Annotated in this window: 59 protein-coding genes and 2 tRNA genes (1 of these 61 cut by a window edge); 24 read left to right on the plus strand and 37 right to left on the minus strand. The window is 51.7% G+C overall.

The window, feature by feature from the left end; all coding sequences use genetic code 11:
• Positions 1–4 precede the first annotated feature (4 nt).
• From agaC to BGE37_RS02030, 3 genes are read left to right on the plus strand one after another with little or no spacing between them, the layout of a single operon-like run.
• Positions 5–808 carry a PTS galactosamine transporter subunit IIC gene (gene agaC / locus BGE37_RS02020; protein ID WP_105287724.1) on the plus strand — a complete coding sequence of 268 codons (804 nt, stop codon included), beginning with the start codon at positions 5–7 and terminating at the stop codon, positions 806–808.
• A complete protein-coding gene (agaD, locus tag BGE37_RS02025) occupies positions 798–1,589 on the plus strand; it encodes a PTS galactosamine transporter subunit IID (RefSeq protein ID WP_000534351.1) in 792 nt (263 codons plus the stop codon). Before agaC ends, agaD begins: the two co-directional genes overlap by 11 nt.
• Positions 1,590–2,357 carry a galactosamine-6-phosphate isomerase gene (locus tag BGE37_RS02030; protein ID WP_077782412.1) on the plus strand — a complete coding sequence of 256 codons (768 nt, stop codon included), beginning with the start codon at positions 1,590–1,592 and terminating at the stop codon, positions 2,355–2,357.
• A 49-nt stretch (positions 2,358–2,406) separates the two neighbouring features.
• Here the strand turns inward: BGE37_RS02030 and rsmI are convergent, their stop codons facing one another.
• A complete protein-coding gene (gene rsmI / locus BGE37_RS02035; RefSeq protein ID WP_000809263.1) occupies positions 2,407–3,270 on the minus strand; it encodes a 16S rRNA (cytidine(1402)-2'-O)-methyltransferase in 864 nt (287 codons plus the stop codon).
• A 64-nt stretch (positions 3,271–3,334) separates the two neighbouring features.
• Between rsmI and lpoA the strand changes: the two genes are divergently transcribed.
• Genes lpoA through dolP form a run of 4 tightly spaced genes read left to right on the plus strand, consistent with a single transcriptional unit; the run spans position 3,335 to position 6,919 of the window.
• On the plus strand, positions 3,335–5,371 hold the full coding sequence (gene lpoA / locus BGE37_RS02040) for a penicillin-binding protein activator LpoA (protein WP_105287725.1): 2,037 nt from the start codon (positions 3,335–3,337) through the stop codon (positions 5,369–5,371).
• Positions 5,329–5,724 carry a YraN family protein gene (locus BGE37_RS02045; RefSeq protein ID WP_000246844.1) on the plus strand — a complete coding sequence of 132 codons (396 nt, stop codon included), beginning with the start codon at positions 5,329–5,331 and terminating at the stop codon, positions 5,722–5,724. Before lpoA ends, BGE37_RS02045 begins: the two co-directional genes overlap by 43 nt.
• A 19-nt stretch (positions 5,725–5,743) precedes the next feature.
• Positions 5,744–6,334, plus strand: coding sequence for a DnaA initiator-associating protein DiaA (gene diaA / locus BGE37_RS02050; protein ID WP_001158035.1), 591 nt, complete (start codon positions 5,744–5,746; stop codon positions 6,332–6,334).
• 9 nt (positions 6,335–6,343) lie between these two features.
• Positions 6,344–6,919, plus strand: coding sequence for a division/outer membrane stress-associated lipid-binding lipoprotein (gene dolP, locus BGE37_RS02055; RefSeq protein WP_000646033.1), 576 nt, complete (start codon positions 6,344–6,346; stop codon positions 6,917–6,919).
• A gap of 203 nt (positions 6,920–7,122) precedes the next feature.
• Here dolP and BGE37_RS02060 read toward each other — a convergent pair whose 3' ends face one another.
• Together BGE37_RS02060 and BGE37_RS02065 are read right to left on the minus strand one after the other, a co-directional pair.
• A complete protein-coding gene (locus BGE37_RS02060; protein WP_105287726.1) occupies positions 7,123–8,163 on the minus strand; it encodes a permease in 1,041 nt (346 codons plus the stop codon).
• A 72-nt stretch (positions 8,164–8,235) separates the two neighbouring features.
• Positions 8,236–8,871: an NAD(P)H-binding protein gene (locus tag BGE37_RS02065; protein WP_105287727.1), complete on the minus strand. Its 636-nt coding sequence runs from the start codon at positions 8,869–8,871 to the stop codon at positions 8,236–8,238.
• 127 nt (positions 8,872–8,998) lie between these two features.
• Between BGE37_RS02065 and yhbO the strand changes: the two genes are divergently transcribed.
• Positions 8,999–9,517 carry a protein/nucleic acid deglycase gene (gene yhbO / locus BGE37_RS02070; protein WP_000037614.1) on the plus strand — a complete coding sequence of 173 codons (519 nt, stop codon included), beginning with the start codon at positions 8,999–9,001 and terminating at the stop codon, positions 9,515–9,517.
• Here yhbO and BGE37_RS02075 read toward each other — a convergent pair.
• Positions 9,497–9,940, minus strand: coding sequence for a YhbP family protein (locus BGE37_RS02075; RefSeq protein ID WP_032303837.1), 444 nt, complete (start codon positions 9,938–9,940; stop codon positions 9,497–9,499). The genes yhbO and BGE37_RS02075 overlap by 21 nt on opposite strands.
• A 50-nt stretch (positions 9,941–9,990) precedes the next feature.
• Between BGE37_RS02075 and yhbQ the strand changes: the two genes are divergently transcribed.
• The gene (gene yhbQ / locus BGE37_RS02080) at positions 9,991–10,293 is read left to right on the plus strand and encodes a DNA damage response exodeoxyribonuclease YhbQ (protein WP_105271274.1); all 303 of its coding nucleotides are present in this window, start codon (positions 9,991–9,993) and stop codon (positions 10,291–10,293) included.
• Here yhbQ and BGE37_RS02085 read toward each other — a convergent pair.
• A complete protein-coding gene (locus BGE37_RS02085; protein ID WP_000908554.1) occupies positions 10,280–10,783 on the minus strand; it encodes a GNAT family N-acetyltransferase in 504 nt (167 codons plus the stop codon). The genes yhbQ and BGE37_RS02085 overlap by 14 nt on opposite strands.
• The gene (ubiT, locus tag BGE37_RS02090) at positions 10,777–11,301 is read right to left on the minus strand and encodes a ubiquinone anaerobic biosynthesis accessory factor UbiT (RefSeq protein ID WP_001517154.1); all 525 of its coding nucleotides are present in this window, start codon (positions 11,299–11,301) and stop codon (positions 10,777–10,779) included. Before ubiT ends, BGE37_RS02085 begins: the two co-directional genes overlap by 7 nt.
• Positions 11,302–11,509: 208 nt before the next feature.
• Between ubiT and ubiU the strand changes: the two genes are divergently transcribed.
• The 3 genes from ubiU (at position 11,510) to BGE37_RS02105 (ending at position 14,480) form a co-directional block, all read left to right on the plus strand.
• On the plus strand, positions 11,510–12,505 hold the full coding sequence (gene ubiU, locus BGE37_RS02095; RefSeq protein WP_001309783.1) for a ubiquinone anaerobic biosynthesis protein UbiU: 996 nt from the start codon (positions 11,510–11,512) through the stop codon (positions 12,503–12,505).
• Positions 12,506–12,513: 8 nt separating this feature from the next.
• Positions 12,514–13,392, plus strand: coding sequence for a U32 family peptidase (locus BGE37_RS02100; RefSeq protein WP_001296442.1), 879 nt, complete (start codon positions 12,514–12,516; stop codon positions 13,390–13,392).
• Positions 13,393–13,472: 80 nt separating this feature from the next.
• The gene (locus tag BGE37_RS02105) at positions 13,473–14,480 is read left to right on the plus strand and encodes a luciferase-like monooxygenase (RefSeq protein WP_032185191.1); all 1,008 of its coding nucleotides are present in this window, start codon (positions 13,473–13,475) and stop codon (positions 14,478–14,480) included.
• Positions 14,481–14,597: 117 nt separating this feature from the next.
• Here BGE37_RS02105 and mtr read toward each other — a convergent pair whose 3' ends face one another.
• The 12 genes from mtr to BGE37_RS02165 all read right to left on the minus strand — a co-directional run bounded on the left by mtr (position 14,598) and on the right by BGE37_RS02165 (position 28,313).
• Complete coding sequence (gene mtr, locus BGE37_RS02110; protein WP_001603847.1) at positions 14,598–15,842, minus strand: tryptophan permease; 1,245 nt, start codon at positions 15,840–15,842, stop codon at positions 14,598–14,600.
• A 153-nt stretch (positions 15,843–15,995) separates the two neighbouring features.
• Positions 15,996–17,885 carry an ATP-dependent RNA helicase DeaD gene (deaD, locus tag BGE37_RS02115; RefSeq protein ID WP_001295553.1) on the minus strand — a complete coding sequence of 630 codons (1,890 nt, stop codon included), beginning with the start codon at positions 17,883–17,885 and terminating at the stop codon, positions 15,996–15,998.
• The gene (gene yrbN / locus BGE37_RS02120; RefSeq protein WP_010723222.1) at positions 17,878–17,958 is read right to left on the minus strand and encodes a protein YrbN; all 81 of its coding nucleotides are present in this window, start codon (positions 17,956–17,958) and stop codon (positions 17,878–17,880) included. The genes deaD and yrbN overlap by 8 nt, the downstream gene beginning before the upstream one ends.
• Before the next feature lie 106 nt (positions 17,959–18,064).
• Positions 18,065–18,949 carry a lipoprotein NlpI gene (gene nlpI, locus BGE37_RS02125; protein WP_000802080.1) on the minus strand — a complete coding sequence of 295 codons (885 nt, stop codon included), beginning with the start codon at positions 18,947–18,949 and terminating at the stop codon, positions 18,065–18,067.
• A 108-nt stretch (positions 18,950–19,057) separates the two neighbouring features.
• Positions 19,058–21,193, minus strand: coding sequence for a polyribonucleotide nucleotidyltransferase (gene pnp / locus BGE37_RS02130; protein WP_001296445.1), 2,136 nt, complete (start codon positions 21,191–21,193; stop codon positions 19,058–19,060).
• A 245-nt stretch (positions 21,194–21,438) separates the two neighbouring features.
• Entirely contained in the window at positions 21,439–21,708 is a 270-nt protein-coding gene (rpsO, locus tag BGE37_RS02135) for a 30S ribosomal protein S15 (protein WP_000059466.1), read from the minus strand.
• A 148-nt stretch (positions 21,709–21,856) separates the two neighbouring features.
• On the minus strand, positions 21,857–22,801 hold the full coding sequence (truB, locus tag BGE37_RS02140; protein ID WP_046081278.1) for a tRNA pseudouridine(55) synthase TruB: 945 nt from the start codon (positions 22,799–22,801) through the stop codon (positions 21,857–21,859).
• Positions 22,801–23,202, minus strand: a complete 402-nt coding sequence (rbfA, locus tag BGE37_RS02145) for a 30S ribosome-binding factor RbfA (protein ID WP_001040205.1) — start codon at positions 23,200–23,202, stop codon at positions 22,801–22,803. The genes truB and rbfA overlap by 1 nt, the downstream gene beginning before the upstream one ends.
• A gap of 163 nt (positions 23,203–23,365) precedes the next feature.
• Positions 23,366–26,038 (minus strand): translation initiation factor IF-2, encoded by a 2,673-nt coding sequence (gene infB, locus BGE37_RS02150; protein WP_000133052.1) that lies wholly within the window; start codon positions 26,036–26,038, stop codon positions 23,366–23,368.
• Between the two features lie 24 nt (positions 26,039–26,062).
• Complete coding sequence (gene nusA / locus BGE37_RS02155; RefSeq protein ID WP_001031046.1) at positions 26,063–27,550, minus strand: transcription termination factor NusA; 1,488 nt, start codon at positions 27,548–27,550, stop codon at positions 26,063–26,065.
• Positions 27,551–27,577: 27 nt separating this feature from the next.
• Positions 27,578–28,030, minus strand: coding sequence for a ribosome maturation factor RimP (rimP, locus tag BGE37_RS02160; RefSeq protein ID WP_001300397.1), 453 nt, complete (start codon positions 28,028–28,030; stop codon positions 27,578–27,580).
• A gap of 206 nt (positions 28,031–28,236) precedes the next feature.
• Positions 28,237–28,313: transfer RNA gene (locus BGE37_RS02165), tRNA-Met, on the minus strand.
• Positions 28,314–28,660: 347 nt separating this feature from the next.
• Here BGE37_RS02165 and argG point away from each other — a divergent pair.
• Complete coding sequence (gene argG, locus BGE37_RS02170; protein WP_000207680.1) at positions 28,661–30,004, plus strand: argininosuccinate synthase; 1,344 nt, start codon at positions 28,661–28,663, stop codon at positions 30,002–30,004.
• Between the two features lie 7 nt (positions 30,005–30,011).
• Here argG and BGE37_RS02175 read toward each other — a convergent pair whose 3' ends face one another.
• The 7 genes from BGE37_RS02175 to rlmE all read right to left on the minus strand — a co-directional run bounded on the left by BGE37_RS02175 (position 30,012) and on the right by rlmE (position 37,685).
• Positions 30,012–31,637: a phosphoethanolamine transferase gene (locus BGE37_RS02175; protein WP_077760079.1), complete on the minus strand. Its 1,626-nt coding sequence runs from the start codon at positions 31,635–31,637 to the stop codon at positions 30,012–30,014.
• A gap of 456 nt (positions 31,638–32,093) precedes the next feature.
• Positions 32,094–32,180: transfer RNA gene (locus BGE37_RS02180), tRNA-Leu, on the minus strand.
• A gap of 13 nt (positions 32,181–32,193) precedes the next feature.
• Positions 32,194–32,526 (minus strand): preprotein translocase subunit SecG, encoded by a 333-nt coding sequence (gene secG / locus BGE37_RS02185; RefSeq protein ID WP_001295556.1) that lies wholly within the window; start codon positions 32,524–32,526, stop codon positions 32,194–32,196.
• A gap of 227 nt (positions 32,527–32,753) precedes the next feature.
• A complete protein-coding gene (gene glmM / locus BGE37_RS02190; protein ID WP_000071137.1) occupies positions 32,754–34,091 on the minus strand; it encodes a phosphoglucosamine mutase in 1,338 nt (445 codons plus the stop codon).
• Complete coding sequence (folP, locus tag BGE37_RS02195; RefSeq protein WP_000764731.1) at positions 34,084–34,932, minus strand: dihydropteroate synthase; 849 nt, start codon at positions 34,930–34,932, stop codon at positions 34,084–34,086. Before folP ends, glmM begins: the two co-directional genes overlap by 8 nt.
• 89 nt (positions 34,933–35,021) lie before the next feature.
• A complete protein-coding gene (gene ftsH, locus BGE37_RS02200) occupies positions 35,022–36,956 on the minus strand; it encodes an ATP-dependent zinc metalloprotease FtsH (RefSeq protein WP_001107467.1) in 1,935 nt (644 codons plus the stop codon).
• A 99-nt stretch (positions 36,957–37,055) separates the two neighbouring features.
• Positions 37,056–37,685 (minus strand): 23S rRNA (uridine(2552)-2'-O)-methyltransferase RlmE, encoded by a 630-nt coding sequence (gene rlmE, locus BGE37_RS02205; protein WP_000145975.1) that lies wholly within the window; start codon positions 37,683–37,685, stop codon positions 37,056–37,058.
• Positions 37,686–37,810: 125 nt separating this feature from the next.
• Between rlmE and yhbY the strand changes: the two genes are divergently transcribed.
• Positions 37,811–38,104: a ribosome assembly RNA-binding protein YhbY gene (gene yhbY / locus BGE37_RS02210; protein WP_001054420.1), complete on the plus strand. Its 294-nt coding sequence runs from the start codon at positions 37,811–37,813 to the stop codon at positions 38,102–38,104.
• 155 nt (positions 38,105–38,259) lie between these two features.
• Here yhbY and greA read toward each other — a convergent pair whose 3' ends face one another.
• Positions 38,260–38,736, minus strand: coding sequence for a transcription elongation factor GreA (gene greA, locus BGE37_RS02215; protein ID WP_001148001.1), 477 nt, complete (start codon positions 38,734–38,736; stop codon positions 38,260–38,262).
• Positions 38,737–38,983: 247 nt separating this feature from the next.
• Between greA and dacB the strand changes: the two genes are divergently transcribed.
• On the plus strand, positions 38,984–40,417 hold the full coding sequence (gene dacB / locus BGE37_RS02220; RefSeq protein WP_001212632.1) for a serine-type D-Ala-D-Ala carboxypeptidase: 1,434 nt from the start codon (positions 38,984–38,986) through the stop codon (positions 40,415–40,417).
• A 40-nt stretch (positions 40,418–40,457) separates the two neighbouring features.
• Here dacB and cgtA read toward each other — a convergent pair whose 3' ends face one another.
• The 4 genes from cgtA to rplU all read right to left on the minus strand — a co-directional run bounded on the left by cgtA (position 40,458) and on the right by rplU (position 43,327).
• Positions 40,458–41,630 carry an Obg family GTPase CgtA gene (gene cgtA / locus BGE37_RS02225; RefSeq protein WP_000673561.1) on the minus strand — a complete coding sequence of 391 codons (1,173 nt, stop codon included), beginning with the start codon at positions 41,628–41,630 and terminating at the stop codon, positions 40,458–40,460.
• A 15-nt stretch (positions 41,631–41,645) separates the two neighbouring features.
• A complete protein-coding gene (locus tag BGE37_RS02230) occupies positions 41,646–42,611 on the minus strand; it encodes a DMT family transporter (protein WP_000813040.1) in 966 nt (321 codons plus the stop codon).
• Between the two features lie 126 nt (positions 42,612–42,737).
• Positions 42,738–42,995 (minus strand): 50S ribosomal protein L27, encoded by a 258-nt coding sequence (rpmA, locus tag BGE37_RS02235; RefSeq protein ID WP_000940595.1) that lies wholly within the window; start codon positions 42,993–42,995, stop codon positions 42,738–42,740.
• Between the two features lie 20 nt (positions 42,996–43,015).
• Positions 43,016–43,327, minus strand: a complete 312-nt coding sequence (gene rplU / locus BGE37_RS02240) for a 50S ribosomal protein L21 (RefSeq protein WP_000271401.1) — start codon at positions 43,325–43,327, stop codon at positions 43,016–43,018.
• A gap of 258 nt (positions 43,328–43,585) precedes the next feature.
• On the opposite strand from rplU, the gene ispB reads away from it, so the two are divergent.
• Together ispB and sfsB are read left to right on the plus strand one after the other, a co-directional pair.
• Positions 43,586–44,557: an octaprenyl diphosphate synthase gene (gene ispB / locus BGE37_RS02245; protein WP_001047331.1), complete on the plus strand. Its 972-nt coding sequence runs from the start codon at positions 43,586–43,588 to the stop codon at positions 44,555–44,557.
• A 228-nt stretch (positions 44,558–44,785) separates the two neighbouring features.
• Complete coding sequence (sfsB, locus tag BGE37_RS02250) at positions 44,786–45,064, plus strand: DNA-binding transcriptional regulator SfsB (RefSeq protein WP_000445413.1); 279 nt, start codon at positions 44,786–44,788, stop codon at positions 45,062–45,064.
• A 47-nt stretch (positions 45,065–45,111) separates the two neighbouring features.
• Here the strand turns inward: sfsB and murA are convergent, their stop codons facing one another.
• The 7 genes from murA to mlaF form a co-directional block, all read right to left on the minus strand.
• Positions 45,112–46,371: a UDP-N-acetylglucosamine 1-carboxyvinyltransferase gene (gene murA, locus BGE37_RS02255; protein ID WP_000357278.1), complete on the minus strand. Its 1,260-nt coding sequence runs from the start codon at positions 46,369–46,371 to the stop codon at positions 45,112–45,114.
• 54 nt (positions 46,372–46,425) lie between these two features.
• The gene (ibaG, locus tag BGE37_RS02260) at positions 46,426–46,680 is read right to left on the minus strand and encodes a BolA family iron metabolism protein IbaG (protein WP_000429656.1); all 255 of its coding nucleotides are present in this window, start codon (positions 46,678–46,680) and stop codon (positions 46,426–46,428) included.
• 159 nt (positions 46,681–46,839) lie between these two features.
• Positions 46,840–47,133 (minus strand): lipid asymmetry maintenance protein MlaB, encoded by a 294-nt coding sequence (gene mlaB, locus BGE37_RS02265; protein ID WP_000004488.1) that lies wholly within the window; start codon positions 47,131–47,133, stop codon positions 46,840–46,842.
• Positions 47,133–47,768 (minus strand): phospholipid-binding protein MlaC, encoded by a 636-nt coding sequence (gene mlaC / locus BGE37_RS02270; RefSeq protein ID WP_000476484.1) that lies wholly within the window; start codon positions 47,766–47,768, stop codon positions 47,133–47,135. The genes mlaB and mlaC overlap by 1 nt, the downstream gene beginning before the upstream one ends.
• A gap of 18 nt (positions 47,769–47,786) precedes the next feature.
• Positions 47,787–48,338 (minus strand): outer membrane lipid asymmetry maintenance protein MlaD, encoded by a 552-nt coding sequence (mlaD, locus tag BGE37_RS02275; protein ID WP_032185236.1) that lies wholly within the window; start codon positions 48,336–48,338, stop codon positions 47,787–47,789.
• A 4-nt stretch (positions 48,339–48,342) separates the two neighbouring features.
• Complete coding sequence (mlaE, locus tag BGE37_RS02280; RefSeq protein ID WP_000925795.1) at positions 48,343–49,125, minus strand: lipid asymmetry maintenance ABC transporter permease subunit MlaE; 783 nt, start codon at positions 49,123–49,125, stop codon at positions 48,343–48,345.
• Positions 49,126–49,132: 7 nt separating this feature from the next.
• Positions 49,133–49,942 carry a phospholipid ABC transporter ATP-binding protein MlaF gene (gene mlaF / locus BGE37_RS02285; RefSeq protein WP_000438245.1) on the minus strand — a complete coding sequence of 270 codons (810 nt, stop codon included), beginning with the start codon at positions 49,940–49,942 and terminating at the stop codon, positions 49,133–49,135.
• Positions 49,943–50,151: 209 nt separating this feature from the next.
• Here mlaF and BGE37_RS02290 point away from each other — a divergent pair, with 209 nt between their 5' ends.
• The 7 genes in view from BGE37_RS02290 to rpoN are tightly spaced (at most 47 nt apart) and all read left to right on the plus strand, a layout consistent with a single transcriptional unit that may run on beyond the window.
• Positions 50,152–51,129 carry a calcium/sodium antiporter gene (locus BGE37_RS02290; protein WP_032185194.1) on the plus strand — a complete coding sequence of 326 codons (978 nt, stop codon included), beginning with the start codon at positions 50,152–50,154 and terminating at the stop codon, positions 51,127–51,129.
• Between the two features lie 13 nt (positions 51,130–51,142).
• Complete coding sequence (kdsD, locus tag BGE37_RS02295) at positions 51,143–52,129, plus strand: arabinose-5-phosphate isomerase KdsD (RefSeq protein WP_001352909.1); 987 nt, start codon at positions 51,143–51,145, stop codon at positions 52,127–52,129.
• A 20-nt stretch (positions 52,130–52,149) separates the two neighbouring features.
• Entirely contained in the window at positions 52,150–52,716 is a 567-nt protein-coding gene (gene kdsC, locus BGE37_RS02300) for a 3-deoxy-manno-octulosonate-8-phosphatase KdsC (protein WP_032185195.1), read from the plus strand.
• The gene (lptC, locus tag BGE37_RS02305) at positions 52,713–53,288 is read left to right on the plus strand and encodes an LPS export ABC transporter periplasmic protein LptC (RefSeq protein ID WP_000030537.1); all 576 of its coding nucleotides are present in this window, start codon (positions 52,713–52,715) and stop codon (positions 53,286–53,288) included. Before kdsC ends, lptC begins: the two co-directional genes overlap by 4 nt.
• Positions 53,257–53,814: a lipopolysaccharide ABC transporter substrate-binding protein LptA gene (lptA, locus tag BGE37_RS02310; RefSeq protein ID WP_000669785.1), complete on the plus strand. Its 558-nt coding sequence runs from the start codon at positions 53,257–53,259 to the stop codon at positions 53,812–53,814. The genes lptC and lptA overlap by 32 nt, the downstream gene beginning before the upstream one ends.
• 6 nt (positions 53,815–53,820) lie before the next feature.
• Complete coding sequence (lptB, locus tag BGE37_RS02315; RefSeq protein WP_000224099.1) at positions 53,821–54,546, plus strand: LPS export ABC transporter ATP-binding protein; 726 nt, start codon at positions 53,821–53,823, stop codon at positions 54,544–54,546.
• Between the two features lie 47 nt (positions 54,547–54,593).
• Positions 54,594–55,718: the 5' portion of an RNA polymerase factor sigma-54 gene (gene rpoN / locus BGE37_RS02320; protein WP_000809051.1), read on the plus strand. It continues 309 nt past the right edge of the window; 1,125 of the gene's 1,434 nt are visible here — the first part of the coding sequence; its start codon is at positions 54,594–54,596; its stop codon lies off the right edge, out of view.

The following is a 55,718-nucleotide window of genomic DNA, read 5'->3' on the forward strand; positions in this document are numbered from 1 at the left end:
AAAAATGCATGAAATAACCCTAATTCAGGGATTATCCCTGGCGGCGTTAGTTTTCGTTCTGGGGATTGATTTTTGGCTGGAAGCCTTATTTTTATTCCGCCCGATAATCGTTTGTACCCTTACAGGTGCTATTCTCGGTGATATTCAGATTGGCTTAATTACCGGTGGCCTGACAGAACTGGCTTTCGCCGGATTAACCCCCGCAGGTGGTGTTCAGCCGCCCAACCCAATTATGGCGGGTCTGATGACCACCGTCATTGCATGGTCTACGGGCGTCGATGCCAAAACGGCAATTGGTCTTGGTCTGCCGTTTAGTTTGTTAATGCAGTACGTCATTCTGTTCTTCTATTCCGCTTTCTCATTATTCATGACCAAAGCTGATAATTGTGCGAAAGAGGCGGATACAGCAGCGTTTTCCCGACTTAACTGGACAACGATGCTCATCGTCGCTTCAGCGTATGCGGTGATTGCTTTCCTCTGTACTTACCTGGCGCAAGGGGCGATGCAGGCGCTGGTGAAAGCGATGCCCGCCTGGCTGACCCACGGCTTTGAAGTGGCTGGCGGTATTCTGCCTGCCGTTGGTTTTGGCTTGCTGCTGCGCGTAATGTTCAAAGCGCAATATATCCCTTACCTGATCGCCGGTTTCCTGTTTGTTTGCTACATCCAGGTCAGCAACCTGTTGCCGGTTGCCGTACTGGGCGCAGGCTTTGCGGTGTATGAGTTTTTCAATGCGAAATCCCGGCAGCAAGCGCAACCGCAGCCCGTTGCCAGTAAAAATGAAGAAGAGGACTACAGCAATGGGATCTGAAATCAGTAAAAAAGATATCACCCGTCTGGGCTTTCGTTCGTCACTGCTACAAGCAAGCTTTAACTACGAAAGGATGCAGGCGGGCGGTTTTACCTGGGCGATGTTGCCGATCCTGAAAAAGATTTATAAGGACGACAAACCGGGCCTAAGCGCGGCGATGAAAGATAACCTCGAATTTATTAATACCCACCCGAATCTGGTCGGATTCCTGATGGGGTTATTAATTTCGATGGAAGAAAAAGGAGAAAACCGCGACACCATTAAAGGCCTCAAAGTGGCACTGTTTGGCCCAATCGCCGGGATTGGCGATGCGATTTTCTGGTTTACCTTATTGCCGATTATGGCGGGAATTTGCTCATCATTTGCCAGCCAGGGAAACTTGCTGGGGCCGATTCTATTTTTCGCCGTTTACCTGCTTATCTTCTTCCTGCGCGTCGGCTGGACCCACGTCGGTTATTCAGTCGGCGTGAAGGCGATCGATAAAGTGCGAGAGAACTCGCAGATGATTGCTCGTTCGGCAACCATCCTCGGGATCACGGTAATCGGCGGGCTGATCGCTTCGTATGTGCATATTAACGTGGTGACATCGTTTGCGATCGACAGTACCCACAGCGTCGCCCTGCAGCAGGATTTCTTCGATAAAGTCTTCCCGAACATTTTACCGATGGCCTATACCCTGCTGATGTATTACTTCCTGCGGGTGAAAAAAGCGCATCCGGTGCTGTTAATCGGCGTGACTTTTGTGCTCTCTATTGTTTGTTCCGCATTCGGCATTTTGTAAATGGAACGAGGCACTGCGTCTGGTGGTGCCTCTTTACTAAAGGAATTTCATCCTGTGCAAACCCTTCAACAAGTTGAAAACTATACGGCGTTAAGTGAACGTGCCAGCGAATATTTATTGGCCGTGATCCGTAGCAAACCGGATGCCGTGATTTGCCTGGCGACCGGAGCCACGCCATTACTGACGTATCATTATCTGGTAGAAAAAATCCACCAGCAGCAGGTTGATGTCAGCCAGCTCACCTTCGTGAAGCTCGACGAATGGGTGGATCTGCCATTAACGATGCCTGGCACCTGCGAAACTTTCCTTCAACAGCATATCGTGCAGCCGCTGGGGCTACGTGAAGACCAGCTCATCAGCTTTCGCTCCGAAGAGATAAATGAGACAGAGTGCGAACGGGTAACGAACCTGATTGCGCGCAAAGGCGGTCTGGATTTATGCGTTCTCGGATTGGGGAAAAACGGTCATCTTGGGCTGAACGAACCGGGAGAAAGCCTGCAACCGGCCTGCCATATCAGTCAACTTGATGCCAGAACACAGCAACATGAGATGTTAAAAACCGCGGGTCGCCCCGTGACTCGTGGGATCACCTTAGGCCTGAAGGATATTCTCAATACCCGCGAAGTTTTGCTACTGGTGACTGGCGAAGGAAAGCAGGATGCGACAGAACGTTTTCTCACGGCTAAAGTCTCTACCGCTATCCCGGCTTCGTTTTTATGGCTGCATAACTATTTCACATGCATGATTGATGAGATGTGTCGTCGTTAAATCGCCCGGTGTAGGCGTTGCAGCTCTATTCTTGCTGCGACGCCTGTAATCACTCCCCCTGCTGTTCCAGCGCATACTTATACAGCGCGTTTTTTTTCACGCCGTGAATCTCTGCCGCCAGCGCCGCCGCTTTCTTCAGCGGAAGCTCAGCCTGTAACAACGCCAGCGTGCGCAGGGCATCGGCAGGTAAGTCTTCTTCCTGTGCTTTATGGCCTTCAACAATCAGCACCATTTCACCTTTGCGACGGTTTTCATCTTCTTTGACCCACGCCAGCAGCTCGCCAACGGGCGCGCCGTGAATGGTTTCCCAGGTTTTGGTCAGCTCACGCGCCAGAACGACGTAGCGGGATTCGCCTAATACCGCAACGATATCTTCCAGGCTATCTAACAGACGGTGGGTCGATTCATAAAAAATCAGCGTGCGCGGCTCCGCTTCAATGGCTTTTAGCGCATCACGGCGGCCTTTTGATTTGGCAGGTAAAAAGCCTTCATAACAAAAACGATCGGATGGTAAACCCGCAGCACTTAATGCAGTGATAGCAGCACACGGCCCCGGTAGTGGCACCACGCGAATCCCCGCTTCTCGGCAGGTACGCACCAGATGATAGCCGGGATCGTTAATTAGTGGCGTTCCGGCATCGGACACCAGCGCAATGTTTTGCCCTTCCTGCAGCTTCGCCAGTAACGTTTCGGCTTTCTGTTGTTCGTTATGGTCGTGCAAGGCGAACAACCTGGCGTTAATTCCAAAATGTTGCAGCAGTAAACCGGTATGACGCGTATCCTCGGCGGCAATCAGATCAACGGCCTGTAAAACCTCCAACGCACGCTGGGTGATATCTGCCAGATTGCCGATTGGCGTCGGTACAATGTAAAGCTGGCCCTGAGAATTATCCGCCGATTGGTGTTGTTTCATTGTGTCGTCCGTATTGCCGATTTAATATTGAGCATTGCGTAAAAAAAATATCACTGGATACATTATGGTACCCTCAACATTTTCTCGTTTGAAAGCCGCGCGTTGTCTGCCTGTTGTTCTGGCAGCCCTGATTTTCGCCGGTTGTGGCACCCATACTCCCGATCAGTCCACTGCCTATATGCAGGGCACGGCGCAGGCTGATTCTGCCTTTTATCTTCAGCAGATGCAGCAAAGCGCTGATGATACCAGGATCAACTGGCAATTACTCGCCATTCGTGCACTGGTGAAAGAAGGTAAAACCGGGCAGGCGGTGGAGCTGTTTAACCAGCTGCCGCAGGAACTGAACGATTACCAGCGTCGCGAGAAAACTCTTCTGGCAGTAGAAATTAAGCTGGCGCAGAAAGATTTTGCTGGCGCACAAACCCTGCTGGCGAAAATCACACCTGCCGATTTAGATCAAAACCAGCAGGCGCGTTACTGGCAGGCAAAAATCGATGCCAGTCAGGGGCGTCCTTCCATTGATTTACTGCGCGCCTTAATTGCTCAGGAACCCCTGCTCGGCGCGAAAGAAAAGCAACAGAATATTGATGCTACATGGCAGGCACTCTCCTCCATGACTCAGGACCAGGCGAATACGCTGGTGATCAACGCCGACGAAAATATTCTGCAAGGCTGGCTTGATCTGCAGCGCGTCTGGTTTGATAACCGTAACGATCCCGACATGATGAAAGCTGGGATCGCCGACTGGCAGAAACGTTATCCGAACAACCCGGGCGCGAAAATGCTGCCTACGCAGTTGGTAAACGTAAAAGCATTTAAACCAGCGTCAACCAACAAAATAGCCCTGTTATTGCCGTTGAATGGTCAGGCCGCAGTATTTGGCCGCACTATTCAGCAAGGCTTTGAAGCGGCGAAAAATATCGGCACTCAGCCAGTGGCGGCACAGGCAACTGCCGCACCAATCGCAGACGTTGCAGAACAACCCCAGCAGCAAACTGTTGACGGCGTTGCCAGCCCGGCACAAGCCTCGGTTAGCGATCTGACAGGCGAAGAAACCGCGGCTCAACCAGTGCCTGTAAGCGCCCCGGCGGCAAACACTGCGGCGGTAAGCGCCCCCGCGAATCCATCCGCAGAGCTGAAAATTTATGATACCTCATCACAACCGCTTAGCCAGATCCTCAACCAGGTTCAGCAGGATGGCGCGAGTATTGTGGTCGGTCCGTTGCTGAAAAATAACGTTGAAGAGTTACTGAAAAGCAACACCCCGCTGAACGTGCTGGCACTGAACCAGCCGGAAAATATCGAAAACCGCGTCAATATTTGTTACTTCGCGCTTTCACCGGAAGACGAAGCGCGCGATGCAGCGCGTCATATTCGTGACCAGGGTAAACAAGCGCCACTGGTGCTGATCCCTCGCAGTTCGCTGGGCGATCGCGTAGCCAATGCGTTTGCGCAAGAGTGGCAGAAGCTGGGCGGCGGTACCGTTTTGCAACAAAAATTTGGTTCCACCAGCGAATTACGCGCGGGAGTTAACGGTGGTTCTGGTATCGCTTTAACCGGTAGCCCGATTACTCCCAGAGCGACAACCGATTCAGGCATAACGACCAACAATCCAATGCTGCAAACCACGCCAACCTATGACCAGTTCACCAATAATGGCGGTCGTGTCGATGCGGTGTACATTGTGGCAACGCCGGGTGAAATCGCTTTTATCAAACCGATGATCGCCATGCGTAACGGTAGCCAGAGCGGTGCAACGCTGTACGCAAGCTCCCGAAGCGCACAAGGCACCGCGGGTCCGGATTTCCGTCTGGAAATGGAAGGTTTGCAATATAGCGAAATCCCGATGCTGGCGGGCGGTAATCTGCCATTAATGCAGCAGGCGCTCAGTGCGGTGAATAACGATTATTCGCTGGCTCGCATGTATGCGATGGGCGTTGATGCCTGGTCGTTGGCAAATCATTTCTCACAAATGCGCCAGGTTCAGGGTTTCGAAATCAACGGTAATACCGGAAGTCTGACGGCTAACCCGGATTGCGTAATTAACAGGAAGTTATCATGGCTACAGTACCAACAAGGTCAGGTAGTCCCCGCCAGTTAACCACTAAACAGACCGGCGATGCGTGGGAAGCACAAGCGCGTCGCTGGCTGGAGAGCAAAGGACTGCGGTTTGTCGCCGCTAACGTGAACGAGCGTGGCGGCGAGATCGATCTGATAATGCGTGAAGGCAGGACCACCGTTTTTGTCGAGGTGCGTTACCGCCGCTCAGCCCTTTACGGTGGTGCGGCAGCCAGTGTGACCCGCAGCAAACAACACAAATTATTACAGACTGCCCGCTTGTGGCTCGCGCGTCATAATGGGAGTTTTGATACTGTGGATTGCCGGTTCGATGTGGTAGCCTTCACCGGGAATGAAGTTGAGTGGATTAAGGATGCCTTTAATGACCACTCATAATTAAGGTTTAAGGATTAGCGTGCAAGAACGAATTAAAGCTTGCTTCACTGAAAGCATTCAAACTCAAATTGCGGCAGCAGAGGCGCTTCCGGATGCCATCTCCCGTGCAGCCATGACGCTGGTTCAGTCTCTGCTCAATGGCAACAAAATCCTCTGTTGTGGTAATGGAACTTCCGCTGCCAACGCACAGCATTTTGCTGCCAGCATGATCAACCGATTCGAAACGGAGCGGCCCAGCTTACCTGCCATTGCACTAAATACTGATAATGTTGTCTTAACGGCGATTGCCAACGATCGCTTACATGATGAAGTGTATGCAAAACAAGTGCGGGCGCTGGGGCATGCGGGAGATGTGTTGTTAGCCATTTCCACCCGTGGCAACAGCCGCGATATCGTAAAAGCAGTAGAAGCTGCTGTTACGCGTGATATGACCATTGTGGCATTGACTGGCTATGACGGCGGTGAACTTGCAGGGTTGTTAGGGCCACAGGATGTGGAGATCCGCATTCCTTCGCATCGTAGTGCTCGCATTCAGGAAATGCATATGCTGACGGTAAATTGCTTGTGCGATCTGATCGATAACACGCTTTTCCCTCACCAGGATGTTTAAGGAGAATACATGAAGGCATTATCGCCAATCGCAGTCCTTATTTCCGCACTGCTGTTGCAAGGTTGCGTTGCTGCCGCCGTAGTGGGCACCGCGGCTGTGGGTACAAAAGCCGCAACTGACCCACGCAGTGTCGGCACCCAGGTGGACGATGGAACCCTGGAAGTGCGCGTGAACAGCGCATTGTCGAAAGACGAACAAATCAAGAAAGAAGCTCGCATTAATGTAACGGCCTATCAGGGCAAAGTGCTGCTGGTTGGGCAGTCACCAAACGCTGAACTTTCGGCTCGCGCCAAACAGATTGCTATGGGCGTAGACGGTGCCAACGAAGTGTATAACGAGATTCGTCAGGGCCAGCCGATTGGTCTGGGCGAAGCGTCTAACGATACGTGGATCACCACCAAAGTGCGTTCGCAGCTGTTAACCAGCGATCTGGTGAAATCCTCCAACGTGAAAGTGACCACTGAAAATGGTGAAGTGTTCCTGATGGGGCTGGTGACTGAACGTGAAGCGAAAGCGGCGGCAGATATTGCCAGTCGGGTGAGCGGCGTAAAACGTGTAACCACAGCGTTTACGTTTATTAAATAGCAGCACCTTGTAATGCCTGATGCGACGCTTGCCGCGTCTTATCAGGCCTACACGACACAAACCGTAGGTCGAATAAGGCGCCTGCGCCGCATCCGACTGCCGTTGCCTGATGCGACGCTTGCCGCGTCTTATCAGGCCTGCAACGATGCAAACCGTAGGTCGGATAAGGCGTTTACGCCGCATCCGACATGTTTTCCCTCAAATCAGAACAACAGCGCCAGCCCGCCGACAATCACACCAGACACCGCCACCATCGCACCCGTCAGCCATAAGGCTTTCGCCGGGAACGCTTTACGCAACATTATCAGCGACGGCAAACTTACAGCAGGAAGCGTCATCAACAATGCCAGCGCCGGAGCGGTTCCCATACCTGCCAGCATCATCGTTTGTACAATCGGAATTTCTGCTGCCGTGGGAATGACAAACAAGCATCCCGCTACCGCCATCGCAATCACCCACATCAGGCTGTCATCGACAGCACCATCGGCATGGGGGAATAACCAGACGCGAGCAGCACCCAACGCCAGTACGGCAAGGATATATACCGGGATCGTACTCCAGAAAAGCGTCCATAGCGCCCTACCCCAGCGGCTAAAGAATCCGCCCTGCACTTCCGGCATGTCAATTTCGACCGGTGCCTGTGTTTGCGGTGTTTCACGCACCCATTTTTGCACCAGGGTCGCAATCAGCAACACCATCACCAGTCCCGCCACCAGACGAATCGCCGCAAAGCCCCAGCCGAGGACAAAACCCATAAACACCAGCGTCGCCGGGTTTAACAACGGATTGCCCATCCAGAATGCCAGCGCCCCGCCCATCGACACCTGTTGGCGACGCATCCCCGCCGCGACCGGTGCCGCACAGCAAGTACACATCATGCCCGGCAGCGAAAACAGCGTTCCCAGCAGCGTGCCGCGAAAGCGCGATTGCCCAAGCGTGCGTAGCAGCCAGTCACGAGGGATCAGCACCTGAATCAACGACCCGAGGATCACTCCCAGCACCGCCGCTTTCCATACCGCGAGGAAATAGACCATCGCGTAATCCAACGCCGCCTGCCACGGATTAGCATCCGCCTGTGAGAGTATTGATTTACCGATGTTGTGAGTTTCGGCGGCGGTAAACGCTTTGCCGTAGTAAGGTTGCCATTTCACATACCAGAGACCAGCAATGACAACGAGAAAGAAAAGCGCGGGTTTCCACCACTGAATGGGCGTTGCCGCCTGAGATGAAGACTGACCAGTCATAGCATTCCCCAGGAATAAGTTATGATAATTGAGCGCGTGAATATTACGCTCACTATCAATTCTTGGGAATAATTATTCAGCTCTTTTGCGTAATTCTGAAGAGCTTAAAATAGTCACACCTTCATGCTCAGGCCGCATCGCCTCTGCCAGCATGACCCGCGCCACGTCTCGCGCATCAATGGATTTCCAGTTACCCGGTAGCAAACGAAACAACGGTGCAAAAAGCGTTTCGTTCATCCGCTGCTTGCTGCGATCGCCCAGCAACATCGACGGACGGGCAATGGTCAGTTTCGGCCAGTTCTGGGCGATTAACGCTTCTTCCATCTCCCCTTTGACGCGGTTATAGAAAAACGGCGAGTGGGGATTGGCCCCCATAGCACTGACTACCAGCATATGCTGAGCACCCAGTCGCCGTCCGGTTAATGCGGTATCCACAACCAGCGTGTAATCGGCATGAATAAACGCTTCTTTGCTCCCCGCTTCCCGCCGCGTGGTGCCGAGACAACAAAACACAATGTCGATGGGATCGGTGACCTGTGCCAGCGCGTCGGTCAGTTGCGGATCATGGGGATTGAACACTCCTGACATATCTCCCAACGGACGTCGCGTCGGTGCAGCAATAGCGTTAACTTTCGGTTCGTTAATCAACATCCGCAGCAGGTGACCGCCCACCAGCCCCGTTGCGCCTGTAATCAGTACCTGACTCATCTTCGCTCCTTTACAGAATTGTCTGCCTTGCGCTCCCCGGCTCATGCACCAGGCTTAATAGACCATGAGGTAATTATCCCCGATTGTGAGAAATTCGCCTCATCCAATGCAACAACGCGGAGGAAGCATGAGTAAGAAAATTGCCGTTTTAATCACTGATGAATTTGAGGATTCAGAATTTACTTCACCCGCAGACGAGTTCCGTAAAGCCGGACACGAAGTGATTACCATTGAAAAACAAGCGGGTAAAACGGTGAAAGGGAAAAAAGGAGAAGCCAGCGTGACCATCGATAAATCCATCGATGAAGTGACGCCAGCCGAGTTTGATGCCCTGCTGCTACCGGGCGGCCATTCACCGGATTATCTGCGTGGCGACAACCGTTTTGTCACCTTTACCCGTGATTTTGTGAATAGTGGCAAACCGGTGTTTGCCATTTGCCACGGTCCGCAGCTGCTGATCAGCGCCGATGTGATTCGGGGGCGCAAACTGACCGCCGTTAAACCGATTGTGATTGATGTTAAAAACGCGGGCGCGGAATTTTACGATCAGGAAGTGGTGGTCGATAAAGATCAGCTGGTTACCAGTCGGACACCGGACGATTTGCCCGCGTTTAACCGCGAGGCGTTACGCCTGCTCGGTGCCTGAGCTACGTAGCCAAATCATTTTTTTACCAAAGCCCAGCGTGTTGTCAGTGAATTTGATTTCATCAAGCCGGATTTCCCACACCGGCGCCGACAGCATTCTGGCAACCGGAAAGCGACGATTATACGCCTTGCGCGCAAAGTCGCTTTCCTCACCTTCCAGTCTGCGGATCTCACCTTTAAACTGCACGCCGCGAATTAACGCTACCGTTTTCGGCTGACCGTTTACCGTTCCAGCAACTGCCGCCTGCGGCCCACTCATCTGCGCGTGACGCGTTTTTTCCTCCGTCAAAATGTAGAAGGCAACTTTCTGTGCATCAAAAAGATAAAAGGCATTGGCGCACCACAATTCCCCTTCCTGCTGCACACACCAGGTGACAACATGTTGTTTTGCCAGCCAACGGCTGATGGCGGTGAGTGTTTCCATAGCTGTTCTCTTTTATACTGTGGGCCTGACCTTAACATGTGACGCAGACGATGACACCCTGGTTTCTTTACTTGATCCGTACCGCCGACAATAAGCTTTATACCGGGATCACCACGGATGTTGAACGCCGCTATCAGCAGCACCAAAGCGGAAAAGGGGCGAAAGCACTGCGCGGGAAAGGAGAACTGACGCTGGCGTTTTCCGCGCCAGTGGGCGACCGCTCGCTGGCGTTACGGATGGAATATCGCATCAAGCAACTGACCAAACGGCAAAAAGAGCGTCTGGTAGCAGAAGGCGCAGGGTTTGCAGAACTGTTGAGCAGCCTGCAAACCCCAAAGATTAAAAGCGATTGAAGTGTTCGTGATACTCAACCAAACCGGTTACGCCATTCAGCGCATCATCCGCTAAACGATGTACCTGGAAGGCGCTTTCAGTGCCCGGCCAGCGGCAACGCAGATCGTGATGTGCCGCCAGTTCAAAGCCGAAACGGCTGTACAGCGCCGGATCGCCCAGCGTCACCACTGCGGCATAGCCGAACTCATTAAGCGAATCGAGTCCTTCATAGACCAGTTGGCGTGCCAGTCCCTGTCCACGGTATTTTTCATCTACCGCCAGCGGTGCCATGCCGACCCATTGCAGGTCTTCGCCCTGCACATCAACCGGACTGAATGCCACATAGCCAATGACCTGACCTTCGTCATCTGTCGCCACCAGCCCCAGCGTCAGAAAGCCATCTTCACGCAGATCGTGAACCAGCTTCGCTTCCGCATCGCTTTCGAATGAACGACGCAGCAGGGCATCAATACCCGGCGCATCAATTGGAATTTCTACTCGAATTAGCATGGTTCACCTACCGATGTCTGTTTGGTTTCAGGCGTGGTTTTCATTCCCGCCTCAACAAAATCCGCCAGTTGCAGCAGCATCATGCGTAAGGCTTTCGGCATTTGCTCCAGTTCAATGGCGTCCATCAGGTTTTTCACATATAATCCCAGCTCCGTATCGCCTTCAATCACCAGCCGACGCTGGAAGAAGAGCGTGTCCGGATCCTGTTTACGCGCCGCAATCATCAGCAGATCGCTGGCGTCGGCACTAAAACTCACATCAGCTTGCGCGTTCTGGCTAACGACCAGTTTGCCATTCACCACCGAGGTAAACCATTGCAGGTCAATATCACGCACATGAATACTTAACCAGCGGCCTTCAAGAAACTCCAGCTCGCCATCATCCAGCGCCTGACGGAATTGCCAGCTTAAGACCTGCTCAAGAACCTGGCGTTTTAGCGCAAATGGCGTCAGTTTTACCGGTACACTCAACAGAGATGGCCCCAAATGCACAATACGGGAACGCAGTTTATCCAACACGAGTTTTACTCCCTGTTTCAACAATCATCCTATTTTGCCATATCAGAAAAATAACATAGCGGTATAAATCAACAATTCCATATGAAATTGCTGCTACCACCAATACAACTTTAACTGCCTTAAATCAAAAATTGTCGCAGCAAGGTTAACTAAAATCCCAGTTCGTTAACATTTTTGCGCTTTGATAGCGCACCCTTCAGGAAAAATTATGGAGCTGCTCTGCCCTGCCGGAAATCTCCCGGCGCTTAAGGCGGCCATCGAAAACGGCGCAGATGCTGTTTATATCGGGCTAAAAGATGATACCAATGCCCGTCACTTCGCCGGCCTTAACTTTACCGAGAAAAAATTGCAGGAAGCGGTGAGTTTTGTCCATCAACATCGCCGCAAACTTCACATCGCGATTAACACTTTTGCGCATCCGGACGGTTACGCCCGCTGGCAGCGCGCCGTGGATATGGCGGCGCAGCTGGGTGCCGACGCGCTGATTCTCGCCGACCTCGCCATGCTGGAGTACGCCGCCGAGCGTTACCCGCATATTGAGCGTCATGTGTCAGTGCAGGCTTCGGCGACCAATGAAGAGGCGATTCACTTTTATCATCGCCATTTTGACGTTGCCCGCGTGGTGCTGCCGCGCGTGTTATCGATTCATCAGGTGAAACAACTGGCGCGGGTCACGCCTGTACCGCTGGAAGTGTTCGCTTTCGGCAGTCTGTGCATTATGTCGGAAGGTCGTTGCTATCTGTCGTCGTATCTGACGGGTGAGTCGCCCAACACCGTGGGGGCATGTTCTCCGGCCCGTTTCGTGCGCTGGCAGCAAACGCCGCAGGGGCTGGAATCCCGCCTGAACGAAGTGCTGATCGACCGTTATCAGGACGGCGAAAACGCAGGTTATCCGACGCTGTGTAAAGGGCGTTATCTGGTGGACGGCGAGCGCTATCATGCGCTGGAAGAACCAACCAGTCTCAATACCCTTGAGCTACTGCCGGAGTTAATGGCGGCGAATATCGCTTCGGTGAAAATTGAAGGCCGCCAGCGTAGCCCTGCGTATGTCAGCCAGGTAGCGAAAGTCTGGCGTCAGGCTATCGACCGTTGTAAGGCCGATCCGCAAAACTTCGTGCCGCAAAGCGCGTGGATGGAGACGCTCGGGTCGATGTCCGAAGGCACACAAACCACTCTTGGCGCGTATCACCGTAAATGGCAGTGAGAAAAGTAATGAAATATTCCTTAGGGCCGGTGCTGTGGTACTGGCCAAAAGAGACGCTGGAGGATTTTTATCAGCAGGCCGCCGCCAGCAGCGCAGACGTGATTTATCTCGGTGAAGCGGTCTGTAGCAAACGCCGGGCAACCAAAGTTGGCGACTGGCTGGAGATGGCAAAATCGCTCGCCGGAAGTGGCAAGCAGATTGTGCTCTCCACGCTGGCGCTGGTGCAGGCATCCTCCGAACTGGGCGAACTGAAACGCTATGTTGAGAACGGTGAGTTTCTGATTGAAGCCAGCGATCTCGGCGTGGTGAATATGTGCGCTGAGCGCAAACTGCCGTTCGTCGCCGGACACGCTCTGAACTGCTACAACGCGGTGACGCTGAAAATATTGCTCAAACAGGGAATGATGCGCTGGTGTATGCCGGTGGAACTTTCCCGCGACTGGCTGGTGAATCTGCTTAATCAGTGCGATGAGCTGGGCATTCGCAACCAGTTTGAAGTGGAAGTCTTGAGCTACGGTCATCTGCCGCTGGCCTACTCCGCCCGCTGCTTTACCGCGCGTTCGGAAGACCGCCCAAAAGATGAGTGTGAAACCTGCTGCATTAAGTATCCGAACGGGCGCAACGTGCTGTCGCAGGAAAACCAACAAGTGTTTGTGCTCAATGGCATTCAGACCATGAGCGGCTACGTGTACAACCTCGGTAACGAGCTGGCATCCATGCAGGGGCTGGTTGATGTGGTCCGCCTGTCACCGCAGGGTACTGACACTTTCGCGATGCTCGACGCCTTCCGCGCTAATGAAAATGGCGCTGCACCACTCCCGTTGACGGCAAACAGCGACTGTAACGGCTACTGGAGACGGCTGGCTGGGCTGGAACTGCAAGCCTAAGCAAATAGCTCACTTTGTTAACAACTTTAACTACCCTTTAATGCAGTATTAAAGATTAATCGGTAACAAAGTGAGCTGTTATGACTGATAAAACCACTGCGTTTTCGCTACTCGATCTGGCCCCCATCCCAGAAGGTTCTTCAGCGCGAGAAGCGTTCTCCCACTCTCTCGACCTCGCCCGTCTGGCTGAAAAGCGCGGCTATCATCGCTACTGGCTGGCAGAACACCACAATATGACCGGTATTGCCAGTGCTGCAACATCAGTTTTGATTGGCTATCTGGCGGCGAATACCACTACGCTGCATCTGGGGTCTGGCGGCGTGATGTTACCAAACCACTCACCGTTGGTGATCGCCGAACAGTTCGGCACGCTCAATACGCTCTATCCGGGGCGAATCGATTTGGGGCTGGGCCGTGCTCCGGGTAGTGACCAGCGAACCATGATGGCTCTACGTCGTCATATGAGCGGCGATATTGATAATTTCCCCCGCGATGTCGCGGAGCTGGTGGACTGGTTTGACGCCCGCGATCCCAATCCGCATGTGCGCCCGGTACCAGGCTATGGCGAGAAAATCCCCGTGTGGTTATTAGGCTCCAGCCTTTACAGTGCACAACTGGCGGCGCAGCTTGGTCTGCCGTTCGCGTTTGCCTCACACTTCGCACCGGATATGCTATTCCAGGCGCTGCATCTTTATCGCAGCAACTTCAAACCGTCGGCACGACTGGAAAAACCGTATGCGATGGTGTGCATCAATATTATCGCCGCCGACAGCAACCGCGACGCTGAATTTCTGTTTACCTCAATGCAGCAAGCCTTTGTGAAGCTGCGCCGCGGTGAAACCGGGCAACTGCCGCCACCGATTCAAAATATGGATCAGTTCTGGTCACCGTCTGAGCAGTATGGCGTGCAGCAGGCGCTGAGTATGTCGCTGGTGGGTGATAAAGCGAAAGTGCGTCATGGTTTGCAGTCGATCCTGCGCGAAACCGACGCGGATGAGATTATGGTTAACGGGCAGATTTTCGATCACCAGGCGCGCCTGCATTCGTTTGAGCTGGCGATGGATGTTAAGGAAGAGTTACTGGGATAGTGTGTTTTAACGTGGGAAGCCTTATCCGAGCTGGCAACGCTGTCCTACGTAGGCCTGATAAGCGAAGCACATCAGGCATTGTGTAGGCAGCAGAAATGTCGGATAAGGCACCGCTGATTACTGATACACCGGCAGCAAATTAAAGCTCGATAAAATATGCACCAGTGCGTTGCCAACACCAAACACCAGAATCAGTGCAATCATCGGCTTGCCGCCCCAGACACGGAATTTCGGGCTGCCAAAGCGTTTACGCGATGCGCGGGCCAACAGCGCCGGAACAATTGCAGCCCAGATGGTAGCCGCTAAGCCAGCATAACCAATGGCGTACAGGAATCCGTTCGGGAACAGCAGGCCACCCACGACAGGCGGTGCAAAGGTCAACAGTGCCGTTTTCAAGCGGCCCAGGGCAGAGTCGTCAAAACCAAACAGATCTGCCAGATAGTCAAACAAACCCAGCGTTACGCCGAGGAACGAACTCGCCACTGCAAAGTTTGAGAACACGACCAGCAGAAGGTCCAGGCTACGGCTGTTCAATACACCGCTTAATGCCTGTACCAGCACATCAATATTACCGCCCTTCTCGGCGATTCCGATAAACTCCGGACGAGGGATGTTGCCCATCGTCGCCAGCAACCAGATGGTATACAGCGCCAGCGCCATCAGCGTACCGTAGACCAGGCATTTCACGATAGTTTTCGGATCTTTGCCGTAATACTTCATCAGGCTCGGCACGTTACCGTGATAACCAAATGAGGCCAGACAGAACGGTAGGGTCATCAACAGATACGGTGCATAAGACGCATTGCTTTCCGCGACGTTAAACAATGTCGCAGGCTGCACATGCCCCAGCAAACTGCCGAAAGTGAGGAAGAAGGTAATAACTTTCGCCCCAAGCACAATCGCCGTCATCCGGCTGACGGCTTTGGTGCTCAACCACACCACAAACGCCACCAGTAGCGCAAAACCAAAACCTGCAGCTCGTGCCGGAACATTCAGCGACATCTCCGCGAAGGTGTGATGCAGAATCGAACCGCTGGCAGAAATATAGGCATAGGTCAGGATATAGAGCACAAAGGCAATGGAAATGCCGTTGACCACGTTCCAGCCTTTGCCCAGCAAGTCTTTGGTGATGGTGTCAAAGCTCGAGCCAATTCGATAATTCAGGTTAGCTTCCAGAATCATCAAGCCGGAATGCAGCATACAAAACCAGGTAAAGATCAGCGCCGCCATTGACCAGAAGAACCACGCACCGGACATGACCACTGGCAGAGAAAACATCCCTGCGCCAATAATGGTGCCGCCGATAATCACCACGCCGCCAAGCAGCGACGGTGACGTTTGGGTGGTGGTTAGTGTTGCCATGAGGGCTTCTCTCCAGTGAAAAATAGTGCGACTGCGTTGTTATGCATTGCACTGTACCAGTACACGAGTACAAAAGACAGAAAAAAAGCCCCGATGGTTAAAATCGGGGCTGTATATATTATTTTACAGATTGTGTTCGCTGTTCAGCGTTGATTACGCATCACCACCGAAACGACGACGACCAGTAGAGTCATCACGACGCGGTGCGCGGCCTTCACGACGTTCGCCGCTAAAACGACGACCATCACCACGACCACCTTCACGGCGCTCACCGCTGAAGTTACGACCGCCTTCACGACGTTCGCCACCGAAACCACGACCACCACCACGACGCTCACCACCAGTATGCGGCTGTGCATCGCCCAGCAACTGCATGTTCATCGGCTTGTTGAGAATGCGAGTACGCGTAAAGTGTTGCAGCACTTCACCCGGCATACCTTTCGGCAGTTCGATGGTGGAGTGAGAAGCAAACAGCTTGATGTTACCGATGTAACGGCTGCTGATGTCACCTTCGTTAGCAATCGCGCCAACGATATGACGAACTTCAACACCATCATCGCGGCCCACTTCAATACGGTACAGCTGCATATCGCCAACATCACGACGTTCACGACGCGGACGATCTTCACGGTCGCCACGTGGGCCACGGTCGTTACGATCGCGCGGACCACGGTCGTCACGGTCGCGGAATTCACGTTTCGGGCGCATCGGCGCATCTGGCGGAACAATCAGAGTACGTTCACCCTGTGCCATTTTCAGCAGTGCGGCTGCCAGAGTTTCGAGATCCAGCTCTTCACCTTCCGCCGTCGGCTGAATTTTGCTCAGCAGTGCACGGTATTGATCCAGATCGCTGCTTTCCAGCTGCTGCTGTACTTTAGCGGCGAATTTTTCCAGACGGCGTTTGCCCAGCAGTTCTGCGTTCGGCAGTTCTACTTCCGGAATGGTCAGCTTCATAGTGCGTTCAATGTTGCGCAGCAGACGACGCTCGCGGTTCTCAACGAACAGCAGCGCACGACCAGCACGCCCCGCACGGCCGGTACGACCAATACGGTGAACGTAAGACTCGGAATCCATCGGGATATCGTAGTTAACTACCAGGCTGATACGCTCAACGTCCAGGCCACGGGCCGCAACGTCGGTCGCAATCAGGATATCCAGACGACCATCTTTCAGGCGTTCCAGAGTCTGCTCACGCAGCGCCTGGTTCATGTCACCGTTCAGTGCAGCGCTGTTGTAGCCGTTACGCTCAAGAGCTTCTGCCACTTCCAAAGTCGCGTTTTTAGTACGAACGAAGATAATCGCCGCATCAAAATCTTCCGCTTCCAGGAAACGTACCAGCGCTTCGTTTTTACGCATCCCCCACACAGTCCAGTAGCTCTGGCTGATGTCAGGACGGGTAGTCACGCTGGACTGAATGCGTACTTCCTGCGGCTCTTTCATAAAGCGGCGGGTAATGCGACGAATCGCTTCCGGCATAGTTGCAGAGAACAGAGCGGTCTGATGACCTTCCGGGATCTGCGCCATAATGGTTTCAACGTCTTCGATGAAGCCCATGCGCAGCATTTCGTCAGCTTCATCCAGAACCAGACCGCTCAGTTTAGAGAGGTCCAGAGTGCCACGTTTCAGGTGGTCCAGCAGACGGCCTGGAGTACCGACAACGATCTGCGGCCCCTGACGCAGGGCGCGTAATTGCACGTCATAACGCTGGCCGCCGTACAGGGCAACCACGTTTACGCCGCGCATGTGTTTAGAGAAATCCGTCATTGCCTCAGCAACCTGTACCGCCAGTTCGCGGGTCGGTGCCAGCACCAGAATCTGTGGTGCTTTCAGCTCAGGATCAAGATTTTGCAGCAGAGGTAAAGAGAATGCTGCCGTTTTTCCGCTCCCCGTCTGGGCCATACCCAGAACGTCGCGGCCATTCAGCAGATGTGGAATACACTCTGCCTGAATTGGAGATGGTTTTTCGTAACCCAGATCGTTAAGGGCTTCAAGGATAGGAGCCTTCAGGCCCAGATCTGCAAAAGTGGTTTCGAATTCAGCCATGTAGTACGTGTGCCTCAAAATTAATGGCGGCCAGTCTACATAACTCATCATGAAATTGATCAGCAATTTTCATTGAAAAGTGTGAACCGGCTCAAAGTAGGTGTATTAACGAACAACAACGCCCTCACCCGTTAAGGTGATGGCAATCAAAAAAGATTACGGGCTGATGTGTACGTCAGCTATTGCTGGTCCGATTCTGCCAGGTCATCTTGGTCCTGGCCCAGGAGCGATAATTCCAACAATGCGTATCGGTGCTCAACAAAGTTATGAACGTTGTTGGCAACCGCCAGTTTGAACAGTGCCGTGGCGCTGTCCAAATCCCCCAGACTTAGGTAGTACTTACCTAAATAGAAGTTGGTTTCACTGAGATGCTCAGCGAGCGAGGTGTTATCCGTTGCGTCCGCCTTGAGCCTTTCCATTAACGTTTGTTCGCTAATGTTGCCCAGGTAGAACTCGACAATGTTCCATCCCCACTGTTCCTTATCCGATTTTTCGAAGTGCTGTTTTAACACTTCTTTAGCCTGCTTCTCATCGAGCTTCTGCTCGGCGAGATAAAGCCACAGACTACGGAAAGGATCATTGGGATCGTCTTGATAAAACGCCAGCAGATCATCTTGCGCTAACTTGTCACGACCGCCGTAATATAATGCGATCCCGCGATTCAAGTGCGCGTAGTTGTAAGTTGGATCAAGCTCAAGTACAGAATCAAACGCTTCATAGGCAGCATCAAAATTGCCTGCCTGCGTTAAATATATGCCTAAGTAATTGAATACTTCCGGCATATCCGGTCGGATTGCCAGCGCTTGCGAAAAATCGTTACGCGCTAATGCCCTCAGACCGAGACTATCATACAACACTCCGCGCTCATATAAAAGCTGTGCGCGTTCGTCATCGGTTAAAGCCCGACTGGCAAGGATTTGTTCCATACGTGCCAGAATCACTTCCTGCTGTAAAGTCGGTTGCAATGGTACCGCGAGGACTTCACTTTTACGCCAGGAAGTATTACTGCATCCTGCAAGCGTAAGTGCTGTCGCAACGAAACACCAGCGCAAAAAAGGCTTCATTTCCCACTCCCGAAGACCACGGTTGAATGAACGTCCTGTTCCCGGTTGCTAACAAGGCGTCCTGCCCGGTTAAAAGCCCCCCGCCGCAGCGGAGGGCAAATGGCAACCTTACTCGCCCTGTTCTGCAGCCGGAGCTTCCGGTGCTGCAGCAGGTTGAGACTGCTCAGTCGCTTCTTTAATGCTCAGACGGATACGGCCCTGGCGATCAACTTCCAGAACTTTCACCGGAACTTCCTGACCCATCTGCAGGTAGTCGGTCACTTTCTCAACACGCTTGTCGGCGATTTGAGAGATGTGGACCAGACCTTCTTTACCGCCGCCGATGGCAACAAACGCGCCAAAGTCAACGATACGGGTCACTTTACCATTGTAGACGCGGCCCACTTCGATTTCTGCGGTGATTTCTTCGATACGACGAATAGCGTTTTTCGCTTTCTCGCCGTCGGTCGCTGCGATCTTCACAGTACCGTCATCTTCGATTTCGATGGTGGTGCCAGTTTCTTCGGTCAGGGCACGGATAACAGAACCGCCTTTACCGATAACGTCTTTGATCTTGTCCGGATTGATCTTGATGGTATGGATACGCGGTGCAAACTCAGAGATATCACCACGCGGCGCGTTGATCGCCTGCTCCATGACGCCCAGGATATGCAGACGCGCACCTTTAGCTTGATTCAGCGCAACCTGCATGATCTCTTTGGTGATACCTTCAATTTTGATATCCATCTGCAGTGCAGAGATACCGTCGCGGGAACCCGCAACTTTGAAGTCCATATCGCCCAGGTGATCTTCGTCGCCCAAAATGTCAGACAGTACAACGTAGTTGTCGCCTTCTTTCACCAGCCCCATTGCGATACCCGCAACAGCAGCTTTGATTGGCACACCTGCGTCCATCAGCGCCAGAGACGCACCGCACACGGAAGCCATAGAAGAAGAACCGTTGGATTCGGTAATTTCAGACACTACACGTACGGTGTACGGGAATTTGTCCATATCCGGCATTACTGCCAGCACGCCGCGCTTCGCCAGACGACCGTGACCAATTTCACGACGCTTCGGAGAACCGACCATGCCAGTTTCACCTACGGAATACGGAGGGAAGTTGTAGTGGAACAGGAAGGTGTCAGTACGTTCGCCCATCAGTTCATCAAGAACCTGTGCGTCACGTGCAGTACCCAGCGTTGCGGTAACCAGTGCCTGCGTTTCACCACGGGTGAACAACGCAGAACCGTGAGTACGCGGCAGCACGCCAGTACGCACATCCAGACCACGGATCATATCTTTTTCACGACCGTCGATACGCGGTTCGCCTGCCAGTACGCGGCTACGAACAACATTTTTCTCGATAGCGTGCAGAATTTCACCCAGTTCGTTTTCGTCCAGGGTTTCATCTTCAGCAAGCAGCGTCGCGATGGTTTCAGATTTGATGACATCAACCTGCGCATAACGCTCTTGTTTGTCGGTGATGCGATAAGCATCGCTCAGACGAGCTTCAGCCAGCGCAGCAACGCGCGCGTTCAGCGCTTCGTTTACCGGCTCCGGCTGCCAATCCCAACGCGGTTTACCGGCTTCTTTCACCAGTTCATTGATGTTCTGAATAACAACCTGCTGTTGTTCATGACCGAACACCACTGCGCCCAGCATTTGGTCTTCGCTCAGCAGTTCAGCTTCAGATTCAACCATCAGCACGGCAGCTTCTGTACCGGCAACAACCAGATCCAGTTTGCTCTCTTTCAGTTCGTCCTGAGTCGGGTTCAGTACGTACTGGTCATTGATGTAACCTACGCGGGCAGCACCAATCGGACCATTGAACGGAATACCAGACAGAGAAAGTGCTGCGGAAGCACCAATCATCGCAACGATATCCGGGTTAACCTGCGGGTTAACAGAAACCACGGTGGCGATAACCTGAACTTCGTTGACGAAGCCTTCCGGGAACAGCGGGCGAATCGGGCGGTCAATCAGACGCGCAATCAAGGTTTCGCCTTCGCTTGGGCGGCCTTCACGACGGAAGAAGCTACCTGGGATACGACCAGCAGCGTAGGTACGCTCCTGATAGTTAACGGTCAGCGGGAAGAAGTCCTGACCTGGTTTGGCTTTTTTCTGACCAACAACGGTAACGAATACCGCGGTGTCATCCATGCTAACCATAACAGCGGCAGTAGCCTGACGAGCCATCATGCCGGTTTCCAGAGTCACGGTGTGTTGGCCGTACTGGAATTTACGAACGATCGGATTAAGCAATGTAATATCCTTTCTCTTTCTTAGACAGCACCTTACGGCACTGGTGTTAATACCCGATCTTCTGCGCATCCTCGCGACTAATGACAACCCTAACCCAGCCCAATGTGGGTAAAGCCTCTCATTAGCCGCGCGAACCTCTGCAACGGAAGATCATTCATAGCAACAATACATTAGTTTCCAGTGAATTGCTGCCGTCAGTTTGAAAAAAGGGGCCACTCAGGCCCCTTTTCTGAAACTCGCAAGAATTAGCGACGCAGACCCAGGCGCTCGATGAGCTGGGTGTAACGTGCTACGTCTTTACGTTTCAGGTAGTCGAGCAGTTTACGACGCTGAGAAACCATGCGCAGCAGACCACGACGGCTGTGGTGATCTTTTTTGTGCTCTGCAAAGTGGCCCTGCAGGTGGTTGATCTGTGCAGTCAGCAGTGCTACCTGAACTTCGGTAGAACCGGTGTCGTTTGCGTCACGGCCAAACTCAGAAACGATTTTAGCTGTTGCTTCAGTACTTAGAGACATTTTAAAACTCCAAAGTATATAGAATGAAAGGACGCCGATCTCTAATTCAGCGATCCCAGTGTACGTTACGAAAAGTGTTAAACAATTTACGCGACGTTAAGCGGCAGTATTCTACTCGTAGCGACTTGTTATCGCAAGACGGTTAACATTACGCCGGGTATTCAACCACCAGGCGACGAGGCGCAACGCGGCCTTCATCGTCAATTTCGCCCATACCGATAAACTTGCCATTCTCACCTTCTGTAACGCGAACCAGTCCTTCCAGCGGCGCACCGGATGTACGAACCGGGTTACCATTTTTGAAGTAAACAGAAGACGTTAACGGAAGATTCACCACCGGATAGTCCGAAGCTGGACTGTCCATTGGCATCAGTAATGGATCAAGTAACTCCGCTGCCGGAATATCCTGCTGCTCGGCTTGCTCAACCCGTTCACGCAGATGTTCCAGAGTCACCATCCGTTCAACCGGATATTTACTTACAGCCAGACGACGCAGGTAAATAACATGCGCGCCACAGCCGAGTTTTTCGCCGAGATCGTCAATGATAGTGCGGATATAGGTGCCTTTTGAGCAGTGAATTTCCAGCTCCAGTTCATTGCCTTCGTGGCGAATAAACAGCAATTCATAAACGGTAATCGGGCGTGCTTCACGCGGGACTTCAATTCCCTGACGCGCATATTCGTACAGTTTTTTGCCCTGGTATTTCAGTGCTGAATACATCGAAGGGATCTGTTCGATATCACCACGGAAAGTATCCAGTGCCGCCGCCAGTTGCTCTGCACTAAAGGTTACCGGACGTTCTTCAACGATTTGTCCGTCAGCGTCAGAAGTATCAGTACGCTGTCCAAGACGCGCAATCACCCGATAGCGTTTGTCGGAGTCCAGCAGATACTGGGAAAACTTCGTCGCTTCTCCGAGGCAAATCGGCAACATGCCGGTCGCCAGCGGGTCCAGCGCACCGGTATGCCCGGCACGATTAGCGTTATAAATCCGTTTCACTTTTTGCAGTGCATCGTTGCTGGACATACCCTGCGGTTTATCCAGCAACAAAACGCCGTTAATGTCGCGACCGCGACGACGAGGACGACTCATTAGTCCTCCTTGCTGTCGTCCGGGTTAACACGACGTTCTTCGTCATGTTTGACCACGCTGGTCACCAGGTTTGACATACGCATCCCTTCAACCAGCGAGTTGTCGTAGAAGAAGGTCAGTTCCGGCACGATACGCAGGCGCATCGCTTTCCCCAGCAGGCTGCGGATGAAACCAGAGGCTTCCTGCAACGCTTTGATGCCCGCTTTAACCGCGTCTTCATCTTTGTCGTTAAGGAACGTCACATATACTTTTGCATACGCCAGGTCGCGAGACATTTCGACACCGGAAACGGTGGTCATCATGCCCAGACGAGGATCTTTAATTTCGCGTTGCAGGATGAGAGCGATCTCTTTTTGCATTTCCTGCGCTACGCGCTGCGGGCGACCAAATTCTTTCGCCATAATAAATTCTCCTGACAAAAAAGGGGCTGTTAGCCCCTTTTTAAAATTAATTTCAGGTGGAAGGGCTGTTCACGTAGGCCTGATAAGACGCGCCAGCGTCGCATCAGGCAATCCATGCCGGATGCAGCGTAAACGCCTTATCCCGCATAGAACCCTAAAAACCTTAAGCGATGGTACGTTGGATCTCGATGATTTCGAATACTTCGATCACATCGCCAGTGCGGACGTCGTTGTAGTTCTTAACGCCGATACCACATTCCATACCGTTACGGACTTCGTTAACGTCATCTTTGAAGCGGCGCAGGGACTCCAGCTCGCCTTCGTAGATAACCACGTTGTCGCGCAGAACGCGGATCGGATTGTGACGTTTAACCACACCTTCAGTAACCATACAACCTGCGATGGCACCAAATTTCGGTGATTTGAACACATCACGAACTTCCGCCAGACCGATAATCTGCTGTTTCAGTTCCGGAGACAGCATACCGCTCATCGCCGCTTTCACTTCGTCGATCAGGTTATAGATGACGGAGTAGTAACGCAGATCCAGGCTTTCCGCTTCAATCACTTTACGTGCAGAGGCATCAGCACGTACGTTGAAGCCAACCAGGATGGCGTTGGACGCCGCAGCCAGGGTAGCGTCGGTTTCGGTGATACCACCTACGCCAGAACCGATGATCTTCACTTTAACTTCGTCAGTAGACAGTTTCAGCAAGGAGTCGGAGATCGCTTCCACGGAACCCTGAACGTCTGCCTTCAGAACGATGTTCACTTCGTGAACTTCGCCTTCAGTCATGTTGGCAAACATGTTCTCGAGTTTCGATTTCTGCTGACGTGCCAGTTTAACTTCACGGAATTTGCCCTGACGATACAGTGCAACTTCACGAGCTTTCTTCTCGTCACGCACTACGGTAACTTCGTCACCCGCAGCCGGAACACCGGACAAGCCAAGGATTTCAACTGGAATGGACGGACCTGCTTCCAGCACTTCCTGACCCATTTCGTTACGCATTGCGCGAACACGACCGTATTCGAAACCACACAGAACGATGTCGCCCTTGTGCAGAGTACCTTCACGTACCAGAACAGTAGCAACCGGACCACGACCTTTATCGAGGAAGGATTCGATAACCGCACCGCTCGCCATACCTTTACGTACCGCTTTCAGTTCCAGAACTTCTGCCTGCAACAGGATAGCGTCCAGCAGTTCATCGATACCGGTACCTGCTTTCGCAGACACGTGTACGAACTGGCTTTCACCGCCCCACTCTTCCGGCAGGATGCCGTACTGAGAGAGTTCGTTCTTAACGCGATCTGGATCGGCTTCTGGTTTGTCGATCTTGTTCACTGCAACCACAACCGGCACGCCTGCCGCTTTCGCGTGCTGAATTGCTTCGATGGTCTGCGGCATTACGCCGTCGTCGGCAGCAACAACCAGGACTACGATGTCCGTTGCCTGCGCACCACGTGCACGCATTGAAGTAAACGCGGCGTGCCCCGGGGTGTCCAGGAAGGTGATCATGCCGTTTTCAGTTTCAACGTGGTATGCACCAATGTGCTGGGTAATGCCGCCCGCTTCGCCAGAGGCCACTTTCGTTGAACGAATGTAGTCCAGCAAAGAGGTTTTACCGTGGTCAACGTGACCCATGATGGTCACAACCGGCGCGCGCGGTTCAGCCGCAGCACCCGTGTCACGGTCGCTCATTACCGCTTCTTCCAGCTCGTTTTCACGACGCAGGATAACTTTGTGGCCCATCTCTTCAGCAACCAGCTGTGCGGTTTCCTGATCGATAACCTGGTTGATGGTTGCCATTGCGCCCAGTTTCATCATCGCTTTGATGACCTGAGAACCTTTAACCGCCATCTTGTTCGCCAGTTCGCCAACGGTGATGGTTTCGCCAATCACAACGTCACGGTTAACGGCCTGAGCTGGCTTCTGGAAGCCTTGCTGCAGCGAAGAACCTTTACGTTTCCCGCCTTTACCGCCACGTACTGCTGCGCGTGCTTCTTCACGATCAGCTTTTGATTCAGAGTGTTTGTTGCCTTTCTTCGGACGCGCTGCTTTCGCGTTACGACCACGGCCACGGCCGCCTTCGACTTCACGATCGCTTTCGTCTTCTGCCTGGCGAGCATGTTGAGAAGTAGTAACGTGATAATCGCTGGAATCTTCAGTCGGTTCCGCGTTATCAGTCCATTTGTTTTCTTCCGCCATACGACGTGCTTCTTCAGCAACGCGACGTGCTTCTTCTTCGAGTTTACGACGCGCTTCTTCTTCAGCTTTACGCTTGAGCTCTGCAGCTTCCTGCTCACGGCGGGCTTTTTCAGCCTGGGCGTTTTTAGTCATATCGTCTTGTTGATTGCTCACTTTGTCTTTTTCCGCAGCTTCACGTTTCGCTTGTTCAGCGGCTTCACGCTTAGCTTGTTCTGCGGCCTCACGTTCAGCTTTTTGTTGCGCCTCGCGTTTGGCCGATTCTTCTGCCTCACGACGGGCTTGCTCTTCCGCTTCACGCTGCGCCTGCTCTTCCGCAGCAAGGCGTTCAGCCTCTTGCGGATCGCGTTTCACAAAGGTGCGTTTCTTGCGGACTTCGATTTGTACCGATTTGCTTTTTCCACCGGTACCAGGAATGTTAAGGGTGCTGCGGGTTTTACGTTGCAGCGTTAATTTGTCCGGGCCTGAATTTTTCTGATTCAGGTGGTCAATTAAAGTCTGTTTCTCTTGTGCGGACACAGAGTCGTCAGCAGACTTCCGGATACCTGCATCAGCAAATTGCTGTACCAGGCGTTCCACGGAGGTCTGTCGCTCTGCGGCCAGCGTTTTAATCGTTACATCTGTCATGCTGTTCCTTCCTGCTACAGTTTATTACGCTTCGTCACCGAACCAGCAAATATTACGGGCAGCCATAATCAGTGCTCCGGCTTTTTCGTCGGTCAACCCTTCGATATCAGCCAGATCATCAATGCCCTGTTCGGCGAGATCTTCCAGCGTACAAACGCCACGGGCGGCCAGTTTGAATGCCAAATCACGATCTATCCCTTCAAGGTTCAGCAGATCGTCAGCCGGTTTGTTATCACCGAGGCTTTCTTCCTGGGCCTGTGCAATGGTGGCCAGTGCATTTTTAGCACGCTCGCGCAGTGCTTCAACGGTCGGCTCATCAAGGCCTTCGATTTCCAACAGCTCTTTCATCGGCACATAGGCCAGTTCTTCCAGCGTCGAGAAGCCTTCTTCTACCAGGACAGTCGCAAAGTCTTCGTCGATGTCGAGATATTTAGTAAAGGTGTCGATCGCTGCGTGCGCTTCTGCCTGATGCTTAGCCTGCAGGTCGTCAACGGTCATCACGTTGAGTTCCCAACCGCTCAGCTGCGAAGCCAGACGCACGTTCTGACCGTTACGGCCAATCGCCTGCGCCAGATTACCGGCTTCAACGGCGATATCCATGGTGTGTTTATCTTCATCCACCACGATAGAAGCAACGTCTGCCGGTGCCATTGCGTTAATCACGAACTGCGCCGGGTTATCATCCCACAGGACGATATCGATACGTTCGCCGCCCAGTTCAGTAGAAACCGCCTGAACACGCGCGCCACGCATACCTACGCAAGCACCTACCGGATCGATACGTTTATCGTTGGTTTTCACCGCGATTTTCGCACGAGAACCCGGGTCGCGAGCCGCTGCTTTAATTTCAATCACTTCTTCGCCGATTTCCGGCACTTCAATGCGGAACAGTTCGATCAGCATTTCCGGCTTGGAACGGGTGACGAACAGTTGTGCGCCACGCGCTTCCGGGCGAACGGAATAGAGCACACCACGAACGCGGTCGCCAGGGCGGAAGTTTTCACGCGGCAGCATATCTTCACGCAGGATCACGGCTTCAGCGTTGTTGCCCAGATCCAGAGAGATGTTGTCGCGGTTTACTTTTTTCACCACGCCGGTGATGATTTCACCTTCGTGTTCACGGAACTGATCAACCACCATCGCACGTTCGGCTTCACGCACTTTCTGCACAATAACCTGTTTTGCCGTCTGGGTGGTGATACGGTCAAAGGTAACAGACTCAATCTGATCTTCAACGTAATCGCCCAGATTCAGGCTTTCATCTTCAAAGCGCGCAGCTTCAAGAGTGATTTCTTTCGTTGGCTGGGTGACTTCATCAACTACCAGCCAGCGACGGAAGGTGTCAAAATCACCGCTTTTGCGATCGATTTGTACGCGAACGTCGATCTCTTGTTCGTATTTTTTCTTGGTTGCTGTAGCCAGCGCGCTTTCCAACGCTTCGAAAATTTTCTCGCGAGGCAGCGCCTTTTCATTGGAGACGGCTTCAACTACAGCCAAAATTTCTTTGTTCATCGCGGGCTTTTCACCTCATCCAGACTATTAAAAGTGGGGAACCAGGTTCGCCTTCTGGATATTACTCAGCGCGAACACTTCATCTTTACCTTCGACGGTAACTGTGATCATTTCACCGTCTACCGCTTTGATAACGCCCTGCCATTTACGACGGTTTTGTACCGCCATACGGAGAACCAGAGTCACCTCTTCTCCGACGAAACGGGCGTAGTGTTCAGCCGTGAACAGTGGGCGATCGAGACCCGGTGAGGAGACTTCCAGGTTATAAGCAACGGTGATGGGATCTTCGACATCCAGCACAGCACTTACCTGGTGGCTCACATCAGCACAATCATCAACATTGATGCCATCTTCACTATCAATATAGATGCGCAGTGTGGATGTGCGACCGCGAATAAACTCGATGCCAACCAGTTCAAAACCCAGGGCCTCAACTGGCGCAGTAATCATCTCTGTTAATTTTTGCTCTAATGTGGACAAGCCCACCCCCAAGACATAAAAAAAGGGCCTAAAGCCCAGTTATTCTGTAGTCAGATAACAAAAAACCCCGATAAATCGGGGCTTTATATAACTGAACCCTATAACCGCAACTGCGGTCTGGAGCACTTTCCAGAAGGATTTTTTCAAATCCCACTACGAAGGCCGAAGTCTTCACAGTATATTTGAAAAAGGACTCTAAGGGAAAGTGGTTGCGGGGGCCGGATTTGAACCGACGACCTTCGGGTTATGAGCCCGACGAGCTACCAGGCTGCTCCACCCCGCGCCTGAAACGTGGCAAATTCTACTCGTTTTGGGTAAAAAATGCAAATACTGCTGGGATTTGGTGTACCGAGACGGGACGTAAAATCTGCAGGCATTATAGTGATCCACGCCACATTTTGTCAACATTTATTGCTAATCGCGTGAATGAATATCCAGTTCACTTTCGTTTGTCGAATACTTTTGCCCTCTACTGCTCCTCCTTAAGCGCATTATTTTACAAAAAACACACTAAACTCTTCCTGTCACCGATAAAAGATGATTAAATGAAAACTCATTTATTTTGCATAAAAATTCAGTGAGAGCGGAAATCCAGGCTCCTCATCAGTTAATTAAGCAGGGTGTTATTTTATGACGACGATTCTCAAGCATCTCCCGGTAGGTCAACGTATTGGTATCGCTTTTTCCGGCGGTCTGGACACCAGTGCCGCACTGCTGTGGATGCGACAAAAGGGAGCGGTTCCTTATGCATATACTGCAAACCTGGGCCAGCCAGACGAAGAGGATTATGATGCGATCCCTCGTCGTGCCATGGAATACGGCGCGGAGAACGCACGTCTGATCGACTGCCGCAAACAACTGGTTGCCGAAGGTATTGCCGCTATTCAGTGTGGCGCATTTCATAACACCACCGGCGGCCTGACCTATTTCAACACGACGCCGCTGGGCCGCGCCGTGACTGGCACAATGCTGGTTGCGGCCATGAAAGAAGATGGCGTGAATATCTGGGGAGACGGCAGTACCTATAAAGGAAACGATATCGAACGTTTCTATCGTTACGGTCTGCTGACCAATGCTGAACTTCAGATTTACAAACCGTGGCTTGATACTGATTTTATTGATGAACTGGGCGGCCGTCATGAAATGTCTGAATTTATGATTGCCTGCGGTTTCGACTACAAAATGTCTGTCGAAAAAGCCTACTCCACGGACTCTAACATGCTTGGTGCAACACACGAAGCGAAGGATCTGGAATACCTCAACTCCAGCGTCAAAATCGTCAACCCGATTATGGGCGTGAAGTTCTGGGATGAGAGCGTGAAGATCCCGGCAGAAGAAGTCACAGTACGCTTTGAGCAAGGTCATCCGGTGGCGCTGAACGGTAAAACCTTTAGCGATGACGTAGAAATGATGCTGGAAGCTAACCGCATCGGCGGTCGTCATGGCCTGGGCATGAGCGACCAGATCGAAAACCGTATCATCGAAGCGAAAAGCCGTGGTATTTACGAAGCTCCGGGGATGGCGCTGCTACATATCGCTTATGAACGTCTGCTGACCGGTATTCACAACGAAGACACCATTGAGCAGTATCACGCACATGGTCGTCAGTTGGGCCGTTTGCTGTACCAGGGACGTTGGTTTGATTCCCAGGCGCTGATGCTGCGTGACTCCCTGCAACGCTGGGTTGCCAGCCAGATCACTGGTGAAGTTACCCTGGAGCTACGCCGCGGGAACGATTACTCCATCCTTAATACCGTCTCAGAGAATCTGACCTACAAGCCAGAGCGTCTGACGATGGAAAAAGGCGACTCGGTGTTCTCGCCAGACGATCGTATCGGTCAACTGACCATGCGCAACCTGGATATCACCGATACCCGCGAGAAACTTTTCGGCTATGCCAAAACTGGCCTGCTTTCCTCCTCTGCCGCTTCAGGCGTGCCGCAGGTGGAGAATCTGGAAAATAAAGGCCAGTAATTCGACATCAACCCTGCCCTTCAGGGGTGGGGTTACCTTGCTTATCCTCAGTAAACTCCTTTCTTAGCATCACAAAATCGAAAACATCATGGTTTGCATCTACAACCCGTGAATCTCCTTTATAGTGTGCAATCACTTCCTCCAGCGTTTGCGGCTGTTCCGGCTTTGTTACCCCCATCCACGCATTAATAAGGTAATTATTGTAAGCAGTGGAAAAGATATCGTTTTCCGTTGTGCGATCCACGCCATCCCCAAGAACGGGGCTATACCAGATAAACATCGGAACATGATATGCCTGCTGGCTGGCCTCCCTGCCTCCATGAAAATAAATGTTCTTCTTCGTCGGGTCGCGTTCCAGGCCATGGTCGGCAAAATACATGACCGAGGCTCGGCGATCTTTTAATAATTCAAAAACCTGACCTAGCAAACTATCTGTGTAATGAATGGAGTTGTCATAGCAGGCATCCTGATCGTCCTGTGGTTGAAACACGGCGCTGGATTGCGGATAGGCGCTACAAGCCGGTTCATGGCTTCCATTTAAATGAAGAACAATCAGTTTCTTTTGCTGCGTCTTTTGCTGTAACGCTTGCGATAAATGCGGCAACAACAATTCATCAAATCCTCTGACATAGACTGTTTCCATGGCGCGCATGGCGATACTGGTAACTGCTGTACCATTCTGCCGAAAAGCGGATTGCGAGCTTAGCCAGAAAGTCTGAAATCCTGCTTGATTAGCCATATTAATAATGTTGTCCGGGTAATTATGAATGTCATGACTCAAAACAGAATCAGCAGTTAAAGAAAGGGGAACCGACAGCGCAGTGTAAGGTGCACCGCTTATTGCTTGATTAAACAGTTTGATCTGTTTTCTTTGTGCTTCGACTTGCGGTGTCGTAGAGCGTGTATATCCATACAAAGACATATTGTCGACACGTACAGACTCCCCCACAATCAACACGTAGGTATCAATACCTGTATCCCTGACTGATAATTGAAAATACGGCACCGTGTTTGCAATTGAGAGTAATCTTTGATGCTCTTTCGCTGCTAAAGCAAAATAATTGAGATTGAAAAACGGTGTATAGGTAGCAAATCGCGACGCTAGTATATATGGACTGAACGCTTTTTTATTTTTTGCATCTTTATAAGCAAATTGACAAGCGGAAAATAAACTGCCCGAAATGACAATCAGCAATAATATTCCTGTCACTTTTTTCGTCGGCAAGGAAACATCATATTTTATTATTACTGCCAAAAAAAGAAGGGATAAAAAGGCAAAAGCACATAGATAAGGGATATACATCCCCAGCATTTTGACAACTTCATCCGGATCACTCTGCAGCACACTAATCGCAAATCCATCATTGAAAGTTGTACCAAAGGTACACCATGAATAGAGGCTAATACTCATGTCTGCCGCTGTCAGTAACACAAATGGTGCGGCAACAAGCAGGCGAAGCGGAAGGGATGATATACGTTTAACAACCAGGATGGTCAGAACGAAGAACAGCAATCGCTGAACCATATGCGCTCCGGAAGAGGCGACTAAGTTCGTAATACCAAAAACAATAACACAAAGATACAACAACCAATGAGATTTAAAACTTCTAACAAATTTGTTGAATACTGTCATCCAGAAATCCAAGTTCACAACCAATATAAACAATTATCAACAATGTTCAATTTTATATCAGACATGTTTTTCAATGCTGATCCATATCAGACCGAAACACTGTTAGTTTTTTCTTTTTAAATGATGCGGCCATTGTTCTCAGTAATTAAATAACATTATCAATGCGTCTCTAAACATTACGCAGAACGTAGCCATCAGTAGTTATACTGACAGGAGCAGGATGGTTTATCGAGAAGTAAACATATCCGTATTCGTACCGGAACTGGAGTTGACACAATAAAGTGCCAATTATGTCAGCAGTAGGGAAAAGTTTATAACTAAGGCGTACCGGCACCATCGTTTCAAAGTACCAGCTACGAGTAAAGCAACTGGACGAGATACAGATATCTGACAACCATTCCTCAGACCAGGACCAAAACGAAAAAAGACGCTTTTCAGCGTCTCTTTTCTGGAATTTGGTACCGAGGACGGGACTTGAACCCGTAAGCCCTATTGGGCACTACCACCTCAAGGTAGCGTGTCTACCAATTCCACCACCTCGGCACGGATACTACTTTTAGTTCGGGATATCGCTGGTCGGCTTAGCCGGAGCAGCTGGCTGAGTTTGTTCGGTTTTGGCCGGTGCACTCAGGTTTTCCCATTCACTACCTTTATTGGTTTTGTTGCTATTGATGTTACCCAGCACCAGACTGATGATGAAGAATAACGTTGCCAGCAGCGCCGTCATGCGGGTCATGAAGTTACCAGAACCACTTGAACCAAACAGCGTAGCGGAAGCGCCTGCTCCGAAGGAGGCTCCCATATCAGCGCCTTTACCTTGCTGCAGCATGATCAGACCAACAAGGCCAATTGCCACAATAAGGAAAACTACTAAAAGAGCTTCGTACATAATCAACCTGTTCCTTGCGGAGTTGCCGCGTACCAATGCTTCAACCAATAAAGCGGGAATTTCTAATCTTTCCCACTGAAGCGGGTGTGAATACTAACCAAAGCGAATGACCTTCGCAAGGGCAATTTTATCGCATTGTATCAACTGCGGAAAAAAACAGCAAAACCGATATGTTCACCGAGAAAAAAGGCGACAATCGCCGCCTTTTTAGACAGTTATATAACGCGTTAAACGGCTTTTACTGCATCGGCGATGCGGTGTGCAAATTCAGTCACCTGCGCTTCGTCTTCGCCTTCTACCATCACGCGAATTAACGGTTCGGTGCCGGATTTACGCAACAGCACACGTCCACGGCTACCCAGCGCCGCTTCAACTTCTGCGGTTACAGCTTTGACTGATTCATGCTCCAGCGGATCGCCGCTACCTGCGGTGTAACGCACGTTAACCAGAATCTGCGGGAACATTTTCATGCCGCTGCAAAGATCGTGCAGGCTCATATGGTTACGCGCCATCGCCGCCAGCACCTGCAAACCAGCAACGATGCCGTCACCGGTTGTGGTTTTATCCAGCAGGATCACATGACCAGAATTCTCTGCACCGATACGCCAGCCTTTCTCCTGCATTTTTTCCAGTACGTAGCGATCACCCACTTTCGCACGAGCAAACGGAATTCCTAGCTGTTTCAGGGCGAGTTCCAGCCCCATGTTGCTCATCAATGTACCCACCGCGCCACCACGCAGTTGGCCCTGACGCAGACCTTCGCGCGCGATGATATACATAATCTGGTCGCCATCGACTTTATTGCCTTCATGGTCAACCATAATCACGCGGTCGCCGTCACCGTCAAAGGCGATCCCAAGATCTGCTTTTTCAGCCAGTACGCGCGCCTGTAACGCACGAACATCTGTTGCCCCCACTTCGGCATTGATGTTTACGCCGTTCGGCTCACAACCGATAGCGATAACGTTCGCCCCCAGTTCACGCAGCACGTTCGGCGCGATGTGATAAGTCGCGCCGTTTGCACAATCCACCACAATCTTCAGTTCACTGAGGCTAAGTTCGTTCGGGAACGTGGCTTTGCAAAACTCGATATAGCGACCCGCAGCATCAACGATACGGCTGGCTTTACCCAGTTCTGCCGAATCAACACAGCTGATCTCTTTTTCCATTTCCGCTTCGATGGCTTCTTCAACTGCATCCGGCAGCTTAGTACCGTCAATAGAAAAGAATTTAATGCCGTTATCGTAGAATGGGTTATGCGATGCAGAAATTACAATCCCGGCCTCTGCGCGGAAGGTACGCGTCAGATAAGCCACGGCAGGTGTAGGCATCGGGCCTGTAAAGAGTGCGGAAAGGCCCGCAGCCGCCAGACCCGCTTCCAGTGCTGACTCCAGCATATAGCCAGAAATACGCGTGTCTTTACCAATAATGATCTTACGCGAGCCGTGGCGCGCCAGCACTTTACCGGCGGCCCAACCCAACTTAAGTACAAAATCAGGGGTGATCGGCGCATCCCCTACACGACCACGAATCCCATCGGTACCGAAATATTTACGATTACTCATAGCGTTTGTTTTCCTTTGCAGACAGAGTGGCTTCCACCACCCGCATCGCTTCTACGGTTTCTTTGACGTCATGAACACGAATGATGTGCGCACCTTGCATTGCGGCAATGACCGCACAGGCCAAACTACCACTCAGGCGCTCGGACGGCCCCACGTTCAGCAATTGCCCAATCATCGATTTTCGTGACATACCCACCAACAGCGGCAGGTTGAAATGGTGAAATTCAGCCAGGCGCGCCAGTAATGAATAGTTATGGGAGAGATTTTTACCGAAACCGAATCCGGGGTCGAGCAACAATTTCTCTTTTGCGATACCCGCCTGCTCACAACGAGCTATCTGCTCAATAAAGTAGCGATTCACTTCCGCAAAGACATCGTCATACTTCGGGGCTTCCTGCATGGTTTTTGGATTTCCCTGCATATGCATCAGGCAAACTGGCAAACCGGTTTCTGCAGCAGCTTCCAGAGCGCCAGGTTCGGAAAGAGAGCGAATATCGTTAATAATGTGAGCACCAACTTTCGCTGACTCACGTATGACTTCTGGTTTGGAAGTATCTACTGAGATCCAGACTTCGAAGCGTTGAGCAATTGCCTCAACCACAGGAATAACACGCTGCAACTCTTCTTCAACGCTAACTTCCGCCGCCCCTGGGCGCGTGGACTCGCCACCAACGTCAATGATCGTCGCACCAGCGTTGATCATCAGATTCGCATGTTTCACCGCATCTATCAGCGAGTTATGCGTGCCGCCATCCGAAAAGGAATCAGGCGTAACGTTGAGGATCCCCATTACGTGAGGATGGCTAAGGTCCAGTGAAGTGCCCTGGGCAAAGAGTTTCATGATGTTATCCCTGGTATGAATTGATAAGAAAAAACCCCGGAGCACGCCCCGGGGTTTTCGGTACAAATACAGTCATCTAATGCGGGAACTTACTTGTCGCCTAACTGCTCTGACATGGTGTTACCCGGGTTCGGCGTACGCGGTTCATCAACCGGACGCGGAGCCTTTGGACTACCATTGTCGCCAGAATTGTTAGAAGCGCCTGGTTCTTCCCAGCCCGCTGGCGGACGTACATCGCGACGTGCCATCAGGTCATCAATCTGCGGTGCGTCGATAGTCTCATATTTCATGAGAGCATCTTTCATCGCATGCAGAATATCCATATTGTCGGTCAGAAGCTGACGCGCACGATTATAGTTACGCTCGATCAGTGCTTTCACTTCCTGGTCGATGATACGTGCCGTTTCATCGGACATATGTTTCGCTTTCGCTACGCTACGACCGAGGAACACTTCACCTTCTTCTTCCGCATACAGCAGCGGACCGAGTTTCTCAGAGAAGCCCCACTGGGTAACCATGTTACGCGCCAGGTTGGTCGCAACTTTAATATCGTTGGACGCCCCGGTAGAAACATGTTCTGGCCCGTAGATGATCTCTTCTGCCAGACGACCGCCGTACAGTGTAGAAATCTGGCTTTCCAGTTTCTGACGGCTGGCGCTGATTGCGTCGCCCTCAGGCAAAAAGAAGGTCACACCCAGCGCACGACCGCGCGGGATAATCGTTACTTTGTGCACCGGATCGTGTTCCGGCACCAGGCGACCGATAATCGCGTGACCTGCTTCGTGGTAAGCAGTCGATTCTTTCTGCGCTTCCGTCATCACCATGGAGCGACGTTCCGCACCCATCATGATTTTGTCTTTCGCTTTCTCGAACTCAACCATCGACACAACACGTTTGTTGCCACGAGCAGCGAACAGTGCCGCTTCGTTCACCAGGTTCGCCAGGTCAGCACCGGAGAAACCAGGAGTACCACGGGCAATGATTGCCGCGTCGATATCGGGTGCCAATGGTACGCGACGCATGTGAACTTTCAGGATCTGCTCACGACCGCGAACATCTGGCAAGCCAACCACAACCTGACGGTCGAAACGGCCAGGACGCAGCAGCGCCGGGTCGAGAACGTCCGGACGGTTAGTCGCAGCGATAACGATGATACCTTCGTTACCTTCGAAGCCATCCATCTCAACCAGCATCTGGTTCAGAGTCTGTTCACGTTCATCGTGACCACCGCCCAGTCCTGCGCCACGCTGGCGGCCTACGGCGTCGATTTCATCGATAAAGATGATGCACGGAGCCGCTTTCTTCGCCTGTTCGAACATGTCACGAACACGGGATGCACCCACACCGACGAACATTTCTACGAAGTCAGAACCGGAGATAGTAAAGAACGGAACTTTCGCTTCGCCTGCAATCGCTTTCGCCAGCAGCGTTTTACCGGTACCCGGAGGACCGACCATCAGGACGCCTTTCGGGATCTTACCGCCGAGTTTCTGGAAGCGGCTCGGCTCGCGCAGATACTCAACCAGTTCAGCAACTTCTTCTTTTGCTTCGTCGCAGCCCGCAACGTCAGCAAAGGTCGTTTTGATCTGATCTTCCGTCAGCATGCGCGCTTTGCTCTTACCGAACGACATGGCACCTTTGCCACCGCCGCCCTGCATTTGACGCATGAAGAAGATCCAGACACCAATCAGCAACAGCATCGGGAACCAGGAGATGAAGATAGAAGCCAGCAGGCTTGGTTCTTCAGGCGGTTCACCGACAACCTTGACGTTCTTGGTCAACAGGTTATCCAGTAATTTCGGATCCTGAACCGGAATGTAAGTGGTATAACGGTTACTATCTTTCTTGGTAACGTTGATTTCACGTCCGTTGATACGCGCTTCACGAACCTGGTCGTTATTGACCTCTTGTAGGAAGGTAGAGTAATCCACCTTACGGCCATTAGACTCGCTGGGCCCAAAGCTCTGGAATACTGACATCAGCACAACGGCAATGACCAGCCAGAGAATTAGGTTTTTCGCCATGTCACTCAAGGGATTAACCTCTTATTACAACTGTGTTAAAAACAGCGTCAGGATACTCTATATCCAGCATCTTTCAAACTTTCGTCTGAAATCTCCCGGTTAGGGTTTACGCCCGGTCGCTACAATATACACTTCCCGCGAACGTGCACGAGAAGAGTCCGGCTTACGAACTTTGACCTTCGTAAACAGGGAGCGAATTTCCCTTAGATACTCATCGAAACCTTCGCCCTGGAACACCTTCACTACAAAACTGCCACCTGGCGCTAATACATCACGACACATTTCTAACGCCAGTTCCACCAGATACATGGCACGGGGGATATCCACCGCCGGTGTTCCGCTCATGTTTGGTGCCATATCGGACATGACAACCTGGACTTTGCTGTCGCCAACGCGCTCCAGCAGTGCTTTCATCACCAGTTCATCACGAAAATCGCCCTGAAGAAAGTCCACACCAACGATAGGATCCATAGGTAAAAGATCGCAAGCGATGATGCGGCCTTTGCCGCCAATTTGGGTGACCACATATTGTGACCAACCACCCGGAGCAGCACCAAGGTCGACAACCGTCATTCCCGGTTTAAAGAGTTTGTCACTTTGCTGTATTTCATCAAGTTTAAACCAGGCACGGGAACGTAACCCCTTTTTCTGTGCCTGTTGAACATATTTATCGCTAAAGTGTTCCTGAAGCCAGCGGCTGGAGCTGGCAGAACGCTTCTTACCTGTCATTTAACTTTCCCATGGGGATAACTCATCGTAACCAATTGCGTAAATTTTTACGCGCCTATTTGGTGATATATGGGAGATGGCGGTAGAATGACCCGTTTTCAATCCCAACGTAAGCAAAAAATACGATGAATCTGAGTACTAAACAAAAACAGCACCTGAAAGGTCTGGCACATCCGCTCAAGCCAGTTGTTCTGCTTGGCAGTAATGGTTTGACCGAAGGGGTACTGGCCGAGATTGAACAAGCGTTAGAGCACCATGAACTCATCAAGGTGAAAATCGCCACCGAAGATCGCGAAACTAAAACCTTGATCGTGGAAGCTATCGTGCGCGAAACCGGCGCCTGTAATGTACAGGTCATCGGTAAAACGCTGGTGCTTTATCGCCCAACTAAAGAACGTAAAATCTCGTTGCCACGCTAAGATTATCCTAAAGTTACACACATTTGCTGTGTAAAACGAGGGGTTTTCCGCAGGCAGGAGAGCAAAATGCCACGCTCTGTTCGTTGATAAAAGGCCGCATAGCGGCCTTTTTCCTTTCTTTACAATACATCAACATCTTGAGTATTGGGTAATTCTTACAGGTATTCCACCTTAATTACTTCAAATTCTACTTCGCCGCCCGGCGTTTTGATGACCACAACATCATCTTCTTCTTTGCCGATCAGGCCACGGGCAATAGGCGAGTTTACAGAAATCAGGTTCTGTTTAAAGTCAGCTTCGTCATCGCCAACGATGCGATAAGTCTGCTCTTCGTCAGAATCCAGATTCAACACCGTTACGGTAGCACCAAAAATAACGCGCCCATTGTTAGGCATTTTGGTGACATCAATCACCTGGGCGTTCGACAGTTTGGCTTCAATATCTTTGATACGACCTTCGCAGAAACCCTGCTGTTCACGAGCTGCGTGGTATTCGGCGTTTTCTTTCAGGTCGCCATGCTCGCGCGCTTCCGCGATAGCAGCAATAATTTCAGGACGGCGCACAGATTTCAGAAAATCCAGCTCTTCGCGTAATTTTTCAGCGCCGCGTAAGGTCATCGGAATAGCTTGCATTTGTTATACCTCTTGAATATTCCTGATGGGGCGAGTCTCCACCCACCCCAGCTGTTCGGCCTGCCCGGCATAACTCCTCACCGGGACCAGAAGCAAAAAAATACCGACCCGGGTACAAGTCCCAGGTCAGCTGCAATTCACATTTTGATAGTCATTTTACCCTGAAGTTCCCGCAGGGTCATCGTTTACTTTATAGGGCGTTGCGCCGTAGTATGACGGCTCGATTCCAGGTTGTTAGCGCGAGATTATGCGATTTTCCAGATTTATCATCGGATTGACCAGCTGTATAGCGTTCAGTGTTCAGGCCGCGAATGTTGATGAGTACATTACTCAACTCCCCGCTGGTGCCAACCTTGCCCTGATGGTGCAAAAAGTCGGCGCATCGGCCCCCGCTATTGATTACCACAGTCAGCAGATGGCGCTGCCCGCCAGTACGCAGAAAGTGATTACTGCGCTGGCGGCGTTGATTCAACTCGGCCCCGATTTTCGTTTTACTACTACGCTTGAAACCAAAGGCAATGTGGAAAACGGCGTACTCAAGGGTGACTTAGTGGCGCGATTTGGTGCCGATCCGACGTTAAAACGTCAGGATATTCGCAATATGGTCACGACTTTGAAAAAATCTGGCGTCAACCAAATTGATGGTAATGTGTTGATAGACACCTCCATTTTTGCCAGCCACGATAAAGCACCCGGCTGGCCGTGGAATGACATGACACAATGCTTTAGCGCTCCGCCTGCCGCCGCCATAGTTGACCGCAACTGTTTCTCCGTCTCGCTCTACAGTGCCCAAAAACCCGGTGATATGGCCTTTATACGCGTGGCATCTTATTACCCTGTTACGATGTTCAGCCAGGTACGCACCCTCCCCCGTGGTTCTGCCGAAGCGCAATATTGCGAGCTGGATGTGGTGCCAGGCGACCTGAACCGCTTTACGCTGACCGGATGCCTGCCACAACGTTCTGAGCCGCTCCCGTTGGCTTTTGCCATACAGGATGGAGCCAGCTATGCCGGTGCAATTCTGAAAGATGAGTTAAAACAGGCAGGTATCACCTGGAGCGGAACACTGCTGCGCCAGACTCAGGTTAATGAACCCGGAACGGTAGTTGCCAGTAAACAGTCGGCCCCGTTGCACGATCTGCTTAAGATTATGCTGAAAAAGTCAGACAACATGATTGCCGATACGGTTTTCCGCATGATAGGCCATGCGCGCTTCAATGTGCCCGGAACATGGCGGGCCGGATCGGATGCCGTACGTCAGATCCTGCGTCAGCAAGCTGGTATCGATATTGGTAACACGATTATTGCCGATGGTTCAGGGCTTTCGCGGCATAACCTGATTGCACCTGCCACCATGATGCAGGTGCTGCAATACATTGCCCAACATGACAATGAACTTAACTTTATCTCTATGCTGCCGCTGGCAGGCTATGACGGCTCTTTGCAGTACCGTGCGGGCCTGCATCAGGCTGGCGTGGACGGAAAGGTCTCAGCAAAAACCGGCTCTTTGCAGGGGGTATATAACCTGGCGGGATTCATTACCACAGCGAGCGGGCAACGAATGGCGTTTGTACAATATCTTTCTGGCTATGCGGTAGAACCCGCGGATCAGCGTAATCGCCGCATTCCGTTAGTGCGTTTTGAAAGCCGTTTGTATAAAGATATTTATCAGAATAATTAGTCTAAAGAGAAACCCCGGCACATGGCCGGGGTTTAGCTGATTAACGCTTGTAAATGAACTCAACGCCTTCTTCGTCGTCTTCGTCCCAGTCGTCATCCCAGTCTTCATCATCCTCTTCAGCAATCTCTTCAAGCTGCTGACGGTGATAATCATCCCACATGAATTCGACTTTCTCTGGCTGTTTCGCTTCTTCGGCCTGCACAACTGGGTTTTCAATGATAAAAGTCATCACATCCCAGCAGAGATCTTTCACGCCCAGTCCGCTCGCCGCAGAGATCAGATAATATTTATCTTCCCAGCCCAGCGCCTCCGCGATCGCTTTGGCTTTCTCTTCAGCTTCTGCCTTATCCAGCAGGTCGATCTTGTTGAAGACTAACCAACGTGGTTTTGCCGCCAAATCCTGGCTGTATTTTTCCAGCTCGCTGATAATAATACGCGCGTTTTCAACCGGATCGGTACCGTCAATCGGATCGATATCGATGAGGTGCAACAAGACGCGGCAACGTTCCAGGTGTTTCAGGAAGCGAATCCCCAGTCCTGCACCTTCCGCAGCGCCTTCAATTAGCCCTGGAATATCGGCAACAACGAAGCTCTTTTCGTTGTCCATTCGTACCACACCCAGGCTCGGTACCAGAGTGGTAAACGGATAATCCGCCACTTTCGGTTTAGCCGCCGAAACAGCGCGGATAAAGGTCGATTTACCCGCATTCGGCATTCCCAACATACCGACGTCAGCCAGCAACATCAGCTCCAGCAGCAGCTCGCGCTTATCGCCCGGCGTACCGTTAGTTTTCTGCCGTGGCGTACGGTTAACGGACGATTTGAAGCGGGTATTGCCCAGACCGTGCCAGCCCCCCTTGGCAACCAGCAGACGCTGACCGTGTTTGGTCATATCGCCCATGGTTTCACCGGTACCCTGATCGATAACACGCGTACCTACCGGCACTTTAATCGTGACGTCTTTACCGCGCTTACCGGTACAATCGCGGCTTGCACCGTTCTGACCGCGTTCTGCACGGAAAGATTTTTCAAAACGATAATCGATCAGTGTGTTCAGGTTCTCGTCGGCTTCCATCCATACGTCACCACCGTCACCGCCGTCGCCGCCATCCGGGCCGCCTTTCGGAATATATTTTTCGCGGCGGAAACTCACGCAACCATTACCGCCATCACCTGCAACGACCAGAATCGATGCTTCATCAACAAACTTCATTTTATTCTCCGTAAATCATTCGCCTGCGCGGGGTTGCGATACCACCGTTGTATGCTTACGTAATCCGCCCCAAATACGATGACCAATGGCGGAATACATCGCGCCCGCAACCACGACAAACGCACCGAGATAACCTAAAAGGTTTAACATCGGTCTGGCGAAGAAATCGGGCCAGGCCAGTGATAAAAGATCTGAAAAAAACAGCGTAAACAGTGGGGTGAGCGTGATGATCGCGCTCACCTGCGCTGCCTGCCAGCGAGCCATCGCTTCCGCCAGGGCGCCATATCCTACCAATGTATTCAGTCCGCAAAAAATTAAACATGCGAGCTGCCAGTGGCTAAGCTGCGCTATCACTCCAGGATTTGCCAGAGGGAAGAGCGCAATTGTACATAAAGTGTACAGCAAAAACAGGATCTGCGGTGAGGCCAGCCGACGCAATAAAACCTTCTGCGCTACGCCATAACTCACCCAAACCGTCGCCGCACCGACCCCAAAGATAACTCCCCAGGTGTAATCGGTGAGCTTTGTAAATATCTCAACCAGACTGGTGTTAAAAAACATCACCAGGCCGCTCAGGAGCATCAATGCCCCCACGACCTGGGTGCTGCGCATTTTCTCTTTCAGGATAAATACGCTGGCAACCATCATGCCAACTGGCGAGAGTTGCCCAATCACCTGCGAAGCGGTCGGACTCAGGTATTGCAAGGATGAGCTGAACAGGATGAAGTTCCCAAACAGCCCGGCGGTCGCCACTGCCAACAAAATCAACCAGCGTGGCTTACGAAACACGCGTAATGGCGGCAACCTCTTCTTCACCGCAAGAATGGCGCCAAGGCCAATACTCGCCATCAAGAAACGGTAAAACACGATTGTCGGAGGTTCCATCACCTCCAGCACCTGCTTCATTGCAATTGGCAACGCCCCCCAGCAAATTGCTGTGGTGAGCGCCAAAAGAATGCCAATGCCTGCCTGCTGCTTCATACCGTATTCCCTACAAAACGCATTTGCGAGTTAACGCCGCACGATGCGAATTTTTACCGGTTATCGAATGTAAAAAGCCCCGCAACGTGTTGCGGGGCTTTCATCCGTTACCGGGACGCGAAAAACTTATTCAGCTTCGATGCTGATAAATTTACGGTTTTTCGGGCCTTTAACTTCGAATTTCACTTTACCGTCTGCTTTAGCAAACAGAGTGTGGTCACGACCGCAACCTACGTTAGCGCCTGCGTGGAATTTGGTACCACGTTGACGAACGATGATGCTACCCGCCAGAACGGATTCGCCACCGAAACGCTTAACGCCCAGGCGTTTAGCTTCTGAATCGCGACCGTTACGTGTGGAGCCGCCAGCCTTTTTATGTGCCATTTGAAATCTCTCCTCAGGTCTTAGGCGCTGATGCCAGTAATTTTCACATCAGTGAACCACTGACGATGGCCCTGCTGCTTACGATAGTGTTTACGACGACGAAACTTAACGATTTTAACTTTCTCGCCACGACCGTGAGCAACAACTTCAGCTTTGATTACGCCGCCATCAACGAAAGGAACGCCGATTTTGACTTCTTCACCGTTTGCGATCATCAGCACTTCAGCGAACTCAACAGTTTCGCCAGTTGCGATGTCCAGCTTTTCCAGGCGAACGGTCTGACCTTCGCTTACTCGGTGTTGTTTACCACCACTTTGGAAAACCGCGTACATATAAAACTCCGCTTCCGCGCACACCTTTTCAATGATTCAGAGTGCGCTATAAATATTCACAATAGGGCGCGAATATTACGCAAAACGCACGCCTTTGACAAGTGCTACAGTCAATACACGAAGAAAAAAAACACAACTTGTACGGTAACGTTTATCTGTGCCATTTTTTCAGTACAATCACCCTATATTCCTAACCATAAACCCTAAGTTGCCTTTGTTCACAGTAAGGTAATCGGGGCGAAAAGCCCGGCTTTTGCGATGAATTTAGAAAAAATCAATGAGTTAACCGCGCAAGATATGGCGGGTGTTAATGCGGCAATCCTTGAGCAGCTTAATTCCGACGTCCAACTGATCAATCAGTTAGGCTATTACATCGTCAGCGGCGGCGGTAAACGTATTCGTCCGATGATTGCTGTACTGGCTGCACGAGCTGTTGGCTATGAGGGAAATGCGCATGTCACCATTGCAGCCCTGATCGAATTTATCCACACGGCGACTCTGCTACACGACGACGTAGTGGATGAATCAGATATGCGCAGGGGTAAAGCTACCGCCAACGCTGCGTTTGGCAATGCTGCCAGTGTGCTGGTAGGCGATTTTATTTATACCCGCGCGTTCCAGATGATGACCAGCCTCGGTTCGCTCAAAGTGCTGGAAGTGATGTCTGAAGCCGTAAACGTCATCGCAGAAGGTGAAGTTCTGCAACTGATGAACGTTAACGACCCGGACATCACCGAAGAAAACTACATGCGCGTTATCTACAGCAAGACCGCGCGTCTGTTTGAGGCTGCCGCGCAGTGTTCCGGGATTCTGGCAGGTTGTTCGCCGGAGGAGGAGAAAGGTCTGCAAGATTATGGGCGTTATCTCGGCACCGCTTTCCAGTTGATCGACGATTTGCTCGATTACAATGCCGATGGCGAACAGTTGGGTAAAAACGTCGGCGATGATCTGAACGAAGGTAAACCAACGCTGCCGCTGCTGCATGCAATGCATCATGGCACACCAGAACAGGCACAGATGATTCGTACCGCCATCGAACAGGGTAACGGTCGTCATCTTCTGGAACCGGTTCTGGAAGCAATGAACGCTTGTGGCTCTCTTGAATGGACGCGTCAGCGTGCCGAGGAAGAAGCAGACAAAGCCATCGCAGCGTTACAGGTGCTCCCGGACACCCCGTGGCGAGAAGCACTCATCGGCCTCGCGCACATCGCTGTTCAACGCGATCGTTAATCCCCTCCCCCTCATCCCGCGCAGTGCGCGGGATGATTCCAATAAGTTCCATAAAAACACTTATTCAGCGTAATAACGCCTGAAAAACCAGTGTATGTATCTTTATATATTCTGAATATTCACACTCTTTACAGGAACTTTTTAGAGCAATAGGCCATCAGGAGTATAGTGATGCTCGACAGAAGAAGTGTTCTGAATGAAAGCGACTAACTTAAGGAGTGAGGAAAGATGGAAAGTAATTTCATTGACTGGCATCCCGCTGACATCATTGCGGGTTTACGCAAGAAAGGAACGTCAATGGCGGCGGAATCTCGTAGAAATGGTTTGAGTTCCTCAACGCTGGCGAACGCATTATCGCGCCCATGGCCGAAAGGAGAGATGATTATTGCGAAAGCCCTGGGAACTGACCCCTGGGTTATCTGGCCATCACGCTACCATGATCCGCAGACCCATGAGTTTATCGACAGAACGCAGTTGATGCGTAGCTACACTAAACCGAAAAAATGAGTGGTCTGGCGGTAGCCCCGCGAACGGGGCTGCCAGCTCTCGGACGATTACTCGCCTTTCACACGCTCAATATTTGCACCTAAAGCGCGCAGTTTGTCTTCAATACGTTCGTAGCCACGATCGATGTGATAAATACGATCAACCACCGTTGTCCCTTCCGCAATACAACCAGCCAGCACCAGGCTTGCTGAAGCACGTAGATCGGTTGCCATAACCTGTGCGCCAGAAAGTTTTTCAACACCGTGACAAATAACGGTATTACTTTCAATTTCGGCATGCGCGCCCATACGACTCAGCTCTGGTACGTGCATAAAGCGGTTTTCAAAGACCGTTTCGGTGATGAATCCGGTGCCTTCTGCCACCAGGTTCAGCAGTGTGAACTGGGCCTGCATATCGGTCGGGAATGCCGGATGCGGCGCGGTACGTACGTTAACAGCTTTCGGCCGTTTGCCATGCATATCCAGGCTAATCCAGTCTTCGCCGACTTCAATGTCCGCTCCAGCGTCACGCAATTTCGCCAGCACGGCGTCAAGAGTATCTGGCTGAGCGTTACGGCAGATAATTTTGCCGCGAGAGATCGCCGCCGCCACAAGGAAAGTACCGGTTTCGATACGATCCGGCAGCACGCGATAGACACCGCCGCCTAAACGTTCCACACCTTCGATGATGATACGATCGGTGCCCTGACCGCTAATTTTCGCACCCAGCGTAATCAGGAAGTTCGCGGTATCGACGATTTCCGGTTCACGCGCTGCGTTTTCAATAATCGTGGTGCCTTCCGCCAGGGTTGCAGCACACATGATGGTCACCGTTGCGCCAACGCTGACTTTATCCATCACGATATGTGCGCCTTTCAGACGACCGTCGACGGAAGCTTTAACGTAACCTTCTTCCAGTTTGATGGTCGCGCCTAATTGTTCGAGGCCAGAAATGTGTAGATCAACCGGACGCGCACCAATCGTACAACCGCCAGGCAGTGAAACTTGCCCCTGCCCAAAGCGCGCTACCAGCGGCCCCAGTGCCCAGATAGAGGCACGCATGGTTTTAACCAGATCGTAAGGTGCGCAGAATACATTAACCTCGCGGGCATCAATATGCACAGAACCATTACGCTCTACTTTCGCACCCAGCTGGCTTAGCAGCTTCATTGATGTATCAACGTCTTTCAGTTTCGGGACGTTCTGGATCTCTACCGGTTCTTCCGCCAGTAGTGCGGCAAAAAGAATAGGCAGAGCAGCATTTTTAGCGCCGGAAATTGTGACTTCGCCCTGGAGCTTCGTTGGCCCCTGAACACGAAATTTATCCATTTAGTTTGTTCTCAGTTAACAATTCATATCCGCTACCGGCGAATCGCCCATAGCTCAAAAGCCGTTCAGTTTGCGATCGCGCGCCCACTCCGCAGGGGTATACGCTTTGATCGACACAGCATGAATGCGGTTATCCGCAATATATTCCATCAGCGGACCATAGACCGTCTGCTGTTTTTTAACCCGACTCATGCCGTCAAACAACTCACCCACGGCAATAACCTGAAAGTGGCTGCCATCGCCGGAAACGTGGACTTCCTGGAGGGAGAGAGCGTTCATCAACACGCTCTGAATTTCATTATTTTCCATGGGATCTTCAATCATCAGTTAATAAACCAGCGAAACATCTTAGAGCAAAGTTGCGCTGGCATAAATAAGCAAAAAGCCTCGCTGATAAATCAGACAAGGCTCAACTTGCAGGCAGGTTTGCCGGACAGGCGGTTAACGCCTTATCCGGCCTGAAAAAATTTAACGAGGCAGAACATCAGCAGGCAAATTATACAATTTCGCCAGGGTATACACTTTGTCGTTTACCCCCTGAAGCGTCACATTGTTGCCCTGCTTTTTCGCCAGATCGATAAGATGGAGCAGCAGCGCCAGTCCACCTGTATCAACGCGGGATACACGGCTAAGATCGATGCAGGTAATCCCCTTCACCGCCTCCTCACGCATTTCCCAAAGCGGTAGCAGAACGTCCTGATCCAGCTCTCCGGATAACGCCAGCGTGTCACCCGTCTGCATCCAGCTCAGTGACTCGCTCATTACTTTTTCTCTTCCAGAGTGATTTTCTGTTGAGAAATCGATTTCAGTTGCGCAGTCAGGCCGTCGATACCTTTGGTACGCAGCAGCGTCCCCCACTCATTTTGTTTGGTGGTGATCATGCTGACACCCTCTGCAATCATGTCGTAAGCCTGCCAGTTGCCCGTCTGGGAGTTTTTACGCCATTGGAAGTCCAGACGCACCGGCGGGCGGCCATTCGGGTCAATAATGGTCACGCGAATAGGCACAATGGTTTTATCACCCAGAGGTTGTTCTGGCGCGATCTGATAAGTCTGACCATGATACATCGCCAATGCCTGACCGTAAGCCTGCTTCAGATACTCACGGAAAGCGGCAAAGTAAGCATCACGCTGGGCGGGAGTCGCACTCTTGTAATACTGGCCCAGAACCAGAGCCCCGGCATATTTCACCTGTACATATGGCAGCAGTTCCTGATCAACAATGGTACGCAGATAATCCGGGTTGGCCCGAATTTGCGGTTGCTCATTCTTCAGGCGATCGAACGTTTTCTGCGCCGCCTCGTCCATCAGCTTATACGGATTGGTCTGGTCTGCCGCGGTTGCCGCACTCAGCGGTGCAATCACCAGCAAAGCGACCATCATTAAACGTTTAAACATGCGTCGGTTCTCCTGAAATTATTTCGTTGTACCCACAGGTTCAGTGGTTTCATTATTACCTGGCGCAGCAGCTGGCGCATCGCCACTATTCTTATTGTCATCGCCTTTACTACCGTAAAGGAACTGACCAATGAGATCTTCCAGCACCATCGCAGACTTAGTGTCCTGGATTGTATCGCCATCCTTCAGGATAGCAGTCCCCAGTTCCGGGTCTTCAAAACCGACGTTTAATGCCAGATATTGTTCCCCCAGCAGGCCGGAAGTACGGATGCTCAGCGAACTGGTATCAGGAATGTGGTTATAACGTTGTTCAATTTCCAGCGTTACGCGTGGCAGATAAGTTTTCGGGTCCAGCGTAATATCCGCCACCCGGCCCACAACAACGCCACCAATGCTGACCGGAGAGCGCGCTTTCAGGCCGCCAATGTTATCGAACGTCGCATAAAGCGTGTAGGTTGGTTCAGTACGCATGGACGTCACGTTCGCCGCCTTCAGGCAAACAAACAGCGCCGCCAGCAGTGCTGCTAATAAAAAGATACCCACCCAAATTTCATTTTTTTTCGTTTGCATGAACTCAATTCCCAAACATCAATGCGGTCAGCACAAAATCCAGCCCCAGAACAGCCAGAGACGAGTGGACAACGGTGCGAGTGGTTGCCCGGCTAATCCCGGCAGACGTCGGGATGGCGTCGTAGCCGTTAAACAACGAAATCCACGTCACCGTGATGGCGAACACCACGCTCTTAATCAGACAGTTGACCAGATCCATACGCCAGTCGACGGCATTTTGCATTGCCGACCAGAAGAACCCGCTATCAATGCCTTTCCAACTGACGCCGACCAGAGATCCGCCCCAGATCCCCACGGCGACGAAGATAACCGTCAACAGTGGCAATGAAATAACCCCAGCCCAGAAACGGGGAGAAATAACCCGACGCAACGGATCCACCGCCATCATCTCCATACTGGAGAGTTGCTCTGTGGCGCGCATCAGGCCAATTTCTGCGGTTAACGCCGAACCGGCACGTCCGGCAAACAACAACGCGGCAACCACCGGCCCCAGTTCACGCAGTAGTGATAACGCCACCAGCATACCCAGACTGGTTTCCGCACTATAAGTGGTCAGAACCAGATAACCTTGCAGCCCCAGCACCATTCCGATGAACACGCCAGAAACCACAATAATCAGCATCGACAGGACGCCAACATTATAGAGCTGACGTACCAGCAGTGGCGCATGTTTGCGAAATTCCGGTTTGCCGACCAGCGCATTGAATAACATTAACCCGGCCCGCCCGAACGTTCTCAGGGTTTTAATCCCTTTATGTCCGAGCGACGCCAGCGCATTTAACAGCATGAGTGGCTTAACTCCCTGGTAAAAGATCAGCGTGATAATCGCCGGCAGGATAGCGGAACGGAACAGGCCCGTCAGCTATCCCGTCCAGAAACTGACGTACGCGCGGATCAGGATTCGCCTGCAACGCCTGAGCACTGCCATGAGCGACAATTTTTTTGTCCGCCAGGATCCAGGCGTGATCCGCAATACTTAACACTTCCGGCACATCGTGAGAAACCACCACACAAGTCACGCCCAGCGCGCTGTTCAGCTCAGAAATCAGCTTCACCAGTACGCCCATGGTGATGGGATCTTGCCCAACAAAGGGTTCATCAAACATGATGAGATCCGGCTCCAGCGCAATTGCTCGCGCCAGCGCTGCACGCCGCGCCATCCCTCCGGAAAGTTCAGAAGGCATCAGTTTAGCCGCTCCGCGCAGCCCCACGGCCTCCAGCTTCATCATCACTGTGCTATGCAATAAAGGTGCGGGAAGTTGGGTATGTTCGCGCAGTGGATAGGCGACGTTGTCAAATACGTTCATATCAGTGAACAACGCCCCGGACTGAAATAACATGCTCATCCGTTTGCGCACTGTATACAGTCGCGAACGAGACATCGCCGGAATATTCTCACCATCAAAAAGGATCTCACCATGATCTGGTGCGATTTGCCCGCCAATCAGACGGAGTAGCGTCGTTTTACCGATGCCCGATGGTCCCATGATCGCCGTGATCTTCCCTCGCGGCACGGTCAGGGAAATATTATCGAAGATGCAGCGATTGCCACGCGTAAAACTGACATCGCGCATATCGACTAAATTCGCCACAGACTGCTCCATAATTCACCCTTCGTCTTGCGTTGATTTTCTAAGCATGGCGCTCAATTTAACCTTGAACCCAACATATTTACAGAATATTACCCGCCGTGGTTAGCGAAAGCTGGCATTTGTTTTACTTTTTAGCCGCATAAAGTCAAAATTAAGAATCCGTTACGGCTTTCTGAAAATCTTCAGCGGACCGGCGAGTATACCTGAAGAAAGGACGTTAGATGCTTTTAGCTACGGCACTGTTAATTGTTGGTTTACTTTTGGTCGTTTACAGTGCCGACCGCCTGGTATTTGCCGCGTCCATTCTTTGCCGATCCTTTGGCATACCGCCACTGATCATCGGCATGACGGTGGTCAGTATTGGCACATCGTTACCAGAAATCATCGTTTCGCTTGCCGCATCACTGCACGAACAACGCGATTTAGCCGTTGGTGTAGCCCTCGGATCAAACATTATCAATATTTTGCTGATCCTCGGTCTGGCTGCGCTGGTACGTCCTTTTACCGTCCATTCCGATGTTCTGCGCCGCGAATTACCCTTAATGTTGTTGGTCAGTGTGGTGGCCGGTTCCGTACTCTATGACGGACAACTTAGTCGCAGCGATGGTATCTTTCTCCTCTTTCTGGCTGTGCTATGGCTGCTGTTCATTGTTAAACTTGCACGTCTGGCTGAACGTCAGGGGACTGACAGCCTGACCAGAGAGCAGCTTGCAGAGCTGCCGCGTGAAGGCGGATTGCCCGTCGCGTTTTTATGGCTCGGCATTGCGCTGATCATCATGCCAGTGGCCACGCGGATGGTGGTTGATAACGCCACGGTGCTGGCGAATTACTTTGCCATCAGCGAGTTGACGATGGGTCTGACGGCAATCGCTATCGGAACCAGTCTGCCAGAGCTGGCAACCGCAATCGCGGGGGTTCGCAAAGGTGAAAACGACATTGCTGTCGGGAATATCATTGGCGCAAACATTTTTAATATTGTCATCGTGTTGGGTTTACCCGCGCTGATAACGCCTGGAGAGATTGATCCACTGGCGTACAGCCGTGACTACAGCGTGATGTTGTTGGTGAGCATTATTTTTGCGTTGCTGTGCTGGCGGCGCTCCCCGCAACCGGGCCGTGGTGTAGGGGTATTATTAACTGGCGGATTTATCGTATGGCTGGCGATGTTGTACTGGTTATCGCCAATACTCGTTGAATAACTGGAAACGCATTATGTCGCACGTAGAGTTACAACCGGGTTTTGACTTTCAGCAAGCAGGTAAAGAAGTCCTGGCGATTGAACGTGACTGCCTGGCGGAGCTTGATCAATACATCAATCAGAATTTCACGCTTGCCTGTGAAAAGATGTTCTGGTGTAAAGGGAAAGTTGTCGTCATGGGGATGGGGAAATCGGGGCATATTGGGCGCAAAATGGCGGCAACGTTTGCCAGCACTGGTACACCTTCATTTTTCGTCCATCCAGGTGAAGCTGCTCATGGTGATTTGGGTATGGTCACCCCGCAGGACGTGGTGATTGCTATCTCTAACTCCGGTGAATCCAGCGAAATCACGGCCTTAATTCCAGTGCTTAAGCGTCTTCACGTGCCGTTAATCTGCATCACCGGTCGCCCGGAGAGCAGCATGGCGCGCGCCGCAGATGTGCATCTGTGTGTTAAAGTAGCGAAAGAAGCCTGTCCGTTAGGGCTGGCACCGACCAGCAGCACGACCGCCACGCTGGTTATGGGCGATGCGCTCGCTGTCGCGCTGTTAAAAGCACGCGGCTTTACTGCTGAAGATTTTGCGCTCTCACACCCCGGCGGCGCACTGGGTCGTAAACTTCTGCTGCGCGTAAACGATATTATGCATACGGGCGATGAGATCCCGCATGTTAAGAAAACGGCCAGCCTGCGCGACGCGTTGCTGGAAGTTACCCGCAAAAATCTTGGTATGACGGTCATTTGCGATGACAATATGATGATTGAAGGCATCTTTACCGACGGTGATTTACGCCGTGTCTTCGATATGGGTGTGGATGTTCGTCAGTTAAGTATTGCCGATGTGATGACGCCGGGGGGAATACGTGTACGCCCTGGCATTCTGGCCGTTGAGGCACTGAACTTAATGCAGTCCCGCCATATCACCTCCGTGATGGTTGCCGATGGCGACCATTTACTCGGTGTGTTACATATGCATGATTTACTGCGTGCAGGCGTAGTGTAAAGATTCAAGGATAAACAACAATGAGCAAAGCAGGTGCGTCGCTTGCGACCTGTTACGGCCCTGTCAGCGCCGACGTTATGGCAAAAGCAGAGAACATTCGTCTGCTGATCCTCGACGTTGATGGCGTACTGTCAGATGGCCTGATTTATATGGGTAATAACGGGGAAGAGCTGAAAGCGTTCAACGTTCGTGACGGTTATGGCATTCGTTGTGCGCTCACCTCTGATATTGAAGTCGCTATCATTACCGGGCGAAAGGCTAAACTGGTAGAAGATCGTTGTGCCACATTGGGGATCACTCACTTGTATCAGGGGCAGTCAAACAAACTGATCGCCTTTAGCGATCTGCTGGAAAAACTGGCGATTGCCCCGGAAAATGTGGCTTATGTCGGCGATGATCTCATCGACTGGCCGGTAATGGAAAAAGTGGGTTTAGGCGTCGCCGTGGCCGATGCGCATCCACTGTTGATCCCGCGCGCCGATTACGTAACGCGCATTGCTGGCGGTCGTGGCGCAGTGCGAGAAGTTTGCGACTTATTACTCCTGGCGCAGGGCAAACTGGATGAAGCCAAAGGGCAATCGATATGAGTAAAGCCAGACGTTGGGTTATCATTGTGCTATCACTGGCGGTTCTGGTGATGATCGGCATTAATATGGCCGAAAAAGACGATACCGCCCAGGTGGTCGTCAACAACAATGATCCCACCTATAAAAGCGAGCATACGGACACGCTCGTCTATAACCCAGAAGGGGCACTAAGCTATCGATTGATTGCTCAACACGTTGAATATTATTCCGATCAGGCCGTTTCGTGGTTTACGCAGCCGGTACTTACCACGTTTGATAAGGATAAAATCCCGACATGGTCCGTAAAAGCAGATAAAGCCAAGCTGACCAATGACCGGATGCTCTATTTATATGGACACGTTGAAGTCAACGCACTCGTGCCGGACTCTCAACTTCGCAGAATCACGACGGATAACGCGCAGATCAATCTGGTGACGCAGGATGTTACCTCTGAAGACCTTGTCACGTTATACGGAACAACATTTAACTCCAGCGGTCTGAAAATGCGCGGCAACTTACGCAGCAAGAACGCCGAGCTGATTGAAAAGGTTAGAACATCCTATGAAATTCAAAACAAACAAACTCAGCCTTAATCTTGTGCTTGCCAGCTCACTTCTGGCCGCCAGCATTCCGGCATTTGCCGTAACCGGAGACACTGATCAGCCGATCCACATTGAATCGGACCAGCAATCTCTTGATATGCAAGGCAACGTGGTTACCTTTACCGGTAATGTCATCGTCACCCAAGGCACCATCAAAATTAATGCCGACAAAGTGGTCGTTACCCGTCCGGGCGGCGAACAAGGTAAAGAAGTGATTGACGGCTACGGTAAACCGGCAACGTTCTACCAGATGCAGGACAACGGTAAACCCGTTGAAGGTCACGCTTCCCAGATGCACTACGAACTGGCAAAAGATTTTGTCGTTCTGACGGGTAATGCTTATCTGCAGCAGGTCGATAGCAACATTAAGGGTGATAAGATCACTTACCTGGTGAAAGAGCAGAAAATGCAGGCGTTCAGCGACAAAGGCAAGCGCGTAACCACCGTTCTGGTGCCGTCGCAGCTGCAGGACAAAAACAACAAAGGCCAGACCCCGGCACAGAAGAAGGGTAATTAATTCGTTATGGCAACATTAACTGCAAAGAACCTTGCAAAAGCCTATAAAGGCCGCCGCGTGGTAGAAGACGTTAGCCTGACCGTCAACTCCGGGGAAATTGTCGGTCTGCTGGGGCCAAACGGTGCCGGTAAGACCACCACTTTCTACATGGTTGTTGGCATTGTGCCGCGCGATGCGGGCAATATCATTATTGATGATGACGATATCAGTCTGCTGCCTCTGCATGCGCGCGCGCGCCGCGGTATCGGCTATCTGCCGCAGGAAGCCTCCATTTTTCGTCGCCTCAGCGTTTACGATAACCTGATGGCGGTACTGCAAATTCGTGACGACTTGTCTGCTGAACAACGTGAAGACCGCGCGAACGAGCTGATGGAAGAGTTTCACATCGAACACCTGCGTGACAGCATGGGGCAGTCACTCTCCGGGGGTGAACGTCGCCGTGTAGAAATTGCCCGTGCACTGGCTGCGAATCCGAAATTTATTCTGCTTGATGAACCGTTTGCCGGGGTTGACCCGATCTCGGTTATCGACATCAAACGCATCATTGAGCACTTGCGCGACAGCGGCCTGGGCGTGCTGATCACCGACCATAACGTGCGTGAAACGCTGGCGGTTTGTGAACGCGCTTATATCGTCAGTCAGGGGCATTTGATCGCCCACGGCACGCCTACAGAAATCTTACAAGACGAACATGTTAAGCGTGTATACCTTGGGGAAGACTTCAGACTCTGATAGGGTAGAAGTTTGCGACGTTTTATCAGGAGAGTACGATTCTGAACATGAAGCAAGGTTTGCAACTCAGGCTTAGCCAACAACTGGCGATGACGCCACAGCTCCAACAGGCTATTCGTCTGTTGCAGTTGTCGACGCTGGAACTTCAGCAGGAGCTACAGCAGGCGCTGGAGAGTAATCCGCTGCTTGAGCAAATCGACACTCATGAAGAAATCGACACCCGCGAAACGCAAGACAGTGAAACACTGGACACCGCCGACGCACTCGAACAAAAAGAGATGCCGGAAGAGCTGCCGCTCGATGCCAGTTGGGACACCATTTACACCGCTGGTACACCCTCCGGCACCAGCGGTGACTACATTGACGACGAGCTGCCGGTCTATCAGGGCGAAACAACGCAGACCTTGCAAGATTACCTGATGTGGCAAGTCGAGCTGACACCGTTTTCCGACACAGACCGCGCTATTGCTACCTCTATCGTCGATGCCGTTGATGACACCGGTTATCTGACTGTTCCGCTGGAAGATATTCTCGAAAGTATGGGCGATGAAGAAATCGACATCGATGAAGTTGAAGCCGTCCTGAAGCGGATCCAACGGTTTGATCCGGTCGGCGTAGCGGCGAAAGATCTGCGTGACTGCCTGCTGATCCAACTCTCCCAATTCGACAAAACTACGCCGTGGCTGGAAGAGGCGAGACTGATCATTAGCGATCATCTCGATCTGTTAGCCAATCACGACTTCCGCACCTTAATGCGCGTCACGCGACTGAAAGAAGATGTGCTGAAAGAAGCCGTCAATCTGATCCAGTCGCTCGATCCACGCCCCGGACAGTCGATCCAGACTGGTGAACCGGAGTATGTTATTCCAGATGTACTGGTGCGTAAGCATAACGGTCACTGGACGGTAGAACTCAACAGCGACAGCATTCCGCGTCTGCAAATTAACCAACACTACGCTTCGATGTGCAATAACGCGCGCAACGACGGTGACAGCCAGTTTATCCGCAGCAATCTGCAGGATGCCAAATGGTTGATCAAGAGTCTGGAAAGCCGTAACGATACGCTACTACGCGTGAGTCGCTGTATCGTTGAACAGCAGCAAGCCTTCTTTGAGCAAGGCGAAGAATATATGAAACCGATGGTACTGGCCGATATCGCCCAGGCTGTCGAA

It is taken from the genome of Escherichia sp. MOD1-EC6300, from assembly GCF_002965045.1.
GTDB classification, from domain to species: domain Bacteria; phylum Pseudomonadota; class Gammaproteobacteria; order Enterobacterales; family Enterobacteriaceae; genus Escherichia; species Escherichia coli_F.

Excerpts from the sequence above, each read along its gene's own strand:
- agaC (WP_105287724.1), top strand. The coding sequence starts at position 5 with ATGCATGAAATAACCCTAATTCAGGGATTATCCCTGGCGGCGTTAGTT.
- agaD (WP_000534351.1), top strand. The coding sequence starts at position 798 with ATGGGATCTGAAATCAGTAAAAAAGATATCACCCGTCTGGGCTTTCGT.
- BGE37_RS02030 (WP_077782412.1), top strand. The coding sequence starts at position 1,590 with ATGGAACGAGGCACTGCGTCTGGTGGTGCCTCTTTACTAAAGGAATTT.
- rsmI (WP_000809263.1), bottom strand. The coding sequence starts at position 3,270 with ATGAAACAACACCAATCGGCGGATAATTCTCAGGGCCAGCTTTACATT.
- lpoA (WP_105287725.1), top strand. The coding sequence starts at position 3,335 with ATGGTACCCTCAACATTTTCTCGTTTGAAAGCCGCGCGTTGTCTGCCT.
- BGE37_RS02045 (WP_000246844.1), top strand. The coding sequence starts at position 5,329 with ATGGCTACAGTACCAACAAGGTCAGGTAGTCCCCGCCAGTTAACCACT.
- dolP (WP_000646033.1), top strand. The coding sequence starts at position 6,344 with ATGAAGGCATTATCGCCAATCGCAGTCCTTATTTCCGCACTGCTGTTG.
- BGE37_RS02060 (WP_105287726.1), bottom strand. The coding sequence starts at position 8,163 with ATGACTGGTCAGTCTTCATCTCAGGCGGCAACGCCCATTCAGTGGTGG.
- BGE37_RS02065 (WP_105287727.1), bottom strand. The coding sequence starts at position 8,871 with ATGAGTCAGGTACTGATTACAGGCGCAACGGGGCTGGTGGGCGGTCAC.
- yhbO (WP_000037614.1), top strand. The coding sequence starts at position 8,999 with ATGAGTAAGAAAATTGCCGTTTTAATCACTGATGAATTTGAGGATTCA.
- BGE37_RS02075 (WP_032303837.1), bottom strand. The coding sequence starts at position 9,940 with ATGGAAACACTCACCGCCATCAGCCGTTGGCTGGCAAAACAACATGTT.
- yhbQ (WP_105271274.1), top strand. The coding sequence starts at position 9,991 with ATGACACCCTGGTTTCTTTACTTGATCCGTACCGCCGACAATAAGCTT.
- BGE37_RS02085 (WP_000908554.1), bottom strand. The coding sequence starts at position 10,783 with ATGCTAATTCGAGTAGAAATTCCAATTGATGCGCCGGGTATTGATGCC.
- ubiU (WP_001309783.1), top strand. The coding sequence starts at position 11,510 with ATGGAGCTGCTCTGCCCTGCCGGAAATCTCCCGGCGCTTAAGGCGGCC.
- BGE37_RS02100 (WP_001296442.1), top strand. The coding sequence starts at position 12,514 with ATGAAATATTCCTTAGGGCCGGTGCTGTGGTACTGGCCAAAAGAGACG.
- BGE37_RS02105 (WP_032185191.1), top strand. The coding sequence starts at position 13,473 with ATGACTGATAAAACCACTGCGTTTTCGCTACTCGATCTGGCCCCCATC.
- mtr (WP_001603847.1), bottom strand. The coding sequence starts at position 15,842 with ATGGCAACACTAACCACCACCCAAACGTCACCGTCGCTGCTTGGCGGC.
- deaD (WP_001295553.1), bottom strand. The coding sequence starts at position 17,885 with ATGGCTGAATTCGAAACCACTTTTGCAGATCTGGGCCTGAAGGCTCCT.
- yrbN (WP_010723222.1), bottom strand. The coding sequence starts at position 17,958 with ATGAAAATTGCTGATCAATTTCATGATGAGTTATGTAGACTGGCCGCC.
- nlpI (WP_000802080.1), bottom strand. The coding sequence starts at position 18,949 with ATGAAGCCTTTTTTGCGCTGGTGTTTCGTTGCGACAGCACTTACGCTT.
- rpsO (WP_000059466.1), bottom strand. The coding sequence starts at position 21,708 with ATGTCTCTAAGTACTGAAGCAACAGCTAAAATCGTTTCTGAGTTTGGC.
- truB (WP_046081278.1), bottom strand. The coding sequence starts at position 22,801 with ATGAGTCGTCCTCGTCGTCGCGGTCGCGACATTAACGGCGTTTTGTTG.
- rbfA (WP_001040205.1), bottom strand. The coding sequence starts at position 23,202 with ATGGCGAAAGAATTTGGTCGCCCGCAGCGCGTAGCGCAGGAAATGCAA.
- infB (WP_000133052.1), bottom strand. The coding sequence starts at position 26,038 with ATGACAGATGTAACGATTAAAACGCTGGCCGCAGAGCGACAGACCTCC.
- nusA (WP_001031046.1), bottom strand. The coding sequence starts at position 27,550 with ATGAACAAAGAAATTTTGGCTGTAGTTGAAGCCGTCTCCAATGAAAAG.
- argG (WP_000207680.1), top strand. The coding sequence starts at position 28,661 with ATGACGACGATTCTCAAGCATCTCCCGGTAGGTCAACGTATTGGTATC.
- BGE37_RS02175 (WP_077760079.1), bottom strand. The coding sequence starts at position 31,637 with ATGACAGTATTCAACAAATTTGTTAGAAGTTTTAAATCTCATTGGTTG.
- secG (WP_001295556.1), bottom strand. The coding sequence starts at position 32,526 with ATGTACGAAGCTCTTTTAGTAGTTTTCCTTATTGTGGCAATTGGCCTT.
- glmM (WP_000071137.1), bottom strand. The coding sequence starts at position 34,091 with ATGAGTAATCGTAAATATTTCGGTACCGATGGGATTCGTGGTCGTGTA.
- folP (WP_000764731.1), bottom strand. The coding sequence starts at position 34,932 with ATGAAACTCTTTGCCCAGGGCACTTCACTGGACCTTAGCCATCCTCAC.
- ftsH (WP_001107467.1), bottom strand. The coding sequence starts at position 36,956 with ATGGCGAAAAACCTAATTCTCTGGCTGGTCATTGCCGTTGTGCTGATG.
- rlmE (WP_000145975.1), bottom strand. The coding sequence starts at position 37,685 with ATGACAGGTAAGAAGCGTTCTGCCAGCTCCAGCCGCTGGCTTCAGGAA.
- yhbY (WP_001054420.1), top strand. The coding sequence starts at position 37,811 with ATGAATCTGAGTACTAAACAAAAACAGCACCTGAAAGGTCTGGCACAT.
- greA (WP_001148001.1), bottom strand. The coding sequence starts at position 38,736 with ATGCAAGCTATTCCGATGACCTTACGCGGCGCTGAAAAATTACGCGAA.
- dacB (WP_001212632.1), top strand. The coding sequence starts at position 38,984 with ATGCGATTTTCCAGATTTATCATCGGATTGACCAGCTGTATAGCGTTC.
- cgtA (WP_000673561.1), bottom strand. The coding sequence starts at position 41,630 with ATGAAGTTTGTTGATGAAGCATCGATTCTGGTCGTTGCAGGTGATGGC.
- BGE37_RS02230 (WP_000813040.1), bottom strand. The coding sequence starts at position 42,611 with ATGAAGCAGCAGGCAGGCATTGGCATTCTTTTGGCGCTCACCACAGCA.
- rpmA (WP_000940595.1), bottom strand. The coding sequence starts at position 42,995 with ATGGCACATAAAAAGGCTGGCGGCTCCACACGTAACGGTCGCGATTCA.
- rplU (WP_000271401.1), bottom strand. The coding sequence starts at position 43,327 with ATGTACGCGGTTTTCCAAAGTGGTGGTAAACAACACCGAGTAAGCGAA.
- ispB (WP_001047331.1), top strand. The coding sequence starts at position 43,586 with ATGAATTTAGAAAAAATCAATGAGTTAACCGCGCAAGATATGGCGGGT.
- sfsB (WP_000445413.1), top strand. The coding sequence starts at position 44,786 with ATGGAAAGTAATTTCATTGACTGGCATCCCGCTGACATCATTGCGGGT.
- murA (WP_000357278.1), bottom strand. The coding sequence starts at position 46,371 with ATGGATAAATTTCGTGTTCAGGGGCCAACGAAGCTCCAGGGCGAAGTC.
- ibaG (WP_000429656.1), bottom strand. The coding sequence starts at position 46,680 with ATGGAAAATAATGAAATTCAGAGCGTGTTGATGAACGCTCTCTCCCTC.
- mlaB (WP_000004488.1), bottom strand. The coding sequence starts at position 47,133 with ATGAGCGAGTCACTGAGCTGGATGCAGACGGGTGACACGCTGGCGTTA.
- mlaC (WP_000476484.1), bottom strand. The coding sequence starts at position 47,768 with ATGTTTAAACGTTTAATGATGGTCGCTTTGCTGGTGATTGCACCGCTG.
- mlaD (WP_032185236.1), bottom strand. The coding sequence starts at position 48,338 with ATGCAAACGAAAAAAAATGAAATTTGGGTGGGTATCTTTTTATTAGCA.
- mlaE (WP_000925795.1), bottom strand. The coding sequence starts at position 49,125 with ATGCTGTTAAATGCGCTGGCGTCGCTCGGACATAAAGGGATTAAAACC.
- mlaF (WP_000438245.1), bottom strand. The coding sequence starts at position 49,942 with ATGGAGCAGTCTGTGGCGAATTTAGTCGATATGCGCGATGTCAGTTTT.
- BGE37_RS02290 (WP_032185194.1), top strand. The coding sequence starts at position 50,152 with ATGCTTTTAGCTACGGCACTGTTAATTGTTGGTTTACTTTTGGTCGTT.
- kdsD (WP_001352909.1), top strand. The coding sequence starts at position 51,143 with ATGTCGCACGTAGAGTTACAACCGGGTTTTGACTTTCAGCAAGCAGGT.
- kdsC (WP_032185195.1), top strand. The coding sequence starts at position 52,150 with ATGAGCAAAGCAGGTGCGTCGCTTGCGACCTGTTACGGCCCTGTCAGC.
- lptC (WP_000030537.1), top strand. The coding sequence starts at position 52,713 with ATGAGTAAAGCCAGACGTTGGGTTATCATTGTGCTATCACTGGCGGTT.
- lptA (WP_000669785.1), top strand. The coding sequence starts at position 53,257 with ATGAAATTCAAAACAAACAAACTCAGCCTTAATCTTGTGCTTGCCAGC.
- lptB (WP_000224099.1), top strand. The coding sequence starts at position 53,821 with ATGGCAACATTAACTGCAAAGAACCTTGCAAAAGCCTATAAAGGCCGC.